This window comes from Plantactinospora mayteni, from assembly GCF_016862935.1.
Taxonomy (GTDB): domain Bacteria; phylum Actinomycetota; class Actinomycetes; order Mycobacteriales; family Micromonosporaceae; genus Plantactinospora; species Plantactinospora mayteni.
This window is the reverse complement of record NZ_BONX01000073.1, coordinates 1-48,988: the sequence shown is the minus strand read 5'-3', so window position 1 is coordinate 48,988 and position 48,988 is coordinate 1. Positions and strand designations below refer to the sequence as shown.

Sequence of the window (48,988 nt, the reverse complement as noted above, 5' to 3'; positions counted from 1 at the left end):
CCAAAATCCGGACATCCGGCCACGGATGGGATGGCGGGCGCGATGATCCGCCCCGCTGGGTCGCGCCGGCGGCGAGCGTTGTCCGGGATCTGCCCGAGTGCGGCGGGTGTCCGGCGAAATGCCGGCCGTCCCGGCCGGTGCGGATGCCGCCGTTGCCTGCCAGACTTCCTGGTGCGCTCCGCCCGTCCCCGGTCCGGCGCCGTGTTCCGGCCGTCCGCCCGCCGCGCCATCGGTGCCGTTCCGCATAGCGGGTGAGCCTGGTCAGCAGCGTGGACGGCCGTGACATGCTACGGCGGATCGGGATCGAGATCTTGAGGAGGCAGCGTGAGCCAGGAAGTACGCGGGGTCATCGCCAGGGCCAAGGGTGCGCCGGTCGAGGTGACCACCATCGTCGTACCGGATCCCGGGCCGGGTGAGGCCGTGGTGCGGGTGCAGGCGTGCGGCGTCTGCCACACCGATCTGCACTACCGCGAGGGCGGCATCAACGACGACTTCCCGTTCCTGCTCGGGCACGAGGCCGCCGGGATCGTGGAGCAGGTCGGTGCCGGGGTGACCGACGTCGCGCCGGGCGACTTCGTGGTGCTCAACTGGCGGGCGGTCTGCGGCAACTGTCGGGCCTGCAAGCGCGGCAAGCCGTGGTACTGCTTCGCCACCCACAACGCCAAGCAGAAGATGACCCTGACCGACGGCACCGAACTCTCCCCGGCACTCGGCATCGGCGCGTTCGTGGAGAAGACCCTCGTACACGCCGGGCAGTGCACCAAGGTCGACCCGGCGGCCCGGCCGGCCGCCGTCGGGCTGCTCGGCTGCGGCGTGATGGCCGGGCTCGGCGCGGCGGTGAACACCGGCGGCGTCACCCGGGGCGACTCGGTCGCGGTGATCGGCTGCGGCGGCGTCGGCGACGGCGCGGTGGCCGGCGCGGCGCTGGCCGGCGCGACCACGATCATCGCGGTCGACACCGATCCCCGGAAGCTGGAGTGGGCCAGGGGATTCGGCGCGACGCACACCGTGAACGCCCGGGAGACCGACCCGGTGGAGGCGATCCGGGAGCTGACCGGCGGGCACGGCGCGGACGTGGTGATCGAGGCGGTCGGCCGGCCGGAGACCTGGAAGCAGGCGTTCTACGCCCGCGACCTGGCCGGCACCGTCGTGCTGGTCGGGGTACCCACGCCGGAGATGAAGGTGCCCGACCTGCCGCTGCTCGACGTCTTCGGCCGGGGTGGCGCGCTCAAGTCGAGCTGGTACGGCGACTGCCTGCCGGACCGGGACTTCCCGCTGCTGACCTCGCTCTACCTCCAGGGCCGGCTGGACCTGGACGCCTTCGTCACCGAGGAGATCGCCCTCGACCAGGTGGAGGACGCGTTCGGCAAGATGCACCACGGCGACGTGCTGCGGTCGGTGGTGATCTTCTGATGGCGGCCCGCATCGACCATACGGTCACCTCGGGCACCTTCTCGCTCGACGGCCAGACCTTCGACGTGGACAACAACGTCTGGGTGGTCGGCGACGACGCCGAGTGCGTGGTGATCGACGCGCCGCACGACGTGGACGCGATCGTCGCCGCCGTCGGTGGCCGACGGGTCCTCGCCATCCTCGCCACGCACGCGCACGACGACCACGTACGGGTCGCGCCGGCGCTGGCCGAGGCGACCGGTGCCCAGGTGCTGCTGCACTCGGCGGACCGGGTGCTCTGGGACATGGTGCACCCGGAGGTGCCGCCGGGCGGGGAGTTGACGGACGGGCAGTCGATCGAGGTGGCCGGCACCACGCTGCACGTCCTGCACACCCCCGGGCACAGCCCGGGCGCCTGCTCGCTGTACGCGCCCGGTCTCGGGGCGGTCTTCACCGGCGACACCCTGTTCCAGGGTGGCCCGGGAGCGACCGGCCGGTCGTTCAGCGACTTCGGCACGATCGTCGAGTCGATCACACAGCGGCTGTTGAGCCTGCCGCCGGAGACCGTGGTGCACACCGGGCACGGCGCGAGCACCACCATCGGCGCCGAGGCACCGCACCTCGACGAGTGGCTGGCCCGAGGCCACTGAGCCCCACCCGCGCCGGCCGCGAACCGCGGCCGGCGCGGGCCGGCGGGGCCGGCACCGGGGAGGGTGCGGCCGACGCCGTCACAGGAAGTACCGGAGCCAGACGTACACCCAGGCCAATACGGTGCTCATGATCGTGACGACAATGCCGTAGCGGGTGAACTGCCAGAACGAGATCCGGTGACCGGTCCGGGCCGCGATGCCGATCGCCACCACGTTGGCGCTGGCGGCGACCGCGGTGCCGTTGCCGCCGAAGTCCGCGCCGAGGGCGAAGGCCCACCAGAGCGCCTGCCCGGTCCCCGGGTCGGGTGCCTCGGCCACCAGCCCCTCGACCACCGGTGCCATGGTGGCGACGTACGGGATGTTGTCGAAGAACGCGCCCAGCACCGCCGAGCCGAAGAGCAGCGCGGTCGCGGCGGCGAAGAAGTCGCCGTCCACCTGCTCGATCACCCACTCGCCGAAGGTGGTGATCACACCGGTGTGCACCAGGCCGGAGACCATCACGAACAGCCCCATGAAGAAGACCAGGGTCGGCCACTCGACCTCGCCGAGCACTTCGGAGACGTCCATCCTGGACACCATCAGCATCACCCCGGCGCCGACCATCGCCACCACCGACGGATCGACGTGCAGTACGGAGTGCAGCCCGAAGGCGACCACCACCAGGCCGAGCACGACCAGGCAGCGGACCAGTAGCCGTACGTCGGTGATCGCCCGCCGCTCCTGCAACGCGAGTACCGCCTCGACGTGCTCCGGGTTGTACTGGAACGACTTGCGGAACAGCACCCGGGTGAAGAGGACGAAGACCGCGAAGATCACCACGACGGCCGGCGCCATGTGCACCAGGAAGTCGGTGAAGGTCAGCCCGGCGCGGCTGCCGATGATGATGTTCGGCGGGTCGCCGATCAGGGTCGCCGCCCCGCCGATGTTCGAGGCCAGGATCTCGGCGATCAGGTACGGCTGGGCCGGAATGTGCAGCCGGTTGCAGACCACCACCGTGACCGGGGCGACCAGCATGATCGTGGTGACGTTGTCCAGGAACGGCGAGGCGATGGCGGTGATCAGCATCAGCATCACCATCAGCCGGTACGGCCGGCCGGACGATTTCTTCGCGGCCCAGATCGCCAGGTAGTCGAAGAGGCCGGTCTGCTTCAACACGCCGACGATGATCATCATCCCGAGCAGCAGGAAGATGACCTTCCAGTCGATCCCCTCGTGCTCGGAGAAGTAGACCTCGGCCCCGGGCGCGAAGCCGAACACCAGCATCGCGGCGGCGGCGATCAGCACCACCTTGACCTTGTCCGCCTTCTCGGTGGCGATGAAGAAGAACGCCACCACGAAGATGACGAGCGCGGCGACGGCGCTCATCGGGCGTACCCCGATCGGGTCATGCCACCCGGCGGCGCGCTGCCGGGGTGGCCGGCCGCCGCACTGCACGCGGCGGCCGGCCGGGCCGGGGTCAGACGTCCGGGTCGGCCACCGCGAACTCGGCGAGTACCCGGTCCAGGGTGATCGCCCCGACCAGTACCCCGGCGCCGTCGACCACCGCCACCAGCGGGCTGCGCTGTCGAGCCATCAGCGCGGCCACCTCCAGCAGCGTTCCGTCCAGGCCGACGGTCGTCACCCGGGGCGGCTCCCGGAGCAGGCAGTCGCCCACGGTCAGGTTGTCCAGCTCCTCCCAGAAGAGGTCGGCGTGCGCCTCGTCGATGGTCCGGGCCAGCACCGGATCCTCCCGATAGGCGTCCGGCACCGCCATCCGGAGCACCTGGGTACCCGGGAGCACGGTCTTCGGCCTGCCCCGGTCGTCCACCACGATCATGCCCGGCAGCCGGCGCAGCGCCATCAGCCGGACCGCCCGGGCCACCGAGTCCCGGACGGTCACCGTCGGTACCACCACGGCGATCTGCTGCGCCTGCATTCCACCATCTCCCCGGGCGCGGGCCGGCGTGGGCCGTCGCGCCGCAACGGTTGGGCCTGAGGGATTCTTCGACAACGTAACCTCCCGATGGCGACGGGTTGTCCCGCCGGCAGGGAGCCTGGCCGGCGGGGCGGCCGGGTGGGCGTACCGCGATCACGCGGATCCGCCGTGCAGTTCGGCGAGGCGGCGCTCCAGGCTGGCCAGCCGGTCGGCGATCGGCGCGCTGTGCAGCACCTCGGCGATCTGGTCGGCCTCGTCGTGGTCCAACTGGATCCGCTGTACCGGTGCGTCCGGGTCGTCCGGCCCGTACAGCAGCAGGGACCGCAGGCCGGTCTGGTCCAGCAGGACGCCGAACCGCTGCCCGCCCCGGGTCAGGAAGTGGTGTACGACGCCGACGCCGGGAACGGTGGTCCGGGTGATGTCCACTGTGGCCTCGCTCGGGGTAGGGGCGGCGGGGCGGCGTCGTCCCGTACGCCGGCCGGGCTCGGGGCTCGGACGCAGGGCTCGGATGCCGGTTCCGGTCTCGGTCTCGGGTTGGCCGCCGGTTCCGGTACCAAGAATTCGGGAAAGCGGCTTGCCCGACCATCGGGTCCGGCACCCATCTCCGGTGGGGCGGAACATGCAGGTGACCTGGGCCGGCGACCGGTCGGCCCCAGTCGAGGTGGGTGTCCGACCAGATGGACAAACCGGCAGCTCCCGGGCGAGGCTGGCAGGGTGACCGACACCGCTGACCGGGCAGGCCCACCCGGACCGGACGCCCCGGGGCAGTCCGGCGCCTCCGGCCGCCCCGGTCGCCGGGCCCCGGCCCAGGCGCTGTTCCGCCGGCTGTTCCTGCTCAACGGCCTGGTCTTCACGGTCGGCACGCTGGTGCTCGCGCTCTCCCCGGCCACCGTCTCGTCGCCGGTGGTGCTGACCGAGATCCCGGTGCTGACCATCGGGCTGGCGCTGATCCTCGCCGTCAACGCCCTGCTGCTCCGGACCAGCCTGGCCCCGCTCGACGCGCTGACCACGCTGATGCGCCGGGTCGACCTGCTGCGTACCGGCGACCGGCTGGTCGACGCCGGCAACGGCGACCTGACCAACCTGATCGAGACCTTCAACGCGATGCTCGACCGGCTGGAGGCGGAACGGAGCGCCAGCAGCGCGCACGCGCTCGCCGCCCAGGAGGGGGAGCGGCAGCGGATCGCCCGGGAGCTGCACGACGAGATCGGGCAGAGCCTCACGGTGGTGCTGCTCGGGTTGAAGCGGGCGGTGGACCGGGCCCCGGCCGAGCTGCGCGAGGAGTTGCACGCGGTGCAGGAGACCCTGCGGGAGAGCCTCGACGACGTGGGGCGGGTGGCCCGGCGGCTCCGCCCGGACGTACTGACCGATCTCGGGCTGCTCAGCGCGCTCAACGCGCTGGCGACGGAGTTTTCACAGGTCAGCGGGGTACCGGTGGTGCGAAGATCGACGCCGGACCTGCCGGCGCTGAGCGCGGAGAAGGAGCTGGTGATCTACCGGATCGCCCAGGAGAGCCTGACCAACGTGGCCCGGCACGCCCGGGCCGGCCGGGTCGAGCTGTCGCTGCGGGCCGGTGCCGGCACGGTGGTGCTGCGGGTCGCCGACGACGGCCTCGGCGAGGTACGCCAGGAGGGCGCCGGCATCCGGGGGATGCGGGAGCGGGCACTCTTGATCGGGGCCCGGCTGACCATCACCGGCACCCCCGGCACCGGCACCGAGGTCCGGCTGACCGTGCCCGCCGACGGTTCGGGGGAGAGGGGGGCGTGAGCATGTCCGTGACCGAGACCCGGATCCTGCTGGCCGACGACCACGCGCTGGTCCGCCGGGGACTGCGGCTGATCCTCGACGCCGAGCCCGACCTGCGGGTGGTCGCCGAGGCGGCCGACGGGGCGGAGGCGGTGGAGGCGGTCCGGCGTACCGAGATCGACCTGGTCGTCCTGGACATCGCGATGCCGAGGATGACCGGCCTCCAGGCGGCCCGGGAGATCTCCCGGCGGGCGCCCGGGGTACGCATCCTGATGCTCTCGATGCACGACAACGAGCAGTACTTCTTCGAGGCGCTGCGGGCCGGAGCCTCCGGCTACGTGCTCAAGTCGGTCGCCGACCGGGACCTGCTGGAGGCGTGCCGGGCGGCGATGCGCGGCGAGCCGTTCCTCTATCCCGGCGCGATCACCGCGCTGATCCGGGACTACCTGCACCGGGCCCGGCAGGGCGAGAAGCTGCCGGAGAGCATCCTGACGCCCCGGGAAGAGGAGATCATCAAGCTGATCGCCGAGGGCAACTCGGCAAAGGAGATCGCCGAGGCGCTGGTGATCAGCGTGAAGACGGTCGACCGGCACCGGGCCAACATCCTGGCCAAACTCGGCATGCGGGACCGGATCGACCTCACCCGGTACGCCATCCGAGCCGGCCTGGTCGAGCCCTGACCCGGCGCCCCGCCCCTGGTCAGCGCACCCTCACCACGGTCCGCACGGTGGCCTGGTCGATTTCCGAGAGCCGTACCGTGAACCGCAGCTCCCAGTCCCCGGGGATCGGGAAGTTCACCGCCCCGGCCCCGTGGTGCGGCTCGACGCCCAGCATCGGGGTGTCGGTCGGCTCGACACCCTGCGCCGGCAGCGCGGCGGTCAGCGTCCACTCCACCGCCGGCAGCGGCCTGCCGTCCGGGGTGTAGACGTACGCGTGCACGGTGTTGTTCGGCCCCAACTGCACCGGGTAGATGTCGAACTGGAGGGTGTAGAGCGGCGAGCTGAGCGTCTGGGCGAAGGTGTCCGAGGCGGCGATCTCGGCCTCGATCCCGGCGTTGCGCCCCGGGGTGGTCTGCACCAACACCGAGCTGACCCCGAGCACGACCAGCCCGACCAGCACCTCCAGCCCGACCGTACGGCGCAACCGCCGCCGCCCGGCGACCGCCGGCTCCGTGCTGTCCGCCGGCTGCCCGCTGTCCGCCAGCTCTCCGTTGTCCGCCGTCTGTCCGCTGTTTGCCGGCTCTCCGCTGTCTGCTGGCTGTCCGTTGTCCGCCGTCTGTCCGCCATCTGCCGTCTGTCCGCTGTCTGCCGGCTTCGCGGGGGTGGCGGTCGTGCGGCGGCGGACCAGGCGGCGGGCGTATCCGGCGGCGCCGAGCAGCAGCGCCAGCAGCGCGACCTTGGCGAGGACCAGCCGACCGTAGCCGGTGCCGAAGAGCGCACCCGGTGCACCGATCTCGATCATCGCCTGCACCACCCCACCGGCGACCAGCCAGAGCACCGCGATGGTCGCCCAGCGGGACCAGACCGGCAGGATCACCGCCAGCACCCGGGGATGGGCGGCCCGCAGCGGGAAGCCGACCATCGCCACCAGCCCGCCGAGCCAGACCGACATCGCGGCCAGGTGTACGACACTGGCGATGCCGCTGGCCAGCGGGGTCGGCGAGGCGGCGGCGTGCCCGGCCAGCGGCCAGGTGGCCAGCCCGGCCAGCCCGAGCGCGACCAGCAGCCCGACCCGGACCCGACCGGCCCGACCGGCCAGCACCGGCGGCAGCAGGGCGGCGACCAGCAGCAGGATGCCCAGCCTGGCGGCGAGCGCCAGCCCGAAGTCCGAGTCGAGCACCTGCCGCAGCTCGGCGCCGGAGACGTCCAGCAGCCCCGCGCCACTGGTGTAGGGCGCCTGTGCCCAGAACCCGGCCAGGGTGCCGAGCGCGACCAGCAGCAGACCGGCCCGGACCAGCCGTACAGCGCCCCTACGGGGCAGTCGGCGCGGCCAGAGCAGCCCGAGCAGCAGCGTCGGACCGACCAGCAGGACCAGTCCGGCGTACCCGAGGTATCTGGTCACCGGCACCGCGACCCGGACGTCGGGGCGTACTGTCTCCTCGGCCGGCTCGGGTGGGGTGGCCGAGGCGGCGCCGACCGAGAAGGTGTAGCTGCCGGCGACCGGATGGCTGTCGGCGGAGATCACCCGATAGCTGACCAGGTACGTCCCGAGCGGTCGGTCGGCGACCCGGATCGGGATCCGCAGCGTGGCGTCCCGGACGGTGGCGTCCCCGTCGTTGATCCGCTTGCCGTCCGGGGCCAGCACCTGCACCCGGCCGGCCACCAGGGCCACCGGCTCGCTGAAGGTGATCGTGACCTCGGTGGGCGAGAAGCCGAGTACGGCCTGCTGCTGCGGCACCGTGCCGAGCACCGCCGCGTGCGCCGCCGCCGGTCGCGCCGGGCCGAACAGCACCGCCAGCCCGACGAAGAGGAGTACTGCCAGCGCGGCCCGCCCCAGCGGTACGGGTCGGAGTCGAGATGATCCCACCTCAGTTAGATCGTTTTTCGACGCCGGGAAGTTCAATCCGCCTTCCGACTGAGCGGAAATTTTGTTCACGTTCTGTGGTAGGAACCCTGCGTGTCCCCGGATCTCGACGACGAATTCCGTTGGCTGGAGGCGCTCTCCAGCACAGAGGTGACCGCCTGGGTGCGGGCCCGCAACGCGGAGACCCGTGACGCGCTCGCCGACGACCCCTCGTTCGGCGCGCTGAGCGCCGAACTGCGCCAGGTGCTGGACGCCGCCGACCGAGTGCCGTTCGTGCATTGGGACGGAACCTACCTCTACAACCTGTGGAAGGACGAGGGCCATCCCCGGGGGCTGTGGCGGCGTACCACGATCGACGAATATCGCCGGGCGGAGCCGAACTGGGAGGTGCTGCTCGACGTCGACGCGCTGGCCGCCGCCGAGGGCGAGCCGTGGACCTGGCAGGGCGCGATCGCGCAGCGGCCCGGGCACCGGCGCTGCCTGATCCGGCTGGCCCGGGGCGGCTCGGACGCGAGCGTGGTCCGCGAGTTCGACCTGACGGACCGGGCCTTCGTCCCCGACGGCTTCACCCTGCCCGAGGCGAAGAGCGACGTCGGCTGGATCGACGCCGACCACATCTACGTCGGCACCGACTTCGGCCCCGGCTCGCTGACCGCCTCCGGCTATCCCCGAATCGTCAAGCGCTGGCGCCGGGGTACGCCGCTGGCCGAGGCCACCGTCGTGCACCAGGGCCGCGACGACGACGTCTCGGTGTACGCCGTGCACGACCCCACCCCGGGCTTTGTCCGCGACTTCCTCGGCCGCCGGCTGGACTTCTTCCGTCGGGAGGAGTTCCTGCGCACCGTCGACGGCGAACTGGTCCGGATCGACGTGCCGGAGGACGCCGAGACCGACGTACACCGGGAGTGGCTGCTGATCGCGCTCCGCTCGGACTGGGCGATCGGCGACCGGACGTACGCCGCCGGAACGGTGCTGGTCACCCGGCTGGACCGGTTCCTCGCCGGCGAGCGCGATCTGACCGTGGTCTTCGCGCCCGGTCCGGAGAGCGCGCCCGGTCGGCACGCCTGGACCCGGGGGCACCTGATCCTGAGCAGTCTGGTCGACGTGCGGAGCCGGACCGAGGTGCTCACCCCCGGGCCGGACGGCTGGCGGCGGACGCCGCTGCTGGAGACCGTCGGCCCGGAGGAGGAGCGGCACGTCGTCATCGTCGACACCAACCCGGAGCACAGCGACGAATACCTGCTGGCCAGTACCGGCTTCCTCACGCCGACCGCGCTGCACCACGGCACGGTCGGCGGGCCGGCCGAGACGCTGAAGCGGGACCCGGCGTTCTTCGACCCGGCCGGGATGGCGGTCCGGCAACTGCACGCCCGGTCCGCCGACGGGACCCGGGTGCCGTACTTCCTGGTCAGCCCGCCCGGGGAGCCGACCGGGCCGACCCTGCTGACCGGGTACGGCGGGTTCGAGATGGCCTGGACGCCGAGCTACAGCGGGATCATCGGCCGGGGCTGGCTGGCGAGGGGCGGCAGCTACGTGGTCGCGAACATCCGGGGCGGCGGCGAGTACGGCCCGCGCTGGCACCGGGCGGCGCTGCGGGAGAACCGGCTCCGGGCGTACGAGGACTTCGCCGCCGTGGCGACCGACCTGGTCGACCGGGGCATCACCATACCGGCGCGGCTCGGCATCGAGGGCGGCAGCAACGGCGGGCTGCTGATGGGGGTGATGCTGACCCGGTTTCCGGAGTTGTTCGGCGCGGTGGTGGCCCGGGTACCGCTCTTCGACATGCGCCGCTACCACCTGCTGCTGGCCGGCGCCTCCTGGATGGCCGAGTACGGCGACCCGGACGACGAGGCCGACTGGGCGTTCCTGCGCGAGTACTCGCCCTACCACAACGTCCGGCCGGGTCGGGAGTATCCGCCGGTCCTCCTCGTCACCTCGTCCCGGGACGACCGGGTGCATCCCGGGCACGCCCGCAAGATGGCCGCCCGGATGCGCGGCTACGGCTACGACGTCTCCTACTACGAGAACATCGAGGGCGGGCACGGTGCCGCCGCCGACAACGCGCAACTGGCGTTCAAGTGGGCGCTTATGCTGCGCTTCCTCTGGCGCCGGCTCACCGACGCCCCGCACTGAGGCGCGGCCGGCTTGCCGCACTGAGGCGCGGCCGGCTTGCCGTGCTGCGGCGCGGCCGGCTTGCCGTGCTGCGGCGCGGCCGACTCGCGGTGCTGCGGCGCGGCCGACTCGCGGTGCTTGCTAAGGCGCTGCCGGCTTGCCGTGCTGCGGCGCGGCCGACTCAGCCGCCTCCGCCTCCGCCACACCCGCCGCCGCCCCCGCAGCTACTTCCACCGCCGCCGCCTCCGCAACTGTGCCCGCCACCGCTGTCGGAGCCGTACCCGCCCCCGCTCCCGCTGCACGTGGGACTGCTGCCGCCCCCTGAACCGCCACCGGAGGCGGCCCCGATCCGCTGCTGGATCCCGGCCTCGGCGGCGAACTCCGGGTCCGCCGCGCAGAGCGCCGCCGGGCCGAAGAGCGCGACCGCCATCGTCGCGCCGGCCGGGCCGTAGGTGCTCCAGGCCGGTTGCTGGGACGGGGCGAGGTGGGCGTGTTCGGTGCGCAGGGTGGTCAGCGCCCAACTGCCGGCCCGGGTCCGCGCCGGTGGCCGACGCCCCAACAGCACGGTGGCCACACCCAGCCCGGCCAGGACGAGCACCAGTGGCAGCCAGACCTGGCCGGTCGAGACCTCGGCGAGCAACCGGGGTACGCCGAGCAGCAGCACCGCGACCAGCAGCCAGGTCCAGCGGCGCAGGGCCCGCCGGGTCTCACCGCCCGGCACCAGCCCGGCCCGCTCCAACTCGTCACGCAGCCGGGACAGCTCCGTCGAGACGCCAAAGTCGAACCGCAGCTCCTGTGGTCGCCGGCGCTGTCCCGCGAACCGGTAGACCGCCGCCTCCAGGCCACTCGCCCCGACCGGCCGGTCTCCGGCGACCACCAGATACCGGTCCGGGGCGGGACCGATGCCCACCGCCCCGGCGTTGCGCAGCCCGGCCAGGGCCGCGTAGATCGCCAGCCGCTCGCCGCCGTTCAGGTACGCGATCTGCCCGGCGGTCAGCGTCGAGGTGCGTACGCTCTCCGGCCCGGCGAGGATCTGCCGGCGCCGTACAGCGGCGTAGCCGAAGGCCACCACCGCCAGGAGGAGATAGCCCGACAGGAAGGTAGACGCGCTGATTCCCCAGGTCGCGTTGCTCGGATCAAGAGTCATGGCCCCGTCCCCGTCCACTTAGGCCGAACATCCTTAGATTGTGCGGCCGGGGTGCCGGAGTAGTGCCGTTGATCACTGTTTCTTGACCGAAGCTTGCGGATGGGGCGAGGGGCCGGTCAGCCGCGTACGAGGGGGCAGCTGAAGTCGACGCTGAACTCGACCTCCTCGCCGGTGGTGGCCCGTTTCGCCGTACCGCTGAGCGTGCCCGAGGTGCGGTCGCCGTCCTCGGTGCGCTGCCCGGTGAACGCCACCGTCTGGTACGTCTCGGCGGAGCCGCCGAGCGTCAACGGCACGATCACCCCGTCACTGTCCTGGTCGAACGGGCCGGGGTCGTGCGGCAGGGCGAGTTCGATGGTGGCGTCCGTGGTGCTGAGCGAGAAGATCTTCGCCGGTACCTCGACGGTGGAGCAGTCGTCGGTGACGAACTCGTACTTCTTGCCGTCGGCGGTCACCGTGATCGTGCCGGTACCACCGGCCGGGGCACCGCCCTCCGGGGCACCACCGGTCGGTGCGGCGCCGCCCTCGGTACCGCCGGACCCGACCGTCGGGGCCGGGTCGTCACCGCAGGCCGTCACCCCCGACAGCAGGGCCAGGCCCAGCACCGCGCCCACCAGCACCGGCCGGCCAGGAATCCACCCGCGCATCCACCCTCCCAGGGTCCGTGTCCGCGTCCGTGTCCGTGCAGACCCGCTCATCGTCGCCGGGCGGGTTCGGGGCGGGTTCAGGAATCGTTCGGGTCGGCGGGTTCGGGGTCACCCGGGTGGCGAGCGCCACAGCCGACGGCAGCCCGAGTAGCCCGAGTAGCCCGCAGCGTGGCTGCGGTCTCAGGTCACCGCCGTGCGGACGCCGAGCCCGACCAGGATCGCGCCGGTCGCCCGGTCCAGCGCCCGGCGGACCCGTACGGTGCGCAGCAGTCGGGCAGCCGCACCCGAGATCGCGGTCCAGCCGGCGAGCCAGCAGCCGGCCATCACCGCGTGCGCCGTGCCGAGCACCAGCATCGGGACCAGCACCGGACCGTCCACGTCGAGGAACTGCGGGGCGAGGGTCAGGTAGACCGCCGCCGCCTTCGGGTTGAGCACGTTGCCGAGAAACCCCTGAAGGTACGGGTGGTGCCCGCGCCACGGCAGCCGCCGGGCCCGAGGCGCCGACGGCGCGTCCACAGTGCTCGGTCGACGGCGGCGGGTCGCCGACCAGAGCAGCCACAGTCCGAGGCCGACCAGATAGCCGGCACCGAGCAGCTTGACGAGCAGAAATGCCTGCGACGAGCGGAGTACCAGCGCGGCCAGCCCGACGGCGGCGAGGACGGCGTGCACGTAGAGGCCGGTGAGCGTACCCAGGATCACCCACCAGCCCTGCCGGCGCCCGCCGGCGGCGACCCGCGAGACGACCAGGGTCAGGCTGGTGCCCGGGGTCGCGGTGATCGGCGCGACGGCCGCCAGGAAGCCGAGTACGGCGATGCCCTGCACCCTCAGACCACCACCCGGTAGTGCGTGGTCAGCAGCCCCGCGTCATCGTAGACGTGGAACGCCACCCCGGGCGGCTGGTCCAGATCGACCAGCGGCCCGTCGCCCTCCCACGGCAGCCGCAGCGTGGAGACCACCCCGGGGGCGATCCGGAGTGGCCGCCCGGCGAAGGTGCTCGCGGCGGACGTGTGAAAGTGCCCGGTCAGCACCGCGGCGACCTGCGGATGGGTGGCGAGGAGGGTGGCCAGCGGCTCGGCCGGCAGCAGCCGCATCGGGTCGATGACCGGGTGGTGCAGCGCGACCGGCGGGTGGTGGAAGGCGACGAAGACCGGCGCCCCGGCCGGCGTCGAGCCGAGTTCGTCGGCGAGCCAGCCCATCGTCTCCGCGTCGAGGTGCCCGTCGTCCCGACCCGGCACCGACGAGTCGGCGAGCAGGAAGACCGCGCCGGCCACGTCGTGCCGGCTGTTGATCGGGCCGGTCCCGCCGCGCGCGTCGCCGAGCAGCCCCTTCCGGTACGCGTCCCGCACGTCGTGGTTGCCGGGGCAGACCAGCACCGGCAGTGGCGAGGCGAAGAGCTTCGCGGCGGTCTCGTATTCGGCCACCTCACCATGGTCGGCGACGTCCCCGGTGACCAGGATCGCGTCGACCGGTCGCGGCAGGGCGTGCAGGTAGTCCATCACCCGGGCGGTCCGCTCGGCCGACCGGGGAGAGCTGTCCAGATGCGTGTCGCTGAGGTGGGCGATGACGAGCACTGGCGTCCCCCTGATGCTTGCTCGTGTTCTGATTATTAGGCAAGCTACCCCGGGCCGAGCCGGCCGGGACGAGAGGATCAGATTCCTCCCCGGATTCTTCGGTTGTCGTGAGACCCGACGGACTGTCGCCGAGAAAGGCGACGTCGAGCGATCAGGACCTTCTGTACGCCATTCCCGGGCCTGTGGACAGCGCACCCTGTTCGCAGTACTTGCACGAGTGGCCAGCGAGGACATTGAAAAGCATCGGCGCGACCTGCTGCCCACACCACAGGCATTCGCACTGCCAGCAGGTGGCGCCACCAGGGTGGGGAGCGAGCGGCTTCAGGTCTGTGGCCAGCATCACGGCCACGGCATCTGGCTCAGCAATGATCGGGGCCGACGTGATGACCGTCGTGCCGTCGCTGACCTTCGGCGGGTACGAGAGCGTCGTCGGCTTCGCCGAGCGGCAGACGCTGTGGTCGTACGCCCTCTGGTTTGGCACCGTGGCGCTCGGGCCGCGTCGGATGCCGCCAGGGCAGATCGACCCCGTCTGACCGATGGAAGAGATCAAGGGCCGTGTCGGCCCCTCGTGGCATGCTTCGCGGAATCGTCCATACGAGAAGGCGACGACGTGACGGATCAATCCCTGCTGGACTCCGACCGATGGCCACTTCCGCTTCCCCCCGACCCTCTGAGCCCGGTGCCCGACGAGCTCGAACATGGGCTGGCGGCGTATCGGGCCGATGATGCCCCGCAAGCGCGGGCCCTGCTGAGCGCGATCGCCGGCACGGGACGTACCGCCGTGTCCGGGCATGCGGCGATGGCGCTGGCGGGCATCGAACTCGGCGAGAAAGGGCTCGGCGACTCCTGCCGGAAATGGCTGGAGCAGGTGGCCGCAGGAGAGGATCCCTGGCTGGGCCCGTTGGCCGCTGTGATGCTCGCCCCGGAATTCCAGCCGTACACGTCCTTGGACTCCCACCCGGTGCTTGTCCGGAGCCTTGCGGCTCAGCTCACCGGCGATCTGGATGCGGCCCGGAACGGATTCGAGCAGGCCGTCGACGTCCACAAGGACACCGAGACCGAGAACCTCGCCACGCTCCTGCTCGGCAACCTTCTGCTCCAGAGCGGCGACCAGGCTGCGGCCCTCGAGCCGCTGAGCTACGCACGACAGATGTACGACGGCCTGTTCGCAGGCTACGCGGGTTACCTCGAAGGGCACATCCTGATCGGTCAGGACGAGAAGAACCAAGCCGGAAACGTGCTCAACTACGCGCACGGCGAGTCCCACCCGGCCACTGCCGGGAGTAAGGGGCTGCACCCCTGGGTTGCCGTCCGATTCGGCGAGCTGCTGGCAGGCGACATGACCAGCCTGGACCTCGTCTACGACCAGATGGAAGAAAGCGGTGTCAGTGAGGGCACGGTAGTGCGGGAGCCCTTCGAGTCCGCCCTCCATCGCAAGGAGATCAGCCGTCCCGCGCTCATCGACATCGGCTTCCACCTGTTCCCCTACAGCGCGGAATTCGGACCGGTGCACGCCGGACTGGAGCGCCTGAAGACCTGGAGCGACGAACGATACGAGCGCGGCCGCAGGCTGGTACTCGCGCTTCACACCCACGTCGAGGACTGGCGCAACGAGCGACGTACGCGAGGGTTGGCGGAGCTGCGGGAGAAGCTCGACCTTCCCAAGCCCCACTGAGGTTGCCCCGGACGAAGGCGAGAAGCTGCTTCCGAACCGGGCTCTCTCAGTCGCTTCGGAATTGCCGCTGAGACGGTGTCACGGGAGATGCCGACATGGCGACCCCCGCATCATCCGCATGCGTTCCTTCCATCACGGCTTGGACGTCGCGGCCAATCTGCGGTCATGCTCTTCGGCCAGCGCGTATCGCACCTCGCTGACCTCCCAGGGCACGCCCGGTCCGGTCGGTCCGGTTGGCCAGGTGGCCGCGAGCCTTCGGATCTGGTTGGTGAACCGGGCTTTGCGGCCCAGCAGCGCCAGCGCGGCGGTCGAACTGATGGTGAGGTCCGGACTGGCGAGGGCGGAGCTGAGCAGAGACGTCACCGTTTGCCTCGTCGTACCGTTGCCCAGTTCGCGGAGCGCCTGTCCACGCAGTCGTACGTCGATCCTGGGGTCGACGGCGACCCGCGTCAGTGTGTGGACGAGCTGATCGATGATTGACCGCCGTGCACCGGATCCCAGCAGGCCCCCGGCGACGTTGACGCCGAACGAGAAGACCTCCGGGTCTCGGTCCCCGCCCAGCTCGGCGTCGAGCACCCGGGCGACCAGCGGGCCGTCGGCGGGCCGGGCGCAGAACCACAGGGCATAGAGGGCGCTGACGCGGTTGGGAGAGCTGTTCCGGGTGGCTGTCGGGTCCGGTCGTGCACCGATGGCCGAGGCCAGCTCCTGCCGCGCGCACCGACGTACCGCCTGCTCGACCCGTTCAGAGAACGGCTCCTGCGGGCCGCCGAACCGGGTGTGTCGATGAGCGGAGCAGTAGTGGTCGAACACCTCCCATCGCGCACTGGTGCTGTCGGAGGTCAACAAGGTAATCAGTGTTGCCTCGTATGGGAGATTGCTGGACCCGAGATTCCTTATCTCCCGTACGAGATCTGCCAGCTCAGGCGTGAGATCGTCGTCTGGCGTATCGTCTGGGTCAACTTCTCTCATGCGTGTCTCCCGTTACAGCGGCAGTCAAAGGGATTGTAGAGTTCCCGGCGACCAGAAGATCAACGACGCCGTCCACATTGAGCAAGCTACCCCGGATCGAGTCGACCGGTCGGCGCTGGCTCTTGACCCGGAGCGTCCCTGAACCGGCCTGAGGGGTGCTGTGACGGTCGCCAACCTGGCGATTGGCGCTCGTACGTCTGGCGGACATCGCAGCCGTCCGGCTGTCTGTGAGATCCATCGGTGGGACTCCCACGGCCAATGGGTGTCACGAAGTGTCGCCTCTCGACCACTGTGGATGATCTAGCGGTAGGTCAAGACTGCTGCGGTGACCTATCGAGCGCAGGAGCCATCCGCATATCCGTCGGGAAAGCAGTCGACGTCTTACTCGGCTACCGGAGCGGCACCCCAGGCCCGTGCAGGCCGATCGCGAACAGGACTGCTCGGCGGACTTGGTCCGGGGCAGAGAGCCGCGCTGTTTGTTGGTGGGCCGGTGCTTTCGCTCCTGCTCTGCTGTGGCGGGCTGGCGGCGATTGGGAGCACCGCCGACCCCGAAGGCGGATCGGCAAACACGTCTTCGGCGGCGGAGTCACCTGCTCCTGCAACGCCATCCTTGTCTCCGAGTGTGTCGGCCGGCGACGCCTCGGAGCCCGCGAGTCCCACGCCCACGCCGACGGTCGAGAAGCGGCGGGTCACCGAGACTCGGAGCATTCCGTTTGGCGAGCGGACTGTGCAGGATTCGTCCCTGGCCAAGGGCAAGCGCAAGGTTCGGACTGCGGGAGTCAAGGGCTCCAAGACGCTTACCTACGAGGTGACGTACGTCAACGGCGAGCAGACCGGCAAGAAACTCGTCGACGAGGTGGTGACCAGGAGACCGGTGACCCAGGTCGTCGCGGTCGGCACCAAGGAGACCCGGAGGTGCGACCCGAACTACAGCGGCTGCGTGCCGATTGCCAGTGATGTCGACTGCGCTGGTGGTAGCGGCAACGGTCCCGCCTACGTCAGCGGCCCGGTCAGGGTTATCGGCAACGACATCTACGACCTGGATCGTGATGGTGACGGTTACGGATGCGACGACTGAGGGTTGACGCTGGACGGCGTGGACGGCGAAACGCTGAGCGCCCCGGCCGGTGGGGCCGGGGCGCTCCATCGCGTCGAACCGGTCAAGCAGGGGTGCCGAAGTCGAACTCGCCGTCCTTGACACCGGCGACGAAGGCATCCCACTCGGCCCGGGTGTAGACGATGGTCGCCGCGTCTGGTGCCTTGCTGTGCCGTAGCGCCACCCGCCCCGATCCGTCGAGTATCGGTCCCGCCTCCACGCAGTTACCACCGCTGTCGGCGCTCCGGCTGCTGATGTGCCAGCCCACCGACGGCAAGGTCTCGCTCATGACAGTTCCTCCGCGATCGTCGTTATCATCTCCGCCGACTCGCGCGGGTCGAGTGCGGCCTCCCGGACCCGATCGTACGCGTCGCTGAACCGGTCCGACTTCGGAGATTCCAGGTACATGTGACCGGCCAGGTTCTCCTGGTAGGCCACCGCCGGATATGGCTTGGGCATCCGGAACAGCCAGAACGAGCCGTCGATACCGGGATGCAGCGACACCCGGCAGGGCAGCACCCGCACTTCGACATGAGGCCGCCGTGTCACGGCTTGGATGTGGAGAAGTTGAGCCCGCAGCAGAGCCGGACCACCGATCTCGCGGCGTAGGGCCACCTCGTCAATGATCGTTTCGATTCTGGGTCCTCCAGGTTCGTCGAGCACCCGTTGCCGCTCCATCCGACGGCCGATGTTGCCCTGAACCGCTATCTCGGTTGTCGCTGGGCCATCCACGCAGCGGATGACCAGCTCGGCGTACTCCGGCAACTGAAACAGTCCGGGAATCAGCGAGGCGTGATAGGAGCAGATGGTCATGGCCCGGGACTCCAGCCAGGGGATCGTGATGAAGGACGAGTCCGATGGGTCCCTGCTGTCCTCGTCCCACCGATCAGTCCGCCAGATCTCCTCGGCGAGGGTGAGTAGTTGGGCGCGTTCGGTGGCGCGGTGGAAGCCGTACAGGTCGAGCAGGGCGAGCACGTCGTGGCGCTGGATCGGCCACTCGGCCCGCTCGTAGCGGCCGAGCGCCGACCGGTCCCGGTTCAGGTGTTCGGCGACCAGTTCCAGACTCATCCCGCGCTGCTCGCGCAGGTCCCGGAGCCGCTGGCCGAGCCACTGTGCCCGGAGCGTACGGATGAAGGGCCGATGTTGCGTCACAACCACGATCTTTCTCCTCTGCGGAATCGGTGCGGAAAAAGGCCGGCGGGAATGGTCGACCGGGAAGGGTTACTCCCGCCCTGCGGCCCCTGACAACCTGTCGATGGAGGAGGTGATATCGAGTCGTCCTTTCAGGTTGGACCGCTGAGTCGCCACGACTTACCGGAGTTATCTACCACGAGCGTGCGTAGCTCCGCGACCCCGCACCATCACGAATTGCGCCACCGATCCACCAACCGCGTGGTGTGGTGAAACGTGCGCTCACTCCAGCAGCCCTGCTGCCGTACTCGCCGATTGGTTGCGGTGGTAGGTGCGCCAGGGGCGGCCCGTGCCCGACATCGGCCTCCCGACGGGCCGCCCCTTTCAATTCCCGAAGTGCCCCACGCCGACGACGAAAGAAGGAGTATGTTGTCCGTTGTCGATCACGGTTTGACTCCCGCTTCCGATCGGCGGGGTGGCCGGTGATGGGCGAGCAGCCGAGGTTCGAGCAGCCGAGGTTCGTCCTGCATCTGCCCTTCACCGCGACCAGTCTGGACGCGGCGAAGCTCTTCGCCCGCACCGCCGGCCGTTCGCTGGCCTTCCTATCCCAGCTCGACGTGCCGGAGACCACCCTCTCCGAAGAGGACAACCAGGGCGTACGGCACCGGATCTTCTGCGACCGACTGCTCAGCGGCGGTCGGGGGCGCTGCGCACTGCGGGCCGACCATCCGAACGACTGCACGGCGGTGCGCCCGTGACCGCCACACCCCTGGTGCTGCCCTGCCCGGACTGTCGCACCAGCACCAGCTACGCCTGCTCCGCCTGCGGGCAATACGGCGCCCGTCGCGCCCAGCTCGTCCTCACGGTGGCGAACCTGGACACCGGAGCGGTCGCCTCGGCAGAGGTCGTACCCGGAATGCTCGAACCGCGCCCGGCGCCCGGCGGCGGCTGGCACCTCGCACTGACCCCGCTGCTGCACGACCTGGCCGCGTCGGTCGGCGCCGGCAGCATCCACCATGTCACCGCCCCGACCGAGCCGGTCGGCGAACGGCTGGTGCCGCTGCCCGCCTGGTGGCGGCCCGACCTGCCCGCCGAGCAGCGGCACGACGTGGAGGCGGCGGCGATCGCCGGCTGGACGCGTACCCCGTGGCAGGTCTTCCTCGGCCGGACCGCCGCGCGGCCGGCGCCGGATCCGGACCGGCAGCTCGCCCGGCTCTGCGCGGTCGCCGGCCTGCTCTGTCTCGACCTGGTGGTCGAGGCCCGCCGACTCCCCGGCGCCGCCGAAAGCTTCGGCTGGGAGGTCCGCTACGAGCTGCCCGGCTCCGTGCCCCCGGAACAGTCGGCCGCCTTCCCCGACCTGCGGACGGCGGTCGCCGCCACCACCGTGGAGCGGGCGGTCGCGCTGCTGGCCGCCCGCCGAGTCGCCGCGCCGGCACACTTCGTCCGCTCGGCCGGCCCGGCCGGGGTCGCTCGGCCGGTCACCCTCGACGTCATCTCCGGAATCGACCTCGACCAGGTCGAACGCCGGACCCTCGGCGGCTGCGTCGCCCCGGCCACCGGCGAGGAGAGGCCAGGAGCGCAGGCGATCTGGCGCAACGGCGGCTGGTGGTACACCGGGCTGCGTCCGGGTGGTGTGCCCGAGCGGCACACCGGGCAGTTCCGCTCCCGGCCCACCAGCATGTTGCGGCGCAACTGGGAGCCGCCGGCCCCGCACTGGCGCGGCGCCCCCATCCCGTACGTCGACTGCGCCGACTGCGACCCGACCACCGGCCTGCGGCCCTGCGACTGCACCCTCGGCGGGCAGTCCGCCGAACCCGAGTGCGCCCGCTGCCGGGGTGCCGGTCGCTGTGCCTCGGTGTTGCCCTGCCACGCCTGCGGCGACACCCGTCGTCGTTACCTGGGAACCATCGTCACGCTCAGCAACCTGCGTGACCGGGTCCTCCACCTCAACTGGGAGGTCGGGCCGCCGCCGCCGGCCCTGCTGGTCGGCAGCCAGCCGAACGGGCAGCCGGTGATCCAGCTTCCCGGTCGCTACCGGCTGGCACGCTGGGCCGGCGCCTTCCGGGTACGCCCCGACGACCTCGCCGACCTGGACGGTGGTGGCGGGGTCGACCAGGACCTCCGGGACGGCATCGTCACCCTGCCCGACCCGGACGCCGACCCGCTCGCGCACTACGTCGGGTACGCCAGTCGTGGCCAGCCGGGCGCACGACTCTTCGTCCGGGCCGGCCGACCCGACGTGCCGCCGTTGGCCGACCTGATCCGGCTCGCTCTCGGCCTCGGCCTGGTCGCCACCGTGACCGTGCAGAACCACCGGCTCGACGAGAGTGATCCGCTCCGGCTGCACGGCGAGGGCTGGCACGTCGAACTCAACGCGCCAGCCCTGCCGGTGGGCGTACCCGAACTGCCGACCCATCCCACCGTCGAGACGGCGATCGCCGACTGCCTCGACTGCCTCGACCTCGCCCTGGCCGAGGTAGTACCGGCCGACCCGAGATATCCGATCCCGGTCCCGTCGTCCCCGGAGCCCGCTCTGCTGGACGACCCGCTGCCGCCGCTCACCCACCTCGGCGCCCGGTACGCCGGCCAGCCGGTGACGGTCCGGTTCGACCCGGCCGGCTGCCACCTCTACCTGCGCGTCAACCACTCCGCCCGGCACATCGCTACCGCCGCCACCATCACCGCCTTGCACGCGATCCTGGAGGCGCCGGGTGTGTCGTTCCCGAACTGACCCCGCCGCCCGCTGCCGACGCCGTCCGTCGACCTGCTCGCCGACGCCGAGGCAGGTGGGGTCAGGACGACGGCGTGGGCGATGCCTCCGGCGGCAGGATCCGGTCGACCATGTCCGTGATCAGTTGTCGAGCGAATACGGCGCCAGCACCTCGGGCTCGGTGAGGTCGTCGACTAGCAGCCCACTCATCGCCGTCGACGGCAGCGCCGACGGCGGAATATCGCTGGCCGGCCGCTGACCGGGCCGGGAGGATGACCCGATGCGGATCCGACCGGCCCGTCAGGCGGACCTGCCCGGGCTGCGGGAGATCGAGCGAGCCGCCGGGCAGTCCTTCCGGGACGTCGGGATGCCGGAGGTCGCCGACGACGAACCACCGTCCGTCGAGGAGCTGGCCCGGCATCAGCGCGCCGGCCTGGCCTGGGTCGCGGTCGACGCCGACGACCTGCCGGTCGGCTATCTGGTCGCCGAGCAGGTGGACGGCAACCTGCACGTCGAGCAGGTCTCGGTGCATCCCCGGGCCGCCCGCCGGGGCGTGGGCCGCCAGCTTGTCGAGCACCTCGCCGGGTACGCGACGGCGGACGGGGTACCGGCGCTGACCCTGACCACCTTCACCGACGTTCCGTGGAACGCGCCGTACTACTCCCGGTGCGGATTTGTCGTCCTCGACGAGCGGGAACTGACCCCGGGGCTGGCCGCGATCCGGGCCCGCGAGGCGGCACACGGCCTGGACCGGTGGCCCCGGGTCTGCATGCGCCGCGACCTGTAGCACGACCGACGAAGGGTTATCCGGGGACCGGGCTCAGAGCTTCTTGACCTGGGCCGGATCCGGCGGGGCGACCTCGGCCGGAGTGCCGTAGCTCTCGACGCTGACCTCGGCGTCGAAGAGCATCAGTTGGGTGGAGGACTCGGCCTCCAGCCGTACCGGCCGGCCGCTCCCGTCCAGATAGACCGAGACATCCAGCACGAGCGCCTCGCCCACCTGCTTCGCCCACGCGGTCATCTCCGGCCCGGCGGTGTCCTGCGAGAAGTTCCAGTCCACGGTGTAACCCGTGGTGCCCTCGGGCTCGCCCGGCGCCGGGGTGGTCGTCAGACCGGTCGCCTCGGGTAGGCCCTGGCCGAGCAGGAACAGCGGGTCGAGCAGTCGCGACATCACCAGTACGAACCACTCGGGCGCGATCGGCTGGTCCAGCTTGGCACGCCAACCCGGTGGGATCGAGAACCACTTCTTGCCCGGCGGTAGCTTCCACCGCGACGAGGTCAGGTACGCCGCGCCGTCGACGGCAATCAGCCGACCGTCGATGGTCTTGGTCTCGTCCGGGCCGCTGTTCGTACGGTGGCTCCAGGCCACCGCCATCCCGCCCCCGGCCACCACCTGGGCCTGACCGGTGATGGTCCCGCCGAACACCGTACCGTCGATCTGCTTGGTCTTGAAGGTGACGCCCAGCGTCCTGGCCTGTTTGACCGCCTCGGCCGCGCCCCGCATCGCCGCCGGTTCCGGAGGCGCTGCCTCGGAACCGCCTCCTCCGCCGAGGCTCTGGCAGGCGGTCAGCACGACTAGGGTGACGGCGGCAGCCAGTACGGCACCGCCACGGTGCATCCGAGTCATCCCGTTCCCCGTTCCGGTGTCTCGGTCAGCCATCCAAAGGACGGCGGAGCCTAACACGGGACCGACAGCGTGACCGGCCGATCCGGGCGGCGCGACCGGCCGATCCCGGCGGGTCACTCGGGTGCCACCGTCCGAAGTGGTCAGCAGGCTGCGATCGGAGTGGTCAGCGGGCCGCGATCGGAGTGGTCAGCGGGCCGCGACCGGGACCGGGCCCACCCCGGAGAGCCGCTCGGGTGCGGAGAACCGGTCGAGTACCAGCAGTTCGGTGCCGGGCGGCAACTCGGCGAGCAGCAGTTCCTGCGCCTTCCGGGCTATCCGGATGCAGCCGTTGCTGTTGTCGCGGCCGAGTTGGCGGGCGTCGTACCAGGCGTGCAGTCCGATGTGCGCGCCGCGCAGCCCGGACGGTACCGAGTTCGGTTCGTCGGGTACGGCGCCGAGCGCGAAGACCTCGGTGTCCGCGTACACCCGGCCGGGCAGGGTCGAGCGGCCGAGGATGAACGTCCGGCCCAGCGGGGTCGGGGTGGCCGAGGTGCCGACGCTGACCGGCCAGGACCGGACCAGCCGGTCGTCCCGGTACCAGTGCAGTCGGTGGGTCCGCCGGACCACCACGACCAGGTCGCGCAGTTCCGTGGTGCTCCACGGCCCGGGTGGCACCCAGCCGATGGTCCGGTTCGCCGACGGGAGCAGCACGGCGACCCAGCCGGCCCGGCGCGCCACGATCGGCATGGTCACCGGCACTCCGCTGATGGTCGGCGCGAGGAGGGCCCGGGGCCGGCCGCCCGGCGCGTCGTACGCGGCGACCCGGCGGATCGGCCGGAGGCCCTCGCCGAGCCGTACCGTCGACATCGGAGTCGGGTCCCGGGGAAAGCCGCGCGGGGCCGGACCGTAGTCGACCACCGGCAGGTCGGCCGGGGGTGGCGCCGCCGGCAGCGTCGGCTCGGCGCTCGGCGTCGGGTGCGGGGCGGCCGGGGGCGGCAGGAGCTGGTCCGCCGCTGGTGGCCGGTCGGCCGTCCGCCGTGGCCCGGGCGCGTCGTTGACCACCACCACCGCCAGCACGAGCGCCCCACCGAGTACGGCCAGCGCGGCACCGGTCCGGCGACGTGCCCGCCCCGAGGCAATCGGGTTGAAGCGGACAAAAGCCATCTAGCTACTGTAGGTGATCGACTGGCTCCGGCCGGTCATTCGCGGCACGTGGAACTCGCTGAACTCGCGGCTGGCGGCGCCCGGTCACCTGCAACTGACCCTCTTCACCGAGCTGGGCGAGGACGCCTGAGCCGAGCGGGCGCCTGAGCTGCGCGGACGCACTGAGCGGAAGCGCGCTCAGACCCGTACCGGCATCAGGATGGAGAAGGCGCGGTCGTCGTCGAGCCGGCGTACCGCCAGTGGGCGGATCGGCCCGTCGAGTTCGAGTACCAGTTGGCCCGGCCCGACCGCGTCCAGGGCGTCGAGCAGGAACTCCCGGTTGACTCCGACCCGCACCACCGGATCGGTCGGCGCGGCCGGGGCGTCGGCGGGGGAGACGGTCAGCCGGTTCGTGGCGTCGACCGCGAGGACGCTGACCGCGCAGCGGGCTCCGTCGTCGGCGCGTACCACAGTCCGGGTCTCGGCGGCGGTCAGTCGCTCGCGTAACCCGGCCACGTCGACGGTCACCCGGCGGCGGTCCGGCCCGCCGGTCGCGGTCCGTAGCAACCGGTGGTAGTCCGGAAAGTCGTGCTGCATCGGGGTACCGGTGACCCGGCGGTCCCGCACCCGCAGGCCGACGGCGGCGGATCCGAGGGTGAGGGTGGCCGGCCAGCCGCCGGTCAGCAGGGCCCGGGCCGCGTCGACGAACGAGACCGGCACGGTCACCCGGGAGTGCCCGGACGCCGCCCCGCCCTCGCAACGGTGGTCCGGGTCCCCGGCGACCTCGGAGACGGCCATCCGGTACCGGTCGGTGGCGACCAGCCGGAGCACGTCCCGGTCGATCTCGAAGTGCACACCGCCGAGCATCGGCAGCCCGGGGTCCGCCCCGGCCGCGAACCGGACGGCGTCGACCGCTGCCGCCAGCTCCCGCCCGGGTACGGTCAGCCGGCCCTCCGGCTCGGTGGACGGCTCGGCCGATGGCTCGGCGGCGGTGCAGAGTACCCGGAGCCGGGCCGCCTCCCGGCGGGCGTCGGCGAGCCCCTCCTCCAGGCGGCGCAGGTGCGCGTCCAGCAGCCGCGACACGGCGGACGGGTCCGAGCCGCGCAACTCCAGTACCCGGGTGATCTCGGCCAGTGGCATCCCGATCCGGCGCAGGCCGGCCAGCAGGCGGGCGGCCGGTAGCTGCCGCTCGGCATACCGGCGGTAACCGGTGCCCGGGTCCACGGACGCGGGTGCCAGCACGCCGGCACCGTCGTAGAAGCGCAGCGCGCTGATGCTCAGGCCGCTCGCCCGGGCCATCTCGCCGATGCCGAGAAGTCGGCCACCCCCGTCCACGAGCAGGCATTCTGCCCCCTCGACCAGGTCGAGGGTCAACCCGCTGCGCCGATCCGCCCGGCGCATCGTTCGATGGTAGGGGAGAAAGGGATATGTATCTACAATCGTCTATTCGGCGCTAGGGTGCTGCCTGACCACGACTCCGACACCCCTGGAGGTCAGTCATGTCCCGACCACACCCGGCGCGCGTGCTCGTCCGCCGCACGTGCCTGGTGGCCGCGCTGGTCGCCGCCGGCCTGTCCCTGCCGGCCGTCGCCTCGGCGGCGCCCTCGACCGGGTACGCGAACGTGCCCGAGACGTCCGACGCGCCCGCACCCGAGGCCACCGACGGCGACGGCGGCGTCGGTACGCTGGTGGTGAACGGCCGGCCGGCGTCGGAGAACTACTCGTTCCTGGTCTACACCTCGGGCTGCTCGGCCTCGTTGATCAAGGCCGACTGGGTGGTCACCGCCAAGCACTGCCCGACACCGAGTTCGGTACGGGTGGGCAGCGTCAACCGCACCAGCGGCGGCACCGTCGTCAGTGTGGTACGCGCGGTGAACCACCCCTCCATCGACGTGAAGCTCTTCCAGCTCGGCAGTTCGGTGAGCCACGCCCCCGCCGTCATCCCGAGCGCCTCCGGGGCGGTCGGCACGGCGACCCGGATCATCGGCTGGGGGCAGACCTGCCCGACCCGGGGCTGCGGCTCGGCGCCGACCGTCGCCAACGAACTGGACACCTCGATCGTGGCCGACAGCCGGTGCTCCGGCATCAACGCGACGTACGAGATCTGCACCAACAACACGAACGGCAACGCCGGCGCCTGCTACGGCGACTCCGGTGGCCCGCAGGTGCGCAGCATCGACGGCCGGTGGAACCTGATCGGCGCGACCAGCCGGGCGGGCAACAACAACCCGACCTGCGCGACCGGCCCGTCCATCTACGGCGACCTGCCCTCGATCCGGGCCTGGATCAACACCCAGGTCGGCGGCCTGCCGTCCTGACCGACCCGCTTCCGAAGACCCCCACCCGGGCCCGGCGACCAGCGCGCCGGGCCCGCGTCGTGTCGCCGGCTCGGAATCGCCCGGCGGTGCCGGGTGAACCAGGCTCGTCCGCAAGGGGTGAACCGCTGCGGGCCGGGTATCCGCCTCGGACCGTCGTATCCGGCGGGCCGGAGGAGGTGGGGCGTTGTCGATGGAACGGATCGAGGAACTACTCGCCGGAACGGTGGCGCCGGCCACCGCCGGGGCAGCCGCCGGCCCGGACGGCGGGGCCGGGCGTCCGCCGCCGCTGCTCACCGCGAAGCTGACCGCCGCGCCGCGCTCCGGGGCGGTGCTGCTGCCCCGACCCCGGCTGTTCGAGCTGCTCGACCTCGGTACGGCCGGGCCGCTGACCCTGGTCTCGGCCTCGGCCGGCTGGGGCAAGACGGTGCTGCTGAGTTCCTGGTACCGGGCCCGTAACGCGACGGACGGCCGGGCCGGACAGAGCCCGGACCGGGGCCCGGTGGGCTGGCTCTCGCTGGAGCCGGGTGACGGCGGCGCACGGCTCTGGTCATACCTGTACGCCGCGCTGCGGCCGGCCGTCGACGGCCCGGAACCGGATGCCGGGGACGAACCGGATCCGGCGTACGGGCTGGAATCCCTCGCCGACCAGCTGGCTCGGCGTACCGGGCCGGCGACGCTGATCCTGGACGATCTGCACCAGGTGGACGACCCGGAGGTCTCCAGTGGGCTGGAGTTCCTGCTCCGGCACACGGCGGGACGGCTGCGGCTGGTGATCGGCTGCCGTACCGACCCGGGGCTCGCCCTGCACCGCTGGCGGCTCAGCGGGGAGTTGACCGAGATCCGCGCCACCGACCTGGCGTTCCGCCCCGACGAGGTCGCCGACCTCTTCTCCGCGTACGGGGAGCCGCTGCCGCCCGAGCAGGTCCGCGGGCTGGTGGGCCGTACCGAGGGCTGGCCCGCCGGCCTGCGGTTCGCTGCGCTCGCCCTGCCGGGCCACCCCGACCCGGCCCGCTTCGTCGAGGAGTTCACCGGCGAGTATCCGGATGTCGGCGACTATCTGACCGAGGAACTGCTCGCCGAGCTGTCCGGCGACGCCCGGGAGATGCTCTGCCGGGCATCGCTGGTGGCGGGCTTCTCCGCCGAGCTGCTGGACACGCTGACCGGGCGGACCGACGCGGCCCGGGTACTGTCCGAACTGGACCGTCTCGGCGGGTTCGTGATCCCGCTCGGCGGCCGGCCGGCGGGATACCGGTGCCATCCGATGCTCGGCGAACTGCTCCGGTCCGAGTTGGCGCGTCGCCCCGCCGAGCAGGTGGCCGAGCTGCACCGCAGAGCCGCCACCTGGCTCACCGCGCACGACCTGCCGGCCGAGGCGCTCCGGCACGCGCTCGCCGCCCACGACTGGCCGTACGCGACCGGAGTGCTGCTGCGGCACTGGCCCGACCTCGTCCCCTACGGCCAGTACGCCCCGACCCGGCCGGCGCCGCCGGCACCGTCCCCGGAGGTGGTCCGGGCCGACCCCGAACTCGGCCTGGCCTGTGCCGCCGATCGGCTGGACGGGGGCGAGCCGGCCGCCGCCACCGGCTATCTCGCGCTCGCCGCCGAGCACACCGACCTGCTCGACGCCGCCGGCCGGCACCGGTTCCGGCGGATCGCGGCGGCCCTGCGGCTGGCCGTCGCCCAGTCGGCCGGGGACGAACCGGCGGTACGCGCCGGTGTCGCCGACCTTCTCCGACCGGATCCGCCGGACATCCACTCCGGCGTCCCGGAGGTGACCGCCGACGCGGTCACGGGACTGGGCGGCGACCCGGGCCCGAAGCTGAGCGTCGACGGTGGCCCGGTCGTGGGCGTCGACGGTGGTCCGGTCGTGGGCGTCGAGGTCGACGCCTATCTGGACGCCGACCGAATCGACCTGGGCCGGCTCACCCTGCTCGACCCCGGCCACCCCGGCCACCCTGACCTGTCCGACCCCGCCCGGACCGACCTCCTCGGTGCGGGCCGAGCTGAGCTGGGTGCAGCGGGCTGGGCTGGCCCGCCCGACTCCGGGCTGGGGGATCCGCCCGACTCGGGGCTGGGGGGTCCGCCCGACCTGGGGCGGCTCGGGGTCGACCTGGTCGACGGCGGGGACTCCGGCCGGAGCGATCTCGAACTCCGGGCGAGCGTGGTGGCCAGGATGGTGCCCGGGACGATCCGGTTCGGGACGGGCGAGCCGACCGCTGCCGAGCCGGAGATCGCCGACGGGCTGGCCGAGGCGACCCGGGCGGGGCTGTCCCGGGTCCGTCGGCTGTGCCTGGGCAGGTTGGCCCTGACCCGGGCGATCCGGGGCGAGCTGACCAGCGCGGACGAGGCCGCCCGCGCGGCACTCGGCGCGGCACCCTTCGGCGGGCTGGTCCGGCCGGCGGACGGCGTACACGGCTGTCTCGCGCAGGCGCTCGTCGCGCTGTACCGGGACCGGCCGGACGACGCGGACGCCAACCTGGCGCTCGGCGTCCGGGCCGCCGAGTACGTCGACGAGCCGCTCGTGCACGGTCTGGTCGGCGTGATCCAGGCTCGACTGCTGCGTGACCGGGGCGACCTGACCGGTGCACACCAGGTGCTGGCGGGCAGCCGGCGCCGCCTCGGCGATCGGGCGGAGGCGCAGCCACTGGCGCACTGGCTGCTCGCCGCCGAGGCGGAGCTGTGGATCGACCACGGCGACGTGGAGCTGGCCAGGGAGATGCTGACCCCGGCACTGGAGCGCGGAACGGCCCCGGTCGAGCCGCTGGCGGTGGCGCTGTCCCGGGCCCACCTGCGGGCGCGGGATCCGCAGGCCGCCCTGCGTACGCTGCCGGACTGGGAGGCGCCGGCCGGGGCTGGTGGACCGCTTCCGCTGCGGCTGGCGGCCGGACTGCTCGACGCGAGCGCGGCCCGGCTGACCGGCGACCACCGCCGCGCCGCCCGGGTGCTGGAACACGTGCTGCGGTTGGCCGAACCAGAGGGCTTCCGGCAGGTCTTCACCCGGGCTGATCCGCCGGTACGGGACCTGCTCGCCGCCCACCTCGACTCGGGTACGGCGTACTGGCCGATGGTGCGGGAGTTGCTCGACGCCGCCGACGGGGCGGCCGGACCGGCGATGTCGTCGGCGGCACCACCGGGTGAGCCGCTGACCGAGCGGGAGCTGACCGTGCTCCGCTACCTACAGAGCATCCTGTCCAATGTGGAGATCGCGGCGGAGCTGTCGCTCTCGGTCAACACCGTCAAGACGCACGTCCGGAACATCTACCGCAAGCTCGACGCCACCCGGCGCCGGGACGCCGTACGCCGGGCCCGCGAACTCAACCTGATCTGACTGTTTCTCGGAGCGGCCGTCCCAGTCGGCCACGTCGTCGGCGAGCCCGACGCCTCACAGCCGTACGGTGATGTGGTTGTCGACGGTCGTCACCCCCGGGGCCGACCAGGCGACCCGTTCGGCCTCCTCGCGTTCGAGCCACGACCGGACGTTGCCGGTCAGCACCACCGCGTCGCCCTCGATCCGGATGTCGATCCCCGCCGCGTCGGTCTCCACGCTGCGTACCAGTGCACTGTGGATCCGTTCCGAGATCTCGGCCAGCTCCGGTTGCTCGTGCGGTTGCACCGAGATCCCGTTGGTGAGGCCACGGACTCCGGCGAGTCGGCGTACCGCCTGCTCGGCGGCGCGGCGCTGGTATTCCCACTCGACCTCGCCGCGCAACACGACCCAACCGTTGGAGACGGTCACGTCGATCTCGGCGGTGGGGACGAAGGCGTCCCAGTCCAGGGCCCGGGTCACCGCCGCCGCGATCTCGGGGTCGTCGCGCTCGGCCGAGGACGGCAGGCGTACCTCCAGGTCGTTCGCGACCGCCCGGACCCGGTGTACCCGGTGCGCGGCCCGCTCCGCCGCCCACTTCTTGGCGTAGTTGTCCACCCAGCCGCGCAGCGTCACCACGCCGTCCTGCACCGCGACACCGATCTCGTTCGGCTGGACCCGGGGCTCCCAGGCCAACTCCGCCAGGATGTCGCGCTGCATCTCCTCGTCGCTGGGGTTCGTCGCGCGGCTGGCCATTCTCGGTCCTCCGAACGGTCGGGTACGGCGCTCCGGGCGACCGGTAGGCTCCGCCCCGCCGGTCACGTCAGCGCTTCGACTCTGGCCCGCCCTCGGGTGAGCGCTCCTCACCCGCCGGGGGTGAGCCGGAGCGGGGGCGTGACAGCCCTGGCGAACATCAGGAATCATCAATGCCGGTGACCTGCTCCGGGGCAGGCGCCGGTGTGCTGTGGGGACAGGGCCCGGGCCGGAAGGAATGGGCAGGATGACGATCGAGCGGCAGACGGCGCCGGCCGGACCCGACGACCAGGCTGGTGGCGGACCCGACGAGCGGGCTGGTGGCAGGTCCGACGAGCGGGCCGGTGGCGGGCCCGAGCACCGGACGGGACCGCCGGAGCGGGCCGCCCCGCCGGTCGGCTCGGGTCGGGTGCCCCGGGCCCCCTTCCTGGTACGGCTGGTGAGCCACGAGTGGACGCTGGCCGTACTCGGCGGGCTGCTGCTGGCGGTGCTGCTGACCTGGCCGACCCTGCGCGACATCACCAGCACGATTCCGCAGGACATCGGGGATCCGACCCTCCAGGCGTGGCAGATCGCCTGGGGCGGCCACGCGGTGCTGAACGACCCGACCCAGTTGTGGCACTCCAACACCTTCTATCCGGAGCCCTACACCTACGCCTACTCCGACACCCTGCTCGGCTACGCCCCGTTCGGCATGGTCGGCGAGGGTCCGGTGGCCGCCGTGGTCCGTTACAACATCCTCTACGTGCTGGTGCACGCGCTCGCCTTCATCGGGGCGTACGCGCTGGTCCGGCAGCTCGGCGCGGGCCGGATCGGTGCCGCGGCGGCCGGGGTCGCCTTCGGGTACGCCCCCTGGAAGCTGGCCCAGGCCGGGCACCTGCACGTGCTCTCCATCGGCGGCATCGCGTTGGCCCTGGCGATGCTGGCCCGGGGGCACGGCTGGTCGCTGCGGTACGGCTACCGGCCGGACCGGCGCCGTCCCGGCTGGGCCTTCGCCGGCTGGCTGGTGGCGGCCTGGCAGATGACTCTCGGCTTCGGCATCGGGCTGCCGTTCGGCTACGTGCTGGCGCTGGTCTGCCTGGCCGCCGGTGTCGGTTACGCCTGGTCCTGGTGGCGGCGCCGGTCCCGTCCGCCGTTCGGTCGACGGCTGCTCCTCGCCGACCTGGCCGGCGGGGCGGTGTTCGGTGGGATCACCATCCTCATGGCGCTGCCCTACTTCGAGGTGGTGGCCCGGCACCCGGCCGGCCGGCGGAGCCTGGCGCACGTGCAGATGTTCTCGCCGCCGTGGCGGGGCTTCCTGACCGCGCCGCCCGAGAACTGGCTCTGGGGTGAACGGCACGCCGCCGCCCGGGCGAGCCTCAGCTTCGCCGGCGAGATGACCCTGCTGCCCGGGGTCGTGATCATCGGGCTGGCCTTCGCCGGGCTGTTCTTCTCGGTGTGGCGACTGCGGCACCGGCTCCTGCTCGCGGCCGGCGTACTGGTCAGCGTCGGGCTGGCCAGCGGCACCACGCTCGGCGGCGACGGCGATCCCGGGTACGCCACCCTGGTGCTGCACGCACCCGGCTTCGACGCGATCCGGACCTCCGGTCGGCTGGTGCTCTGGACGACCCTGCTGCTCGGCATCCTGGCCGCCGGTGCGCTGACCGCGCTGACCCAGCTCGGCACGGAGCCCGCCGCCGACCAGCCCCGACCGGAGCCGGGTCCGTCGGCCAAGACCGAGAAGCCGCCCGCCACCGACCCGGGGCAGCCCGACCAGGCGCCGGATCAGGCTCCGGCGGAACGGGCGGGGCGACCCGGCGTGCCGGTACCCGTGTTGCGGATGGCCGCCTACCAGCCCCCGCCGGACGCCGAAGAGCCGGACCGGCCAGCCCTCGGCCGGCGTGCCGCCCGGTTCCGGACGGCGCTGGTCCGGCTGGTCGCACTGATCCCGCTCGCGCTGATCGTCGTCGAGGGGGTCAACACCACCCCGCACGCGCCGGTGATCCCGCAGCCGGCCGCGTTGCGCGGGGTCGAGGGCCCGCTGCTGGTGCTGCCGAGCAGCGGCACCCTGGAGTTCAGCGTGATGCTCTGGTCCACCGACGGCTTCCCCAAGATCGTGAACGGACTGGCCGCCTTCACCCCGGACTCGCAGGCGCAGACCCTCGGCATCACGGCGAGCTTCCCCGACCGGCTCAGCGTCGACCACCTGCGGCAGGTCGGTGTTCGTACCGTGGTGGTGCTGCCGGAGTACCTGGCCGGGACGCCGTGGCAGGAGGTGCTGAACCGGCCGGTCGACGGGCTGGGGATCACCCGCGAGGAGGTCGCCGGCTCGGTGGTGTTCCGGCTCGGCTGAACCGGCCCACCGCAGGGCCGGCTCCCGTGAGCCGGCCCTGTACCGCCGGGTTTAGTTTGGGACTCCAACTATTGACAGCGTGTACAGCGGTGTGTGAGCGTCTGCACGACGCCCTGCGGGAGCCAGGACGACGCCACGGGAGCAGGGGCAGCTCCCGGCTCGGGAAGTCCTCCGTCCATGCGCGCGATCGGCGGGACCATAGCGGTCCGGATCGTTCCCGGCGTCCACATCGGAACGCCCGCCGCGCCGACGGTTCGTCCGACCCCCCGGCGTGCCAACCCCCGGATGCGCCGGCCAGCGCAAGCTCTTTGACACAGGGAGCCGTACACATGCGTAGAAGTCTCGCCAGTTCGCTCGCGGCCGTACTGGCCGCCGGCGCGGTGGCCGTGGTGGCCCAGATCGCCGTCAGCCCCTCCGCGACTCCGGCCTCGGCCGCTGCGGCGGAGCCGTACTCGTGGAAGAACGTCCGGATCGACGGCGGCGGCTTCGTCCCCGGCATCGTCTTCAACCCCACCGAGCGGAACCTGATCTATGCCCGCACCGACATCGGCGGCGCCTACCGCTGGGAGCAGTCCAGCCAGAGCTGGACCCCGCTGCTGGACTGGGTCGGCTGGGACCGGTGGGGCTGGAACGGCGTGCTCAGCATCGCCACCGACCCGGTGCAGACCAACCGGGTCTACGCGGCGGTTGGGATGTATACCAACGACTGGGACCCGAACAACGGCGCGATCCTGCGCTCCACCGACAAGGGCAACACCTGGCAGGCATACCAGTTGCCGTTCAAGGTGGGTGGCAACATGCCGGGGCGGGGCCAGGGCGAGCGGCTCGCCGTCGACCCGAACCGGAACAGCGTCGTCTACTACGGCGCCGAGGGCGGCAACGGACTCTGGCGCAGTACCGACTACGGCGCCACCTGGGCCAAGGTGGGCAACTTCCCGAACCCCGGCAACTATGCCCAGGACCCGAACGACCCGAACAACTACCTGAACGGCAACCAGGGTGTCACCTGGGTCAGCTTCGACAAGTCCACCGGCACCGCCGGCAACACCACCCAGACCATCTACGTCGGGGTCGCGGACAAGCAGAACCCGGTCTACCGGAGCACCAACGGCGGTACGAGCTGGGAGCGGATCGCCGGCCAGCCCACCGGCTACCTGGCGCACAAGGGTGTCGTCGACCCGGTCGGCGGCTTCCTCTACATCGCCACCAGCGACACCGGCGGCCCGTACGACGGCGGCAAGGGCGACGTCTGGAAGTTCAACCGGGCCACCGGGGCGTGGACCCAGATCAGCCCGGTACCGTCCAGCAGCGCCGACGCGTACTACGGGTACAGCGGGTTGACCATCGACCGGCAGAACCCGAACACCATCATGGTGGCGACACAGATTTCCTGGTGGCCGGACGCGATCTTCTTCCGGAGTACGGACGGCGGCGCGACCTGGACCCGGATCTGGGACTTCACCTCGTATCCGAACCGCTCCAAGCGCTACAGCATGGACATCAGCTCGGTGCCGTGGCTGACCTTCGGCGCCAACCCGTCCCCGCCGGAGGAGACCCCGAAGCTCGGCTGGATGAACGAGTCCGTCGAGATCGACCCGTTCGACGGCAACCGGCTGATGTACGGCACCGGCGCCACCATCTACGGCACCACCAACCTGCGCAACTGGGACAGCGGCGGCACGGTCACCATCCGGCCGATGGTCCGAGGGCTGGAGGAGACCGCCGTGCTCGACCTGGTCAGCCCGCCCTCGGGCGCCCCGCTGGTCAGTGCGCTCGGCGACGTCGGCGGCTTCCGGCACACCAGCCTGGACACGGTACCGGCGGCGATGTTCACCCAGCCGGTCTTCACCAGCACCACCAGCCTGGACTTCGCCGAGCTGAACCCGAGCATCATGGTCCGGGCCGGCAACTTCACCGACGCCGACCGCCCGAACGACAGCCACGTCGCCTTCTCCACCGACGGCGGGGCGAACTGGTTCCAGGCCCAGGAGCCGGGCGGCGTCAACAGCGGCGGCACCGTCGCGGTGGCCGCCAACGGCAGCCGGTTCGTCTGGGCACCCGGCGACTCCGGCCAACAGGTGGTCTACTCCGTCGGGTACGGCAACTCGTGGAGCCAGTCCAGCGGCATCCCGGCGAACGCGGTCGTCGAGGCCGACCGGGTGAACCCGAACAAGTTCTACGGCTACTCGGCCGGCCGGTTCTACGTCAGCACCAACGGCGGGCAGAGCTTCACCGCCTCCGCCGCCACCGGGCTGCCGAGCAGCGGCGCGAAGTTCAAGGCGGTGGCCGGAGCCGAGGGGGACATCTGGCTGGCCGGCGACACCGGCGTGTTCCGGTCCACCAACTCCGGAGCGAGTTTCACGAAGCTGTCGAACGTGAGCAGCGCGGTCAACGTCGGGTTCGGCCGGGCGGCGCCCGGGCAGACGTACCCGGCGGTCTTCGCGGTCGCCACCGTCGACGACGTACGCGGGGTGTACCGGTCGGACAACGCCGGCGGCGCCTGGGTACGGATCAACGACGACCAGCACCAGTACGGCAACATGGGCGAGGCGCTGACCGGTGACCCGAGGGTCTACGGACGGGTCTACCTCGGTACCAACGGTCGGGGCATCCTGGTCGCGGACCGGCTCGGCGGCCCCTCCAACCCGCCCACCGGCACCCCGACGGCGACTCCGACCACCCGCCCGCCGACGGCCACCCCGACCACCCGGCCCCCGACGGCCACCCCGACCAGCACGCCCCCGCCGAGCGGGGCCTGTACGGCCTCCTACCGGGTGACCGGCTCGTGGCAGGGCGGCTTCCAGGCCGAGGTGACCGTGCAGAACACCGGCGCGTCGGCGATCACCGGCTGGACGGTGGGCTGGAGTTTCGCCAACGGCCAGACGATCAGCCAGATCTGGGGCGGTACGCACACCCAGACCGGTGCGGCGGTTTCGGTGCGGAACGTCTCGTACAACGGCAGCCTGGCACCGAACGTCTCCACCACGTTCGGCTTCCTCGGCAGTTGGACCGGCGCGAACGCCGTGCCGGCGCCGGTGAGCTGCGCGCGGAGCTGAGCCAGGATCGGGGCCCGCACGGCCGGGGCCCGGCGCGCTTCCGCGCCGGGCCCCGGCTTCCGTGTACCCACCCGACCGGCCGGGCGGGCACGCAGGGATCAGGTGGTGTCGACCCGGATCGGTGAGTTGGCCCGGTCGATGTCCACGAACTCCATCCCGTCGCTGGCGGGCAGTTCCTTCTCGGCCCGGGCCAGCGCGGCCCGGGAGGCGGTGGATGCGGCCCAGGCCAGGGCGGCGCCGACCAGACCCGCCCCGACCAGCCACGCCCAGGGGAGTCCCGGGCGGCGGCCGGCGAGAGCGTCGTACGCCCGGCCGGCCCGGTCCCGGGCCTCGTCGGTCACGGCACCGACCCGGTCGCCGGCCTGGCTGGTGAGGTGGGATCCGGTCCGCCGCGCCGAGCGGGCGGTGTGCTTGACCGAGTCGCCAGCCGAGTTGACCACGGTGGTCAGGTGTTCCCACGCCTGGTCGGCGATCCGCTCGGGCGTGCTCCGATGTTTCCGCAGGTTCGTTCCGAGCATCGTGCTACCTCCTCGGTCGCCGAACGAAGCGGCCACTTCGGACAGAGGCGTCTGTTCGGCGCGGTTGCGGGTTGCTACTGGGGAGGTGCCCAGGCATCTTTCCTGGCAAACCCGGGATCACGTCTCGAAGTCTGCCGGAACCGGCCGAGATCCGGTGCCGGTACGCGGCAAGTGGACGCTCACAGTCAGCCGAGCAGGACGACGGGCGCACGCTGGGCGAAATCGTCGTCGTCATCGTCGTCGTCATCGCCCCCGCCGCCGAATCCGCAGGCGAGTACCAGAGCCAGCAGCGCGCCGACCCCAGCCAGTCCGATCAGCTTCCTCAGCATCAGGTGTCCCTTCCCGAGCCTGGGTCGCCCGTCCCGCGCGACGGACGGATCACCCCATGCTAGGGGCTGGTCGGCACACCCGCCCGGTGAGCGACGCCGGCCCCGCCGGTCCCGGCAGCCCCGCCAGCCACCCGCTGTCGCATAGGCGACAGAGATTCGGGTACCCCGCATCGGGGTCGAGCGAGTGAGGTCGAGCGAGGTACGACACAGGGCACCGGTCGCCCGCGCCGGCCTGCGGGACGGCTACGCTGAGAGGCGTTGACGCGAAGGTGTGGAAGCTGACGGCGCAGGAAAATTTAGCGTAGTTTGCCCCGTTACCGGGTAGGTTTGTCGGCTCGTTGAATAGATTGCCCGTCCGGAAGGGTGGCGATCGGGGCCGTGAGAGGAATACTCTCGGTCGCGGCCCGCGTACTGATTAGGCGCCCGGACATGGGCGAGTGGAGGTGCTCGCGTGAGCCTGTCGATCGTCAAGTCGGTCTTGCCTGGTGGAGTTGTGGAGATCGCCCCTCGGGGAGAAATCGACGTCGATACGGCGTACGAGGTTCGTGAGGCGATCGCCGGAGTTCTGACCAAGGGTCGACCGTCCAGGATCGAGCTCAACATGCGACTGGTCAGCTTCATCGACTCCGTCGGTATCAGCGCCATGGTCGCCGGCTTCCAGACCGCGGAGGTCAGCGGCGTCAAGCTCGTGGTCACCGAACCGAGCCGGTTCGTCCACCGGCAGCTCTGGGTCACCGGGCTCCTCGGCCTCTTCGGCGCGCCGGAGCCCTACTTCGCGGGCGCCGCGACCGCCGCCGAGGTGGTCAAGGTCCCCGGCGCATGACCGTCCCCGGCCCGCGAGCTGATCGTCGCGGACCGGGAAATCCCACCCCTCACCGAACCCTTTTCAGGCTCACAGTGGATCCTCCAGTCCGGACAGATCCACGTCGGACGCCTCGGTGACCGCCCGGATCGCCGTCACCGAGGCGTAACCCGCCGCCAGCCAGGCCACGTCCGTACCCGGTTCGACGTGCTGGCCGGACTCCTCCAGAGCGGTACGCACGAAACCCTTGCCGGCCTCGGCGACCGTCATCTGCACCTGCCCGAATCCGGCCAGGGTGCCCCGGCGTACCCCGCGCAGCCGCTCGTAGGGCAGGTCGGGGGAGTTCACGTTCAGTACGCTCTCCACGGGTACGGCGGTCAACCGGGGCAGCAGGTCCAGCGCCACCCGGGCCGCGGTCGCCCAGTGCCGCCGCTCATCCCGGTCCGGTCGGGTCACCGCCACCGCCGCACCGCCACTTCCGGTGCTCGCCTCGTGCACGGAGAGTACGTCGAGCGAGACCGCCATCCCGTGGCAGCCGTTGGCGGCGGCGGTGAACGCCGCGCCGACCGTGCCGGAGTGCAGCACCGCCCGGCCGGCGTTCGCGCCCCGGTTGATCCCGGAGAGCACCACCGAGGGCGCCGGCCCGAACGCCCCGTGCAGGGCGATCAGGGTGATCAGCGCCGGTGAGCCGGCCACCCCGTACGCCGGGACGCCGGGCAGCTCCTCGATCGGGTGCTCCTCGACCACCACCCGGCCGTCCCGCTCCACCGCACTCATCGCGGCACTCGCGCCGCTGGCCTCCTCGCTCGGGGCGGCCACCACCACGTCCAGTCCGCGCCGCACCGCCGTACGCGCCAGCCAGTGCAGCCCGGGAGCCGCGATGCCGTCGTCGTTGGTGACCAGTACCCGGATCGTCATGGCTTCGTCGTCCGGTGCGCCAGCTCGTCCGGGGTCAGCCGATCCTGCCGGTCCACCCGCATCGGCGCCAGTTTCACCCGGTCGACCAGGCCGGCGATCGCGTCCGGCCGACCGGTGCCGAGCCCGTGCCGGGTGACGTTCAGCGCGCCCGCCGCCGCCCCGGTCCGGGCGGCGAGCCGGATGTCGCCGCCCTGGGCCAGCACCGCCGCCACCCCGGCGGTCATCGAGTCGCCGGCACCGCGCGGGTCCGCCACCTCCAGCCGGGGCATGTCGAGTTGGGCCACCTCGCCGTCGACCAGCACCAGCGCCGGCTCCTCGGCCCGGCTCACCACCACCGACTCGGCCCCCTGGGCGTGCAGCGCCCGGATCACCCGGATCAGCTCCGCCTCGCCGTCGTCGGCGGCCAGGCCGTCCCGGAGCAGCTCCTCGTGGCTGACCTTGAGCACCGACACGCCGCCGTGCAGCACGGCCGCCAGGTGCGGACCGGAGAGGTCGGCGACCACCCGGCTGCCGTTGTGGCCGAGGTCGGCGGCGAGCCGGCGGTAGATCTCCGGCGCGACCAGGGACGGGTGGCCGGGGCCGCTGAGGATGCTGACCTCGGCGTTCAGCCCCTCGTTCAGCGCGAGGTTGTACAGCTCGTCCAGTTCGTGCCGGGCGAGCGGATGGCCCGGCACCGAGGCGATCTCGTGGCGGTTGCCGTCCCGCCGGTCGTGCACGTAGCCGCCGCTGCTGGACTCCCGGTGGATCACCCGCAGGTCGACTCCCTCACTGGCCAGCAGCGGTTCGAGTACCTGCCCGATCTCGCCGCCGAGCCCGGCGCAGAGCACCACGGGTACGCCCAGACACTTGATCATCCGAGCCTGCCACACCCCCTGTCCGCCGGGATGCAGGTGGATCTCGGTCTCGTCGGCGGGCTGGTCGATGGTGACCGTCAACTGCGGGTCGGGAGCAAAGACCATCACATGTCCGCTCATGCCCGTTAGATACCCTGTTAGCCGCTATCCATGCCGCTCGCAGGACCGCCGGCGGGACGACGTACCTGGTGGTGGTACGCGTCGACGCGTCGAGATCACCCTGTCGGCACCCGCACCGCTGTCTCCGTACGCGTTCCGGCAGGCCCGGGCCGGGCACCTGGAGCTGGCGGCCCGGCTGCCGGCCGTGCCGGCCGCCGCCCGGCCCTGACCGTGCGGTTTCGGCCGATCCGGCCCCACGGCTTGTAGGTGGAGAGCACCGTGGCGACGAGCAGCAGGGTGCTGGAGACGATCGGCGCCGCCAGCAGCCCCTGCCGGGCCCCGGGCGGGGTCGCCGCGCCGAGTTCGGCGGCCCGCAGGCTCGGCAGCAGGGCGAAGAGCACCGCGCCGAGCATCACGGTGGTGATCACCATCTTGACCAGTACCCACCGGTGCTTGATCAGGCCCCAGGGCGTGAGTAGCGCGCTGGCGACGCCGACCAGCCAGGCGAGCACGCTCAGCGGTACGAAGACGGCCTGGCCGACCAGGGCCATCACCGGATAGACCACGTCCGGGTCGGCGCCACGCGCTCCGGCCACGCCAAGGGTCAGCAGCACCACGTCGACGCCCAACCAGCCGACCGAGGTGACCAGGTGCAGGGTGAGGAGAGCTTTTCGCCAGGGCGGAGAGAGCTTCATGTCGGCCATGCTGCCGCCGCGCCGATCTCCGCGCGTCGTGCCGGTGTGGACGACCGGGGTACGCAACTCGACGTACGGCCGGGGCGTCCCCGGGGTGGCCGACCCCGGGGACGCGCCGCGAATCCGAGCAGTTCAGCGCCAGATGTCGGTCCAGGTCGCGGTGCAGGGGGCGGTGGCCGGGGTGGTCCGGGACCGGTTCGGATCGCTCTCCCAGATCACCTGGCCGCCGTTCCGCTTGACGTACTTGTACTGCACGGCCGTTCCGGCGGGCAGGTCGACGGTGCCCCGCCAGACCGGATAGTCGGCCGAGGAGAGCGGCACGCCGTTCGCCGGGTTCCAGTTGCCCAGCGCCGGGACGTTGCCGGTGACGTAGACGTTCTCGCCCCAGACCGTCGTCGCGGTCACCGCGAAGGTGGTGGCGACGGTGGCGCAAGAGCCACCCGTCGGGGTCGGGCCGGGCCCGCCGCCCGAGGTCCGCGCGTTCACGTGCAGTGCCAGGGCGCCGTTCGCCGGCACGGTCGCGGTGACCTGGCCGGCGTTGTCGACCTGGTACGTCGTACCGGTGCAGGAGCCGCCGGTGAAGTCCCCGCCCAGCACGTCGCAGTACGTGCCGGCCGGCAGGCTGGTCTGGAAGGTACGCGTCAACGGGCCGCCCGCGCGGTTGAAGGCGACATATCCCGCGCTGCCCCGGCCGAAGGCGATCTGGTTGCCGCCGTTGCTCCACCAGTTGGTGACCCCGGCCCCGGCGGCGGCGTTGCGCAGCCCGACCATGTTGGCGGTGGTCCGCCAGCGGTGCTCGCAGGCCCAGCCGCCGTTCGCGCAGTTCACCGGGCTGGTGGTGCCGTTGCCGTCGCGGGGCGGCCCCGCGTCCGGGTCGCTGAAGGTGAAGCTCGACATCACCTGCGGGACCCCGTACGGCCAGGCGATCATGAACGCTTCGGCCAGCGCGTACGCCGAGCCGTCCCGGTAGGTCAGCCGGGCCCGGCCGTTGCGCTGGGTGTCGTGGTTGTCGATGAACGCCACGGCGTCGCCGGAGCCGAGCCGCATCGACGAGGCGAGGTTGGAGAGGTTCGCGAGGTTGCCGTCCCGGAACGCGTTGCCGACCACGTCCCCGTAGCGGAACTCGGTGACGTCGCCGATCCCGGCGTACTCCTCCGGGGTGGGCTCGCCGGAGCCGCCCTCGATCACCTCGGAGAAGACGTACGGGTCGCCGGTGACGGGGTCGACGATCGCGGCCAGGTCGGCGGCGGGCAGGTGCTTGGCCGCGTCCACCCGGAAGCCGTCGACGCCGAGCGAGACCAGGTCGTTCAGGTACCCGGTCAGCCTGCCCCGCACATAGGACGACTCGGTACGCAGGTCGGCGAGGTCGACCAGCTCGCAGTTCTGGATCTCCCAGCGGTCGCCCCAGTTGACGATGTCGTCGTTGCCGTTGCGTCCACAGTGGTGGAAGTCGCCGCTGCCGTACGGCACGGCCGGATAGTCGTAGTGGCCGTAGGCCGAGCCGGCGCTGCCGGACCCGGTCGAGGCGCCGCCGGCCATGTGGTTGACGATCGCGTCCACATAGATCTTCACTCCGGCGTCGTGGCAGGTGCGGACCATGCTGGCGAAGGCGGCCCGGTCGCCGCGCCGGGTGGTCAACTGGTAGCTGACCGGCTGGTAGTCCTGCCACCACGGGTAACCCCGGCCGGGGAGTACGACGTGCTCCTGCGGCGGTGAGACCTGCACCCCGCCGAAGCCCTTCGGGCCGAGTACGGTGCTGCACTCGTTGGCGATCGACGCCCACGGCCACTGGAAGAGGTGCACGATTACGTCTTTGGCACCCGGGCTGGCCGGGCTGGCGGTGGCCTGCTCGGCCCGCCGGTCGGCGACGCCGGCCGCCAGCGCGGCGGCGAGCACGCCGGTCAGGGCGAGCGCGGCAATTCGTCGGGCGGCAATTCTCCGGCTGGCGGTTTCTCGGTTGGCGGTTCTTCGGTTGGCGGTCGGAACTCGTCGGGTACGCACCGGAACCTCCCATGCGCGAGGAGAGCGGGGGTCGGTTGATCTGCAAGTTCTTGCAAATGTTGCCGGGAAGCTATCACCGCGTTCCGAGGCCGTAAAGCATAGCCAGAGCTGGATGTCTGGACTGGTTTGCCCAGGATGGACCCGCTTCGCTTTGCAGAGATCGCCGTACCGGATCGGCAGTCCAGAAACATCGCCGCAGGTCCCGTGAGAGTGGCTCGCCGTCCGGCGCTTGCAGAACTTTCATCGCCACCGCTCCCATCGTGGAGCGTTCGAGAGGGTTTGCTCGTATCGATGGTTGTCTCTAAGCTTGGTCGGCGCCACCACGGGGACGACCGGGTACGGGCTGGCCGGAACGTCGTGGTGGATTGGTGATCATGGGAGCTGGTCACGGGAGCCCACCGAGGGCGGTACGCGCCGTGCGTGCCGGCCACTCGTCGTCGTAACAGCACTGCCGGCACGCGCCAGGGACGGCGACGGGGCCGGCAGTCGTCCGAGAGGAACTCCCATGAGGATCTCCGCACCGTACCGTCGCGTCTCGCTGGCCCTGGCCGCGGTGACCGCGATCGCCGCGAGCAGCGTCGCCGTGGTCGGCACCGGTCTGGCGCCGGCCGCCCAGGCCGCCGCCGGCTGCCTGGTCGACTACCAGGCCAACCAGTGGACCGGTGGTTTCACCGCAGCCATCCGGGTGACCGCCGGGGGCACGGCGGTCAACGGCTGGACCGTGACCTGGACCTACGGTGGCGACCAGCGGATCACCAACAGTTGGAACGCCCAGGTCAGCCAGTCCGGCGCGACCGTGACCGCCCGGAACGTGGCCTGGAACGGGTCGCTGCCGGCCGGTGGCTCCACCGAGTTCGGCGTCCAGGGCAGCTATTCCGCCAGTTCGGCGGCACCGACGGGGTTCACCCTGAACGGCGAGCCGTGCAACGGCGCCGAGCCGACCACTCCGCCCAGCACCGCGCCGCCGACCACCCGGCCGCCGACGACCCCGCCGACCAGCGTCCCGCCGACGGTCACGCCACCGCCGACCGTACCGCCGACCACCCCGCCGCCGAGCGGCTGCGGTACGGCGGTGCTCTGCGACGGCTTCGAGAACCAGGGCGGTACGACACCCTCCGGCGACTGGAGCGTCAGCTACCCGGACTGCTCGGGCAGCGGCACCGCCAGCATCGACACCTCGGTCGCGCACCAGGGCACCCGGTCGGTACGCGTCAACGGCGCCGTCGGCTACTGCAACCACGTATTCGTCGGCTCCACCCGCAACCTCGGCACGGTCGGCGCGGTGCGGTACGCCCGGCTCTGGGTACGGCACACCACCGCGCTGCCGACCTCGCACGTGACCTTCCTGGCCATGCGGGACGCCAACGACGGCAACCGTGACCTGCGGATGGGCGGGCAGAACGCCGCCCTGCAATGGAACCGGGCCTCGGACGACGCCACCCTGCCGGAGCAGAGCCCGAACGGAGTGGCGCTGAGCGCGCCGCTGCCGGTCAACCAGTGGACCTGCCTGGAGTTCATGGTGGACGGCACCCAGGGCCGGCTCTCCACCTGGGTCAACGGGACCGCGGTGACCGGACTGACCGCCGACGGTACGCCCACGCACGACGTCGACGGGCAGTGGTACAACCGGGCCAACTGGCGGCCGAACCTCACCGACCTGCGACTCGGCTGGGAGAGCTACGGCGAGGGCGCGAACACGCTCTGGTTCGACGACGTGGCGCTCGGCGCGAGCCGGATCGGCTGCTGAGACGAGAACCGCCGGCACTGCCCAGGGGTGGCGGGCGGTGCCGGCGGTCCGCGATCGGTGCGGAGGTGCGGTCGATCAGTTCATCGACAGGTGTACGTGGTTGGTGTGGTCGCTGGACGGGTCACCGTTGCCCCCGTTGTACGTCTTCCAACCACTGCTCGGCAGCCAGATCTGCTTGAACCAGATCACGTACAGCACGCCCAGTCGATCGGCGTTTCGCACGAAGTACGCCGCCAGGTTGTTGCCGTACGTCCGGTCGCCGCCGGTCGCCACTCCGCCGAACCCGCTCTTCTGGGCGGCGAAGTCGCATGCCTGACCCTTCGGATGCTCGCCGCTGCCGCCACTGCGGAAGCACGAGACGAACCGGGTGAAGCCGGCCGCCTTGGCCTGCTGCAAGGCATGCAGGGTGCGCGCGGTGATGCAGCCGCTGGTGGTGGGGTCGTTGAGACTGCACGACTCGTCGGGGAACGAACCGTCGGCGTTGCGGGGTGCCGGTCGCGCCGACCCGCCGCCACTGCCGCTGATCCCCGAGCCGGCGCCGCCGCTGTTGTTCGCCGCCGCCAACGCCCGTTCGGCCTGCTTCTTGCGGGTCTCCATCACCTCGACCTGCTTGCGTTGCTCGCCGACCTCCTTGTCGAGCGCCGCCTTGGCCTGGGTCTCCTTGTCCAGGCTCTCCCGCAGCCCGCGCAGTTCCCGGCTCTCGTTCGCCGAGATGGTGTCGAGCGCGGCGGCCCGGTCCACCAGGCTGGTCGGAGATCCGCTGTTGAGCAGGGCGGAGACCTGCCCGAGTCGACCGGTGCGGTATGCCATCCCGGCCATCTCGGAGACCCGTTCGCTCCGGGTCGTCACCTCGGTACGCAGCGCGGCGAGCTGCTGGTTCAGTTCCTTCTGCCGCTTGACGGAGTTGTCCAACTTGTTCTTGGCGGTCAGGTAGCCCTTGCTGGCGGTCTGGAGCTGCTCGCGCAGGCTGTCGGTACCTCCGTCGATGTCGTCCCCGCCGGGTGCCGCGGCCAGCGCCCCGGGGGTCGCGTACTCCGGTGCCGCAGCGGCGGGTGCGCCGCCGAGCGCCGCGAGGACCATGCCCAGGGCGACGGCCACGGTGGTCGCGGCCTTCCTGGGTGTTCTCGTGGCTCTCCGCGCGGACGCCGGAGCCTGTCGGATGGGTGCCAGGAACGGCATATGACAATGTCCTTCCGTCAGCCGCCGACCGGGTTAGCTGACGGGTTTGGGACGGAAGATCCCTACCGCTGGCGCGGATGCACCCCTGGTACGTGGTTCCCCGGCTCGCGCGTGGCGATTAGGCGACGGTTTCCGCAGGCGCCGGAGGGCGCCGCCCGGCGGAAACCGGAGCCGAGCCTACCGGCAGTTGCCGTCCGGGGATACGTGGCGTTGCTGAGTTACCCTCGCGATTCTCCTGCTTCGAGGTGATGTATCCGGACAAAAATATCCAGCACCGGAGCGAAACTTAAGATGCCGCTAACTATCGGTGAGCCTCGACGGCTACCGACCGCAGATTTCCGACAGTTCCGGCCGACCGCCCCAGCACGCAGCGCAGCGTCGCGGCCGGTTACCGGATCGGAGATGTCGAGCCTGCGGCGCCGATCACCGGTCGGAGATGTGTAGTCCACCCGCGACGCCGGTCACCGGGTGGAGACGTGGAGTCCACCCGCGACGCCTTCGGGTCCGGCTCACCCCTCGTCGCCGAGCGCGGCGACGATCGGTGCCCGGGCGGCCCGGCGGGCCGGCAGCAGGCTGGCCAGTACCGCCGCCGAGGCGGCCAGCGCGGCGCAGAGGGCGAGCTGCCCGACGGGTACGGCCGGCAGTCCGTGGCCGTAGCCGCTGATCAGGCCCATCGCCGCCGTCCAGCCGAGGCCGAGCCCGAGGGTGATCCCGGCCAGCGCCCCGACCGCACCGGCCAGGGCCGCCTCGGTCAGCAGCATGGTCGCCAGTTGCCGGCGGGACAGGCCCAGCGCCCGGATCGTCGCCGACTCCCGGCGCCGCTCGACGACCGAGAGCGCGAGCGTGTTGCCGATGCCCAGCACGGCGATCAGCACCGACATCCCGAGCAGGGCGGCGAAGATCCCCAGCAGCTCGTCGAGGGTACGGGACAGCGCGTCGGCCTGGTCGGCGAGGCCGCGTACCCGGACCGCGGGTTGGTCGGCCAGTGCCGCGTCCAGCGCCTGCCGGCCGGCTGCCGTCGACACCCCCGGGGCGAGGTCGACCAGCAGCCGGTCCGGCTCCCCGGGGCCGTACGCGCCGACGAACGACGCCCAGGAGACCAGGGCGGCACCGTCGACCGGGGTGTCGTCGTAGACCGCCACCACGGTCAGCGGACCGGGTGGGCCGAGGCCGAGCGCGATCGGGTCACCGACCCCGATGCCCCGGTCGGCGGCGAGCTGCCGGCTCACCGCCACCGTTCCCGGGGCCAGCCCGGCCAGGCTGCCGGCGGTCACCTCGGGGCGGATCGGCCCGTGCAGCCGCTCGGGCGGTACCGCCCAGATCCGGATCCGGTCGTCCAGCGGTGAGCTGGCCAGGCGTACCTCGGCGACGGTGCCGAAGGCGGGATCGGGGCGGAGCCGCTGCGCCACCCCGGGCGGCAGCGGGCCGCGTACCGCCTCCGGGGAGCCGTCGGTGCGGACCCGGTCGAGTACGAAGTCGACCGGGAAGTTCTCGGTCAGCTCCCGTCCGGCCTGCTCCCGGGCGGTCGCCAGCAGCACGCTGAACATCGCCATCAGGGCCACCCCGATGGTCAGCGCCGTACTGGTCGCCGCCGCCCGCCGGGGATTGCGTCGGGCGTTCGCCACGGCCAGCCGTACCACCGGACCGAAGACCCGGGCCGGCAGCCAGCCGACCAGCCGGACCGCCCGGGGGACCAGCAGCGGGGCCGCGACCACCGCGCCCAGGAAGGCGACCATGCCGCCGCCGAGCACCAACGGCAGCCCGGGAAAGGCCAGCGGCAGCCCGGTCGCCACGGCCAGCCCGCCGGCCCCGACCAGGCCGAGCGCGAGCGCGATCCGGGTACGGCGACGCCGGCCGGCGCCGGCCTCGGCGGCGTCCCGGGACCGGAGTGCGGCCAGCGGCGGTACCCGGCTCGCGTCCACCGCCGGCACCAGCGCGGCCAGCACCGTGACCAGGGTGCCGAAGCCGAGCGCGACGGCCACGGTCGGCCAGCGCACCACCGGGGCGTGCAGCGGGATGTCCGAGGCGACCAGCTCACGACCCCGGATCAGCCCGTACCCGACGAGCAGGCTCGCCAGCAGCCCGCCGACCGAGGCGAGCAGGCCGAGGATGCCCGCCTCCAGCAGTACGGCGCCGCGCACCTGCCGGCGGGAGGCGCCGACGCAGCGGAGCAGGCTGACCTCCCGGACCCGCTGCGCGCCGAGCATCGCGAAGGTGTTGTAGATGACGAACGCCGAGACGGTGAGCGAGACCAGGCCGAAGCCGAGCAGCACGGCGAGGAAGCCGTCGACGTACTTGGCCGCCTGCCGGGCGAGCCGGTCCCGCAGGTCCGCCCCGGTCAGCGTCTGCGCGCCGGGGCCGACCGCCTCGGCGACCCGGTCCCGCAGCCGGGCCGGGTCGGTGCCGTCGGTCGCCCGGACCACCACCTGGGCATAGTCGGTGGTACCGGTCAGCGTGCCGAGGTCGGCCGAGGTCAGCGCGGCGACGGCCGAGCCGCCGAAGAGCCGGTTCACCCCGAGGTCCAGCGTGCCGACCAGCCGCAGCCGGTGTGCCGTGCCGGCCCGGTCCAGCACCGTCACCGGCCCGTCGACGGCGAACCCCGCCCCGGCCACCGTGGCCCGGTCCAGGGCGATCTCACCGGCGGTGCTCGGCAGCCGGCCGGCGGCCACGTCGTACGGGGACAGTGTGGCGTCACCCGGCACCGAGAGGGCGTACCCGATGTGGTCCTGGCTGGTGATCAGCTTGCCGTTCCGATCGAGTACGCCTAGCCAGGCGACCACCCGCCCGTCCACCGCCGCCACGCCGTCGACGGCCGCTATCCGGCGCACCGTCGCCGGGGAGAGCAGCCCGTGCTCCGGCTCCACCACCACGTCCACGTTCCGGGCCGACCGGGCCAGGTCGGTGTAGAACGCGGCCCGGGCGGTGTCGCCGTAGACCAGCGTGCCGGCGAGGAAACCGACCGCCACCACCACCGCGAACCCGGTCGACACCACCCGTACGGCGTGCGCGCGCAGCCCGGCCAGGGCGAGGCGGAGCAGCGGGCGATTCATCCGCCGGGGCGGGTGCCGGGGTGCACCGGTTCGACGGGCCGCATCGGGCCAGTGTCGCCGGAGGCAGGGCGCGGCGGCGCCGAGCTGTCGAGATGCGGACAGCCCGGCGCCGGCCCGAACTACGCGCGCCGCCGCGCCGCCGACCGGCCCGCCGACGAGGAGACGAACGCACAGATCCTCGCCCGGTACGCGGGCGGGACGGACTCCGAAACGTCGCGCCCGCGCTGTACCTGGCTGGGCGTGTTGCGGAAGTGGATCAAGACCGTAGATGATTACGCGCTGTGAGAGCTGCGGCCTGGCCAACGACCAGGGGATTCAGCTAGAGCCGTGCGTCCGTCAGCACCCTCCCGGAAAGTCAGGTGATCTGGTGAGTCTGCGCGAACTGGAGGAAGCCTTCCCAGCCTTGCTGGGCATCCGGTCGGCCGAGCGCCGATCCATCGATTGGGAGTTCATCCGACGCGAGACGGGTGTCGTACTGCCCTCGGACTTCGTTGCCCTCGCGGAGACCTATCCGCCGTTCACGGTGGACGACTTCCTGGGTCTGCACATCCCGTCGGCCGGAGAGGAGCGCTACTTCGTCCGTGGCGTACAGGAGGGCCTGCGCAACCTGTCGGAGCTGCGTGCCGCCGGGATGTCGCACGGTCACGCCCCATACCCCGAGCCCGGCGGACTTTTCCCCTGGGGCGATTCCGCAGAAGGTGACATCTTCTACTGGCGCACAACAGGCGCGGAAGACGAGTCGTGGACCGTGCTGGTCGCCAGCCATAACGACGACTGGTGTGAGTATGACGGGAGCCTGACCTCCTATCTGGCGGCGAAGGTGCGCGGGACGGTTCTCCCGGACGGTCTGCCGCCGGATTTCCCGAGCCCAATGCCGGTCGTCGAGGCTGACTGACGTGCGTCGCCCAGGCTGGCCCGGTCCGTCTGCGCCAGGGGCAAGAGAGTTGCACGCGTGCCGATCCCTACGCTTCCGTCCCCGAGCCGGGGCGCCTTCATGTCGGCA

42 protein-coding genes and 1 riboswitch are annotated in these 48,988 nt (G+C 71.9%); of the genes, 19 read left to right on the top strand and 23 right to left on the bottom strand.

What is annotated here, in order from left to right; genetic code table 11:
• Nucleotides 1-324: 324 nt before the first annotated feature.
• Entirely contained in the window at nucleotides 325-1,413 is a 1,089-nt protein-coding gene (locus Pma05_RS40080; RefSeq protein WP_203862770.1) for an S-(hydroxymethyl)mycothiol dehydrogenase, read from the top strand.
• A complete protein-coding gene (locus Pma05_RS40075) occupies nucleotides 1,413-2,042 on the top strand; it encodes an MBL fold metallo-hydrolase (protein WP_203862769.1) in 630 nt (209 codons plus the stop codon). The genes Pma05_RS40080 and Pma05_RS40075 overlap by 1 nt, the downstream gene beginning before the upstream one ends.
• A 78-nt stretch (nucleotides 2,043-2,120) precedes the next feature.
• On the opposite strand, the gene Pma05_RS40070 is transcribed toward Pma05_RS40075, so the two are convergent.
• The 3 genes from Pma05_RS40070 to Pma05_RS40060 form a co-directional block, all read right to left on the bottom strand.
• Nucleotides 2,121-3,407, bottom strand: coding sequence for an ArsB/NhaD family transporter (locus Pma05_RS40070; protein WP_203862768.1), 1,287 nt, complete (start codon nucleotides 3,405-3,407; stop codon nucleotides 2,121-2,123).
• A 91-nt stretch (nucleotides 3,408-3,498) separates the two neighbouring features.
• The gene (locus tag Pma05_RS40065) at nucleotides 3,499-3,957 is read right to left on the bottom strand and encodes a CBS domain-containing protein (RefSeq protein WP_203862767.1); all 459 of its coding nucleotides are present in this window, start codon (nucleotides 3,955-3,957) and stop codon (nucleotides 3,499-3,501) included.
• Between the two features lie 153 nt (nucleotides 3,958-4,110).
• Nucleotides 4,111-4,383, bottom strand: a complete 273-nt coding sequence (locus Pma05_RS40060; RefSeq protein ID WP_203862766.1) for a cation:proton antiporter regulatory subunit — start codon at nucleotides 4,381-4,383, stop codon at nucleotides 4,111-4,113.
• A gap of 288 nt (nucleotides 4,384-4,671) precedes the next feature.
• Between Pma05_RS40060 and Pma05_RS40055 the strand changes: the two genes are divergently transcribed.
• Both Pma05_RS40055 and Pma05_RS40050 read left to right on the top strand, forming a co-directional pair.
• On the top strand, nucleotides 4,672-5,724 hold the full coding sequence (locus tag Pma05_RS40055) for a sensor histidine kinase (protein ID WP_203862765.1): 1,053 nt from the start codon (nucleotides 4,672-4,674) through the stop codon (nucleotides 5,722-5,724).
• Between the two features lie 2 nt (nucleotides 5,725-5,726).
• On the top strand, nucleotides 5,727-6,383 hold the full coding sequence (locus Pma05_RS40050; RefSeq protein WP_203862775.1) for a response regulator: 657 nt from the start codon (nucleotides 5,727-5,729) through the stop codon (nucleotides 6,381-6,383).
• 19 nt (nucleotides 6,384-6,402) lie between these two features.
• Here Pma05_RS40050 and Pma05_RS40045 read toward each other — a convergent pair whose 3' ends face one another.
• Nucleotides 6,403-8,229 (bottom strand): copper resistance CopC/CopD family protein, encoded by a 1,827-nt coding sequence (locus Pma05_RS40045; RefSeq protein WP_203862764.1) that lies wholly within the window; start codon nucleotides 8,227-8,229, stop codon nucleotides 6,403-6,405.
• A gap of 90 nt (nucleotides 8,230-8,319) precedes the next feature.
• On the opposite strand from Pma05_RS40045, the gene Pma05_RS40040 reads away from it, so the two are divergent.
• Nucleotides 8,320-10,359, top strand: a complete 2,040-nt coding sequence (locus tag Pma05_RS40040; RefSeq protein ID WP_203862763.1) for a prolyl oligopeptidase family serine peptidase — start codon at nucleotides 8,320-8,322, stop codon at nucleotides 10,357-10,359.
• Nucleotides 10,360-10,519: 160 nt separating this feature from the next.
• Here Pma05_RS40040 and Pma05_RS40035 read toward each other — a convergent pair whose 3' ends face one another.
• The 4 genes from Pma05_RS40035 to Pma05_RS40020 form a co-directional block, all read right to left on the bottom strand.
• Nucleotides 10,520-11,485 carry a TIGR04222 domain-containing membrane protein gene (locus tag Pma05_RS40035; RefSeq protein ID WP_203862762.1) on the bottom strand — a complete coding sequence of 322 codons (966 nt, stop codon included), beginning with the start codon at nucleotides 11,483-11,485 and terminating at the stop codon, nucleotides 10,520-10,522.
• 116 nt (nucleotides 11,486-11,601) lie between these two features.
• Nucleotides 11,602-12,129, bottom strand: a complete 528-nt coding sequence (locus tag Pma05_RS40030) for a hypothetical protein (RefSeq protein ID WP_203862761.1) — start codon at nucleotides 12,127-12,129, stop codon at nucleotides 11,602-11,604.
• A gap of 180 nt (nucleotides 12,130-12,309) precedes the next feature.
• Nucleotides 12,310-12,951, bottom strand: a complete 642-nt coding sequence (locus Pma05_RS40025; protein WP_203862760.1) for a LysE family translocator — start codon at nucleotides 12,949-12,951, stop codon at nucleotides 12,310-12,312.
• Nucleotides 12,952-12,953: 2 nt separating this feature from the next.
• Nucleotides 12,954-13,700: a metallophosphoesterase gene (locus Pma05_RS40020; protein ID WP_203862759.1), complete on the bottom strand. Its 747-nt coding sequence runs from the start codon at nucleotides 13,698-13,700 to the stop codon at nucleotides 12,954-12,956.
• Between the two features lie 383 nt (nucleotides 13,701-14,083).
• Between Pma05_RS40020 and Pma05_RS40015 the strand changes: the two genes are divergently transcribed.
• Entirely contained in the window at nucleotides 14,084-14,233 is a 150-nt protein-coding gene (locus tag Pma05_RS40015; protein ID WP_203862758.1) for a hypothetical protein, read from the top strand.
• 146 nt (nucleotides 14,234-14,379) lie between these two features.
• A complete protein-coding gene (locus tag Pma05_RS40010; protein WP_203862757.1) occupies nucleotides 14,380-15,375 on the top strand; it encodes a tetratricopeptide repeat protein in 996 nt (331 codons plus the stop codon).
• A gap of 132 nt (nucleotides 15,376-15,507) precedes the next feature.
• Here the strand turns inward: Pma05_RS40010 and Pma05_RS40005 are convergent, their stop codons facing one another.
• Nucleotides 15,508-16,221, bottom strand: a complete 714-nt coding sequence (locus Pma05_RS40005) for a hypothetical protein (protein WP_203862756.1) — start codon at nucleotides 16,219-16,221, stop codon at nucleotides 15,508-15,510.
• A 613-nt stretch (nucleotides 16,222-16,834) separates the two neighbouring features.
• On the opposite strand from Pma05_RS40005, the gene Pma05_RS40000 reads away from it, so the two are divergent.
• Nucleotides 16,835-17,422 (top strand): G5 domain-containing protein, encoded by a 588-nt coding sequence (locus tag Pma05_RS40000; RefSeq protein WP_239314127.1) that lies wholly within the window; start codon nucleotides 16,835-16,837, stop codon nucleotides 17,420-17,422.
• A gap of 82 nt (nucleotides 17,423-17,504) precedes the next feature.
• Here Pma05_RS40000 and Pma05_RS39995 read toward each other — a convergent pair whose 3' ends face one another.
• Both Pma05_RS39995 and Pma05_RS39990 read right to left on the bottom strand, forming a co-directional pair.
• Nucleotides 17,505-17,729 (bottom strand): DUF397 domain-containing protein, encoded by a 225-nt coding sequence (locus tag Pma05_RS39995; protein ID WP_203862755.1) that lies wholly within the window; start codon nucleotides 17,727-17,729, stop codon nucleotides 17,505-17,507.
• On the bottom strand, nucleotides 17,726-18,598 hold the full coding sequence (locus tag Pma05_RS39990) for a helix-turn-helix domain-containing protein (RefSeq protein WP_239314126.1): 873 nt from the start codon (nucleotides 18,596-18,598) through the stop codon (nucleotides 17,726-17,728). Before Pma05_RS39990 ends, Pma05_RS39995 begins: the two co-directional genes overlap by 4 nt.
• 458 nt (nucleotides 18,599-19,056) lie before the next feature.
• On the opposite strand from Pma05_RS39990, the gene Pma05_RS39985 reads away from it, so the two are divergent.
• From Pma05_RS39985 to Pma05_RS39975, 3 genes are all read left to right on the top strand, one after another.
• Nucleotides 19,057-19,329: a hypothetical protein gene (locus Pma05_RS39985; RefSeq protein WP_203862754.1), complete on the top strand. Its 273-nt coding sequence runs from the start codon at nucleotides 19,057-19,059 to the stop codon at nucleotides 19,327-19,329.
• Nucleotides 19,326-21,302: a hypothetical protein gene (locus Pma05_RS39980; RefSeq protein ID WP_203862753.1), complete on the top strand. Its 1,977-nt coding sequence runs from the start codon at nucleotides 19,326-19,328 to the stop codon at nucleotides 21,300-21,302. The genes Pma05_RS39985 and Pma05_RS39980 overlap by 4 nt, the downstream gene beginning before the upstream one ends.
• Before the next feature lie 259 nt (nucleotides 21,303-21,561).
• Nucleotides 21,562-22,068 carry a GNAT family N-acetyltransferase gene (locus Pma05_RS39975; protein WP_203862752.1) on the top strand — a complete coding sequence of 169 codons (507 nt, stop codon included), beginning with the start codon at nucleotides 21,562-21,564 and terminating at the stop codon, nucleotides 22,066-22,068.
• A 33-nt stretch (nucleotides 22,069-22,101) separates the two neighbouring features.
• Here Pma05_RS39975 and Pma05_RS39970 read toward each other — a convergent pair whose 3' ends face one another.
• The 3 genes from Pma05_RS39970 to Pma05_RS39960 all read right to left on the bottom strand — a co-directional run bounded on the left by Pma05_RS39970 (nucleotide 22,102) and on the right by Pma05_RS39960 (nucleotide 25,329).
• On the bottom strand, nucleotides 22,102-22,908 hold the full coding sequence (locus Pma05_RS39970) for a hypothetical protein (RefSeq protein ID WP_203862751.1): 807 nt from the start codon (nucleotides 22,906-22,908) through the stop codon (nucleotides 22,102-22,104).
• Between the two features lie 186 nt (nucleotides 22,909-23,094).
• Nucleotides 23,095-24,051, bottom strand: coding sequence for a L,D-transpeptidase (locus Pma05_RS39965; RefSeq protein WP_203862750.1), 957 nt, complete (start codon nucleotides 24,049-24,051; stop codon nucleotides 23,095-23,097).
• A gap of 177 nt (nucleotides 24,052-24,228) precedes the next feature.
• A complete protein-coding gene (locus tag Pma05_RS39960; RefSeq protein WP_239314129.1) occupies nucleotides 24,229-25,329 on the bottom strand; it encodes a DNA polymerase III subunit beta family protein in 1,101 nt (366 codons plus the stop codon).
• Nucleotides 25,330-25,529: 200 nt separating this feature from the next.
• Here Pma05_RS39960 and Pma05_RS39955 point away from each other — a divergent pair, with 200 nt between their 5' ends.
• On the top strand, nucleotides 25,530-26,348 hold the full coding sequence (locus tag Pma05_RS39955) for a S1 family peptidase (protein WP_203862748.1): 819 nt from the start codon (nucleotides 25,530-25,532) through the stop codon (nucleotides 26,346-26,348).
• Nucleotides 26,349-26,538: 190 nt separating this feature from the next.
• Entirely contained in the window at nucleotides 26,539-29,676 is a 3,138-nt protein-coding gene (locus tag Pma05_RS39950; protein ID WP_203862747.1) for a winged helix-turn-helix domain-containing protein, read from the top strand.
• A 54-nt stretch (nucleotides 29,677-29,730) separates the two neighbouring features.
• Here Pma05_RS39950 and Pma05_RS39945 read toward each other — a convergent pair whose 3' ends face one another.
• A complete protein-coding gene (locus Pma05_RS39945; RefSeq protein WP_203862746.1) occupies nucleotides 29,731-30,408 on the bottom strand; it encodes a BON domain-containing protein in 678 nt (225 codons plus the stop codon).
• Between the two features lie 244 nt (nucleotides 30,409-30,652).
• On the opposite strand from Pma05_RS39945, the gene Pma05_RS39940 reads away from it, so the two are divergent.
• Nucleotides 30,653-32,737, top strand: coding sequence for a hypothetical protein (locus Pma05_RS39940; protein WP_203862745.1), 2,085 nt, complete (start codon nucleotides 30,653-30,655; stop codon nucleotides 32,735-32,737).
• 329 nt (nucleotides 32,738-33,066) lie between these two features.
• On the top strand, nucleotides 33,067-35,793 hold the full coding sequence (locus tag Pma05_RS39935; RefSeq protein ID WP_203862744.1) for a cellulose binding domain-containing protein: 2,727 nt from the start codon (nucleotides 33,067-33,069) through the stop codon (nucleotides 35,791-35,793).
• Between the two features lie 98 nt (nucleotides 35,794-35,891).
• Here the strand turns inward: Pma05_RS39935 and Pma05_RS39930 are convergent, their stop codons facing one another.
• A complete protein-coding gene (locus Pma05_RS39930) occupies nucleotides 35,892-36,311 on the bottom strand; it encodes a hypothetical protein (RefSeq protein WP_203862743.1) in 420 nt (139 codons plus the stop codon).
• A 185-nt stretch (nucleotides 36,312-36,496) separates the two neighbouring features.
• The gene (locus tag Pma05_RS39925; RefSeq protein ID WP_203862742.1) at nucleotides 36,497-36,640 is read right to left on the bottom strand and encodes a hypothetical protein; all 144 of its coding nucleotides are present in this window, start codon (nucleotides 36,638-36,640) and stop codon (nucleotides 36,497-36,499) included.
• 451 nt (nucleotides 36,641-37,091) lie between these two features.
• Here Pma05_RS39925 and Pma05_RS39920 point away from each other — a divergent pair, with 451 nt between their 5' ends.
• Nucleotides 37,092-37,463 (top strand): STAS domain-containing protein, encoded by a 372-nt coding sequence (locus Pma05_RS39920; protein ID WP_203862741.1) that lies wholly within the window; start codon nucleotides 37,092-37,094, stop codon nucleotides 37,461-37,463.
• A gap of 69 nt (nucleotides 37,464-37,532) precedes the next feature.
• Here the strand turns inward: Pma05_RS39920 and surE are convergent, their stop codons facing one another.
• The 4 genes from surE to Pma05_RS39900 form a co-directional block, all read right to left on the bottom strand.
• On the bottom strand, nucleotides 37,533-38,360 hold the full coding sequence (gene surE, locus Pma05_RS39915) for a 5'/3'-nucleotidase SurE (RefSeq protein WP_203862740.1): 828 nt from the start codon (nucleotides 38,358-38,360) through the stop codon (nucleotides 37,533-37,535).
• Nucleotides 38,357-39,334, bottom strand: coding sequence for a PfkB family carbohydrate kinase (locus Pma05_RS39910; protein ID WP_239314125.1), 978 nt, complete (start codon nucleotides 39,332-39,334; stop codon nucleotides 38,357-38,359). Before Pma05_RS39910 ends, surE begins: the two co-directional genes overlap by 4 nt.
• Nucleotides 39,335-39,429: 95 nt before the next feature.
• The gene (locus tag Pma05_RS39905; RefSeq protein ID WP_203862739.1) at nucleotides 39,430-40,008 is read right to left on the bottom strand and encodes a hypothetical protein; all 579 of its coding nucleotides are present in this window, start codon (nucleotides 40,006-40,008) and stop codon (nucleotides 39,430-39,432) included.
• Between the two features lie 132 nt (nucleotides 40,009-40,140).
• On the bottom strand, nucleotides 40,141-42,009 hold the full coding sequence (locus Pma05_RS39900) for a carbohydrate-binding module family 20 domain-containing protein (RefSeq protein ID WP_239314123.1): 1,869 nt from the start codon (nucleotides 42,007-42,009) through the stop codon (nucleotides 40,141-40,143).
• A gap of 505 nt (nucleotides 42,010-42,514) precedes the next feature.
• On the opposite strand from Pma05_RS39900, the gene Pma05_RS39895 reads away from it, so the two are divergent.
• Nucleotides 42,515-43,756 carry a cellulose binding domain-containing protein gene (locus Pma05_RS39895; RefSeq protein WP_203862738.1) on the top strand — a complete coding sequence of 414 codons (1,242 nt, stop codon included), beginning with the start codon at nucleotides 42,515-42,517 and terminating at the stop codon, nucleotides 43,754-43,756.
• Nucleotides 43,757-43,831: 75 nt separating this feature from the next.
• Here the strand turns inward: Pma05_RS39895 and Pma05_RS39890 are convergent, their stop codons facing one another.
• Both Pma05_RS39890 and Pma05_RS39885 read right to left on the bottom strand, forming a co-directional pair.
• Nucleotides 43,832-44,935: a coiled-coil domain-containing protein gene (locus tag Pma05_RS39890; RefSeq protein WP_372441637.1), complete on the bottom strand. Its 1,104-nt coding sequence runs from the start codon at nucleotides 44,933-44,935 to the stop codon at nucleotides 43,832-43,834.
• Nucleotides 44,936-44,941: 6 nt separating this feature from the next.
• A riboswitch (cyclic di-AMP (ydaO/yuaA leader) is annotated at nucleotides 44,942-45,070 on the bottom strand.
• Nucleotides 45,071-45,444: 374 nt separating this feature from the next.
• On the bottom strand, nucleotides 45,445-47,985 hold the full coding sequence (locus Pma05_RS39885) for an ABC transporter permease (RefSeq protein ID WP_203862736.1): 2,541 nt from the start codon (nucleotides 47,983-47,985) through the stop codon (nucleotides 45,445-45,447).
• A 51-nt stretch (nucleotides 47,986-48,036) separates the two neighbouring features.
• On the opposite strand from Pma05_RS39885, the gene Pma05_RS39880 reads away from it, so the two are divergent.
• Both Pma05_RS39880 and Pma05_RS39875 read left to right on the top strand, forming a co-directional pair.
• The gene (locus Pma05_RS39880; protein ID WP_203862735.1) at nucleotides 48,037-48,270 is read left to right on the top strand and encodes a hypothetical protein; all 234 of its coding nucleotides are present in this window, start codon (nucleotides 48,037-48,039) and stop codon (nucleotides 48,268-48,270) included.
• Nucleotides 48,271-48,352: 82 nt separating this feature from the next.
• A complete protein-coding gene (locus Pma05_RS39875) occupies nucleotides 48,353-48,880 on the top strand; it encodes a hypothetical protein (RefSeq protein ID WP_203862734.1) in 528 nt (175 codons plus the stop codon).
• Nucleotides 48,881-48,988: the final 108 nt, after the last annotated feature.

Coding starts and splice junctions, on each gene's coding strand:
- Pma05_RS40035 (WP_203862762.1), bottom strand. CDS start 11,485: ATGACTCTTGATCCGAGCAACGCGACCTGGGGAATCAGCGCGTCTACC.
- Pma05_RS39905 (WP_203862739.1), bottom strand. CDS start 40,008: ATGAAGCTCTCTCCGCCCTGGCGAAAAGCTCTCCTCACCCTGCACCTG.
- Pma05_RS39910 (WP_239314125.1), bottom strand. CDS start 39,334: ATGAGCGGACATGTGATGGTCTTTGCTCCCGACCCGCAGTTGACGGTC.
- Pma05_RS39975 (WP_203862752.1), top strand. CDS start 21,562: ATGCGGATCCGACCGGCCCGTCAGGCGGACCTGCCCGGGCTGCGGGAG.
- Pma05_RS39985 (WP_203862754.1), top strand. CDS start 19,057: ATGGGCGAGCAGCCGAGGTTCGAGCAGCCGAGGTTCGTCCTGCATCTG.
- Pma05_RS40070 (WP_203862768.1), bottom strand. CDS start 3,407: ATGAGCGCCGTCGCCGCGCTCGTCATCTTCGTGGTGGCGTTCTTCTTC.
- Pma05_RS39885 (WP_203862736.1), bottom strand. CDS start 47,985: ATGAATCGCCCGCTGCTCCGCCTCGCCCTGGCCGGGCTGCGCGCGCAC.
- Pma05_RS40015 (WP_203862758.1), top strand. CDS start 14,084: ATGACCGTCGTGCCGTCGCTGACCTTCGGCGGGTACGAGAGCGTCGTC.
- Pma05_RS39970 (WP_203862751.1), bottom strand. CDS start 22,908: ATGACTCGGATGCACCGTGGCGGTGCCGTACTGGCTGCCGCCGTCACC.
- Pma05_RS40030 (WP_203862761.1), bottom strand. CDS start 12,129: ATGCGCGGGTGGATTCCTGGCCGGCCGGTGCTGGTGGGCGCGGTGCTG.
- Pma05_RS40050 (WP_203862775.1), top strand. CDS start 5,727: ATGTCCGTGACCGAGACCCGGATCCTGCTGGCCGACGACCACGCGCTG.
- Pma05_RS39940 (WP_203862745.1), top strand. CDS start 30,653: ATGACGATCGAGCGGCAGACGGCGCCGGCCGGACCCGACGACCAGGCT.
- Pma05_RS39960 (WP_239314129.1), bottom strand. CDS start 25,329: ATGGCCCGGGCGAGCGGCCTGAGCATCAGCGCGCTGCGCTTCTACGAC.
- Pma05_RS39945 (WP_203862746.1), bottom strand. CDS start 30,408: ATGGCCAGCCGCGCGACGAACCCCAGCGACGAGGAGATGCAGCGCGAC.
- Pma05_RS39930 (WP_203862743.1), bottom strand. CDS start 36,311: ATGCTCGGAACGAACCTGCGGAAACATCGGAGCACGCCCGAGCGGATC.
- Pma05_RS39995 (WP_203862755.1), bottom strand. CDS start 17,729: ATGAGCGAGACCTTGCCGTCGGTGGGCTGGCACATCAGCAGCCGGAGC.
- Pma05_RS39935 (WP_203862744.1), top strand. CDS start 33,067: ATGCGTAGAAGTCTCGCCAGTTCGCTCGCGGCCGTACTGGCCGCCGGC.
- Pma05_RS39955 (WP_203862748.1), top strand. CDS start 25,530: ATGTCCCGACCACACCCGGCGCGCGTGCTCGTCCGCCGCACGTGCCTG.
- Pma05_RS40065 (WP_203862767.1), bottom strand. CDS start 3,957: ATGCAGGCGCAGCAGATCGCCGTGGTGGTACCGACGGTGACCGTCCGG.
- Pma05_RS39965 (WP_203862750.1), bottom strand. CDS start 24,051: ATGGCTTTTGTCCGCTTCAACCCGATTGCCTCGGGGCGGGCACGTCGC.
- Pma05_RS40075 (WP_203862769.1), top strand. CDS start 1,413: ATGGCGGCCCGCATCGACCATACGGTCACCTCGGGCACCTTCTCGCTC.
- Pma05_RS39950 (WP_203862747.1), top strand. CDS start 26,539: ATGGAACGGATCGAGGAACTACTCGCCGGAACGGTGGCGCCGGCCACC.
- Pma05_RS39890 (WP_372441637.1), bottom strand. CDS start 44,935: ATGCCGTTCCTGGCACCCATCCGACAGGCTCCGGCGTCCGCGCGGAGA.
- Pma05_RS39895 (WP_203862738.1), top strand. CDS start 42,515: ATGAGGATCTCCGCACCGTACCGTCGCGTCTCGCTGGCCCTGGCCGCG.
- Pma05_RS39925 (WP_203862742.1), bottom strand. CDS start 36,640: ATGCTGAGGAAGCTGATCGGACTGGCTGGGGTCGGCGCGCTGCTGGCT.
- surE (WP_203862740.1), bottom strand. CDS start 38,360: ATGACGATCCGGGTACTGGTCACCAACGACGACGGCATCGCGGCTCCC.